Genomic DNA, 57,671 nt, shown 5'->3' on the forward strand with positions numbered 1-57,671 from the left:
ACGTTGTTCACTATCACGATGAATTTTTTGTATCCATTCCAAATTAACGGTGGGCGTTACGCCAATTAATAAATCCACATGTTGCGCCACATCAACTTCATCCGTCACTACGCCGCCATGCAAACCTTCATACAATAATAAATCACTGCCTTCCGGCATATTTGCCCATGGCGTAAATTCACCGGGTTTTTGCGGTACAAAACGCAGCGCTTCTTTATCATCATGCAGATAATGACGAATCGTACCTGCACCCGTTTCGCCATAGCTTTTAAACAAGCTTTCGAGTTTTTTAAATAAATTACCTTCGGGGCCAAAATGACTTAAATTTTTATTCGCCGCATGCGCTTTACGAATTGCCACACGCATTTCTTCACGATTGTAATAATGGAAACTATCGCCGGCTACAAATGCTGCTTGGATATTTTCGCGATGAAAAACATGCTCAAACGCCACACGCACTGAAGAAGTACCCGCACCCGAGGAACCAGTCACTGCCACTATAGGATGTTTTTTAGACATCTATTTACCGCCATTAATTTAGCTTAGTGCGTTGGGAATGAGCGCAGTATAACGCTTTGTTTTGCGCCGTCATCGGCTATTTCTTGCGATACACTAAATCCGTCACTTCATGACCTAAACGTAAACCGCGCCGTTCAAATTTAGTTTCCGGTCTGGCAATAGCATATTCAACAGTGCGCTTTTCAAACACATCAAACGCCATCATGACATTTTGGGTATGTACAGCATAATCCGTCCAATCCGTTGCTACATGAAACCAACCATTTGTGGCTAACAAAATATGCAACTGCTCAATAAAAGCAGACTGTACGATACGACGCTTATGATGCTTTTTTTTATGCCATGGATCAGGAAAAAATAATTGCACGCCGTGTAAACTGTGCGCGGCTATCGCGTGCTGCAACACTTCAACCGCGTCTGTGTTTAACACGCGCACATTCGTCAGTTGTAATTCTTCTAAGCGCATTAACAAATGACCGATGCCAGGTTTATGCACTTCTATGCCGATAAAATCTAGGTGTGGGTTTTGTAACGCTTGTTGCGCTAAGGATTCGCCGTTACCAAAACCAATTTCTAAAATGACCGGCGCGTGGCGATTAAAAATGATGTCGAAATTAAATTTTTGCTCAGTGGAAATACTTAAGCCGAATCGCGGCAGTAATTCTTTTAATGCGCGTTGCTGACCTAGCGTTAAACGGCCTTCGCGTAATACAAAACTGCGGATTTTGCGCAGCGTTCGTTGGGTTATATCATTCACAGTTATTTAAAATAAGCGCCGTTTTTACAAGCGCTATCAAACTTAAAAAAATGTGCCATCAATCGGCGATGACGCTGATGCATAACGTCGACGTGGCATGCGTCCCGCAAGAAATGCTTCACGGCCCGCTTCTATGCCTTTTTTCATTGCAGATGCCATTAGCACAGGATTTTTTGCAGCAGCGATCGCGGTGTTCATTAACACGCCATCACAACCTAATTCCATTGCAATGGTTGCATCTGATGCAGTGCCGACACCGGCATCAACAATAATGGGAACGTTTGCATTTTCGATAATCGTTAATAAGTTATATTTATTTTGTATGCCGAGGCCTGAGCCTATGGGGGCTGCGAGTGGCATGACAGCAACACAACCGATTTTTTCTAGTTCTTTAGCGATAATGGGATCGTCGCTGGTGTACACCATCACATCAAAACCTTCTTTGACTAAAATTTCTGCGGCTTTTAAGGTTTGAGTAATATCAGGATATAAGGTGGTTTGATCACCGAGCACTTCTAGTTTTACTAATGTATGGCCATCGAGCAATTCACGCGCTAAGCGGCAAGTGCGCACGGCATCTTCTGCGGTATAACAAAATGCGGTGTTAGGTAATAAAGTAAATTCTGTTGGCGGAATGATATCTAATAAATTAGGCTCGCCAGGATTTTGGCCAATGTTGGTACGGCGCAACGCGACGGTTACAATTTGCGCGCCGCTCATGCGAATAGCTTGTTCGGTTTCAACAAAATCTTTGTACTTGCCCGTGCCTACTAAGAGACGCGATTGAAAACTATATTTGCCAATAATAAGTTTATCGGTGTTTGACATATCATCCTCCGCCTATGGCGTGCACAATTTCTACGCGATCGTTTTCTTGGAAGCGATATTCGTCATAACGACTACGCGGTAATATTTCTAAATTAATTTCCACCGCTAAACGTCGATTCACTAAATCCATTAGCTGTAATAAATCTTTTACGGTGGTGTTCGCTGAAAGTTCTTTGGCTTCGCCATTAACCGTGATGCGCATAAAAAATGCCGCTCATATCTATATAGACTGGGAGCGGCATTGTACCGGAAAACAATAGACCCTCGCAGGTCTACTGTTGACGCGGCTAAGGTACGATTTCGGAAATAACTAATTCAACGGTAGCAGCATCACTCGGCTTAACGGCCATGCTTAAAGGACTTTGCAAGTCGCCGGAGGTTGCAGTGGGTTGGCTGCCTTTAGAAAGTCTCGCGCCGACCACGACTTCTGGGAAAGCGGAGATAAGCATTTGCGGCATCATCGCTTTGCTGTCATCCAAATAAATGGTTAAAGGTAAATCCGCAATCGTGCCACGAAACGCCGCTAATGGCATAGGCGGGCCGCTTTTCGCTTTAGCAAATACAAACAAACGATCGCTAGGGCTGGCTTTCGCTTTAAGTGCGGGCGATAAACTGACTTTTACAGTAACGCCAGGACCTTTGCCGCTCGCCGCTTGCGGTGCATTGGCTGCTGGTTCTGCTGGTTCTGCTGGTGCAGCCTGCACATCTTTCACTTTGCCACCGGCTGCGATAATGCGTTGTTGCACCATATTTAATTGTGTAGGCGGCACACCTTCTTCTAAAAGTTTTTGCCAAATAGCGATAGCGCCTTTTTTATCGCCTGCTTCTTCTTTCGCCAAACCTAATAACCAACGACCATATTGTGAAGTAGGGTCAATCGCTAACGCTTGTTCAATTAATTTGCGCGGCTCACCTGCAAAGCTACCATTTTGAGTCGTGGTAGAAACATCGGCTAATTGAAACAAGGCATCCGGATTATTGGGATTTAACGCAACGGCGCGTTGTAATGCTTCACGACCTTTAATGAGTTGACCGGTTTGCAAATATGTACGCGCGAGCAACATCCAACCGCTGACGTCATTTGGATTTTCTGCCAAACGTTGTTCTAAACCTGCAGTCATTTGATCAACCGAATCATTCTGACCGTGTTCTTGAGCTTGTGCCTGCGGATTAACAATCGCATTAGGCTCGCCCAATTTTAAATATAAGCCAATGCCTACTAGCGGTATGCCAATACCGAGTACCCAGGCAAGCGCGCCAACAGTTTGTTTATTCACAGTGTTTTCCTCCAGTACATCAGTCGGTAGATCTTCTAATAAAGCATGTTCTAAATCACTTTTGTTACGTGCGTACAAAGCCGCGTCTAATTCACCGGCCGCATAACGTTTTTCAAGGAACGCAAATTTTTCTCGGTAAATGTCGAGAATTTGTTGTTTGCGATCGGCACTCGCTATTAGTCGAGGGTTTTGATAAGCGCCGCGAATAACAAAATAAATTGCTGCGGCAACCATTACTATACAAATCAACCAAAAGACCGCTGTCATGCTAAGTTACCCTAGTGAATTTAGTGAATTTAATTACTAAATGTACGAATACACATTTATTGTTTAGGCGCATTGCCAGCATCAGTGTTGTTTAACAATGCTTGAATACGTTTTTGTTCTTCTTCATTTAATTTTGCCGGCACCGCTGCTGCTAACGCTCGGTTGCGTCGCCGCAAAAACACGATCATCCCCAGCACGCCCACAACGGCCAAAATAAAAGGGCCAAACCATAAGGCTGCGGTTTTTGCTTTTACGGGTGGCCGATATAAAACAAAATCGCCATAACGTTGCGTCATGAATTCAATAATTTCTTTTTCGCTCATGTCGCTTTCAACCATGCGATACAGTTCTGCACGCAAGTCATTAGCCAAACCCGCAGAAGAATCTGCAATGCTTTGATTTTGACAAACTAAACAGCGTAATTCCTGACTTAAGCGATGGAAACGTTCGCGATATTCGTCTTTGGAAAAAGTCAGTATTTCATCGGCAGCCTGCGCACCTGATGAAAGGATGAAAACTAAACTCATCATAATTAATAACAAACGTTTCATTATAGTTGCTCCTGCAACGTTTTAATGCGGGGCGCAAATTCCTTCGACCATGCATCTGGCGTGACCGGGCCAATATGTTTGTAACGAATGATGCCTTGTTTATCAATTAAAAAAGTTTCCGGCGCACCGTAGACACCCAGATCTAAACCAACGCGACCGGTGTAATCAAAAGCCACTGCGGTATAAGGATTGCCGTGTTGTTGTAACCAAGCCAAACCATCACTTCGCTCGTCTTTATAATTAAAGCCATAAATTGGTATGACTCCATATTGCGATAACTGTAAGAAAAAAGGATGCTCAACTAAACATTGCTGACACCAACTCGCCCAGACGTTGAGCAAATAAATTTGGCCTTTTAAATAATCTGGCGAAATAACTTCGTCAGCTTGTTCTAAATGCAAGGTTGGCAACGTAAATGCGGGCACCGGTTTATCAATCAACGGCGACGGCACTTCTCTGGGATCAAGAAATAAACCTTGCGCTAAAAATCCAACTACAACAAAAAAAATAAGGAGCGGGATTAAAAATATCCAGCGCCGCATGATTATGCATCTCCTGTAGCGATTTTATTATCATTCGCGGCAAGATCTTTTTTCTCAGTAGGACGCACACGATAACGACGATCCGATGCAGCCAAAATACCACCCAGCACCATTAATAATGGGCCGTACCAGGTCCATCGTTGGAACGGTTTAAAATGCAAGCGCATTGCCCATGCACCACCATTGCCCACAGGATCCGCTAAAGACACATATAGATCACGGAAAAATCCCGCGCCAATGCCAGCTTCTGTCATATGTTTATCTTGTACTGGGTAATGCCGTTTTTCAGGATGCAATACCATTACTTGTTTATTATTTTTAAAAATAGTCATGGTGGCGTAGTCGACCGAATAATTTGGCCCTTCGCGTTGATCCATACCATCAAAACGAAATAAATAACCGGCTAATAAATACGTATCACCAGGATACATTTTAACGTCTTCTTCGACTTTGTACGTGGTCGCTGCCATCGCACCAATAATAAATACGCCAACACCAAAATGCGCTAAACACATGCCAACAAAACCGCGCGGCAATTTGCGTAAACTGCCCCAAATATCTTGCCGAGAAATGCGCAGTGCAATATTTTGTAAAGTACTAAACATTACCCACAATGCAATTATCGTCGCCAACACAATCATAAAGCGTAATTCATGCGTCAAAATATAAACCATTGCTACGCCTAAAAGAATACTCAAGACGGCGGAGATACGTAAACGCGCCGCTAACACTAAGGGGTCATCTTTGCCCCAGCGCGCCATCGGTCCAAAACCTAATAAAAATGCTAGTGGTAACATTAACGGCACAAACACAGCATTAAAATACGGCACACCTACTGAAATTTTACCCATGCCTAAAGCATCAACAAACAAAGGATAAAGCGTGCCAAAAAATACCGTGCCGCATACCACTACTAACAACACATTATTTAATAACAATAATAATTCTTTAGAGAACAAAGAAAATTGTCCGCCACTTGAAACAGCGGTTGAACGCCACGCAAATAAAATTAACGCGCCGCCAATAACCACAGCAAGGAAGGCGAGAATAAATACACCGCGCTCAGGATCAGTAGCAAACGCATGCACTGATACCAATACACCGGAACGCACTAAAAACGTTCCTAACAAACTAAACGAAAATGCAAAAATAGATAACAAAATAGTCCACGCTTTAAACGCGCCGCGTTGTTCTGTTACCGCTAACGAGTGAATTAATGCAGTAGCAATTAACCACGGCATAAACGATGCGTTTTCAACAGGATCCCAGAACCACCAACCGCCCCAACCTAATTCGTAATACGCCCACCAACTACCTAAGGCAATACCGGCTGTTAGAAATACCCATGCAACCGTCGTCCAAGGTCGTGTCCAACGAATCCATGCGGCATCAATTTTCCCTTCAAGCAATGCAGCAATTGCAAATGCAAATGGCACTACCATGCCAACATAACCCATGTACAACATCGGCGGATGAATAATTAAACCAATGTCTTGTAATTGTGGATTTAAATCATTGCCATCGAGTGGCATTGGAATTAAACGTTCGAACGGATTCGACGTGAATAAAGTAAATGCAATGAAACCGGTGCTGGCAAAACCTAATGCGCCTAATACGCGCGCAGAAAAACTAAGTGGCAAGGTTCGGGTAAAATGCGATACCGCAAAAGTCCAACCACCCATGATGGCGGCCCATAGTAATAACGAGCCTTCATGCGCACCCCACACAGCAGAAATGCGGTAATACCATGGCAACAAACTATTTGAGTTGCTTGCCACATACATAATCGAAAAATCGAATTTTATAAATGAATAAGTTAACGCAAGAAGTGAAATAATTAAAAAAGCAAACTGCAAACGCGCGGCTGGAATAGCGACTTGCATCCAACGCACATTGCCACGCCATGCGCCTGTAATCGGCACGAGGAACTGCACCAACGCCATTGTGAATGCCATGATCAAGGCAAAATGGCCAATTTCTGGAATCATACAACCCCCAAAGAATATTCTTTAACTAACGTGTGTTATTACGGTTTTTTTACTTCGTGCGGATTAGCCATATTGATAGGCTTGCCTTCGGCTGCTGCTTTTTCTAAAGCATCAGCAACATCAGGTGGCATATATTTTTCATCATGCTTCGCTAATACTTCTTCGGCTTGCACCGTATTGCCATTGATTAATTTGCCAATCGCAATAATGCTCTGACCTTCACGAAACAAGTCGGGCAAAATGCCTTTGAATTGTACGGTGATAATTTTTGCAGTGTCCGTTAGACCAAATTCAACCGTTAAACCATCTTCTTGACGACGCACGCTGCCTTTTTCGACTAAACCACCAACACGAATGGTCCGATTCATCGGCGCTTCGCCGGCCAATATCTGCGAAGAACTATAAAAAAATGTTTTGTTTTCTTCAACCGCCATCAAGGCTAAAGCCGTCGCGGCTGCAACGCCCAACACAATCACAGCTACAAAAACCATACGAGTTTGTTTTGGGCTCATGCTTGGCGTCTCGCGAGTTTATCTTTACGGGTTTGCGCAGATTTCAATGTTTGGAGTAGCTTGCGCCGATAAAGTGCCGGCCAAACTAAATTAGCGACTAATAAAATTAGCGCGATGCCATAAGAAGTCCAAATATAAAAACCGTGGCCATTCATTGCAAAAAATTCTGTCATGTTTAATTCCTCTTTAATTCTTTAAACAATGATTAACGAGGTCCATTGCTTTGAGTACTTTGAGTGCCGTGAATAACATCTTGCGCCCATTGACTCGCTTGTTCTCGTTGCAGCAATACGGTACGAGCACGCATCAATAAACTGGTGAAAAAATAAAATTGAAAACCTATCGCGCTAATCAACAATGGAATCAGCATGCTGACATCCACTGACGGTTTACCGAATTTCATAATCGAGGCCGGTTGATGCAAGGTGTTCCACCACTCTACTGAATAGTGAATGATCGGCAAAATAACCACGCCCACTACACTTAACACACACGCCGCACTGGAAGAATTACGCGGATCTTCGATCGCATTACGCAACGCGATAACGCCTAGATATATAAAGAGTAAAATAAGTTCTGACGTTAGACGTGCATCCCACATCCAATACGTGCCCCATGTTGGCTTGCCCCACAAAGAGCCCGTTACTAATGCAATAACGGTAAAAACAGCGCCAATCGGCGCGCAGCTAGTGGCAATAACATCGGCTAATTTAATCCGCCAAATCAAACTAATGCCTGCCGCCAATGCCATCAAGGCATAGGCAAACATGGAAATCCACGCGGCCGGAACATGTATATAGATAATACGGACGCTTTCGCCTTGTTGATAATCGGGCGGCGCAATAAACAAACCTTGGCCTATGCCCCAAGTCAATAACACAATCGTGGCAAAACCTAACCAAGGAATTAATTTACCGGAGAAGTCATAAAAAAACTTCGGCGATGCTAGTAGATAAAACAGACGGGTAATCGCTTGCCACATAATGGGAATGCTCGGGCTGATGATAACGACGGGCTAGTTTACACTGATTTTTACAGCGGCGGCGGTGGCAATCGGCGCCAAACTGATAGCCAGTACCAAAATAGCGGCGAGGAAATAAAGAGGGGACGCATAAGGCAAACCTTGATCCGCCAAATTCACCGCACCGGCCGCAAAAATTAGCACGGGAATATACAGCGGCAGAATCACCAGCGATAACAAGGCGCCGCCATTACGTACGCTGAGCGTTAACGCAGCGCCAATTGCGCCGATCAAATTTAATACCGGCGTGCCTAAAGCCAAGGAGATCATTAACACCATAATAGTGTCGGCGGGCAAACCCATAAACATGCCCAACAAGGGCGCTAACAATATCAAGGGCAAACCTGTTATCAGCCAATGGGCAAATATTTTGCCGCCAATTAACAAGATTAACGGATGACGGCTGAGCACTAATTGCTCCAAGGTGCCGTCTTCATGATCGCTGCGAAAAAGCTGATCTAACGCCAACAAAGTTGCCAACAGGGCTGCAACCCAAATAACGCCGGGCGCAATCACGCGCAAAGTAGACGACTCAGGGCCAATGCCTAATGGGAATAACACCACTACAATGGCATTAAATAACAATGGATTAAGTAATTGACTACGATTTCGAAACGCAATCAAAAGATCGCGACGCACAATAGCCCAGACGGGTTTAGTCGCAATTAACGTCACGTTAACAACTCCACGCTGCGCAATGCACAGGATAATTGCACTTCTGTGTGGCTAGCAAAAATCACCATGCCGCCGCGCGCGGCTTGTTCAACAATTAAACGCTCCACCAAACGGCAACCTGCGGTATCTAATGCGGTAAAAGGTTCGTCTAAAAACCAAATGGGTAACGGCGAAACTAATAAACGAGCTAAGGCGATGCGGCGTTTTTGACCTGCCGATAAATTCCGTGCGGGCTCATGTTCAAAACCAAACAACTGCACGGCATCTAAAGCTTCATTAATGGCTGTTTCGTGAGCGCCATTCGCTAAGGCAGCGGCAATGAGCAAGTTTTCCCACGGCGTTAAATCTAACTTCACGCCGGGCAAATGACCTAAATAATGTAATTGATGAGAAAAAAGACTGTCGGCATTTGTAATAGCCATGTTATCAAAAAGAATATTGCCACTATCCGGCTGCAACAAACCACTGAGAATCCGCATCAAGGTAGATTTACCGCTGCCATTAGCGCCACGAACTTGCAGCACATCGCCGGCTCGCAACGCGAGTGTTAGATCTGCAAATAATGCGCGATCACCGCGAATACAGCTAAGATCAGTGGCGAGAAATTGATGCTGGGGGAAAGTCAAAATTCACAATACCTAAAAAAAGCGCTAAGTAATCGCAAAGTGATCTTAGCGCAGATAATTTCTGAAGGCATGATTTTCCTGCGAGCCACTACTGATGCGATCGTTAAATCTTTTGGGGTTTACAATTCAATGCACACTATATAACGATTATCTGCTGCATACGCTGTCACACCCGCCGCCATATTCGCGGTCGCCGTGTCTAATACTGCTCGTACAGAACCCGTGGCGCTGCCAGTCAATGCGCCCGTTTCATCATCTAAACGTGTATCAATAATCGTTGCCGCTTGAAAAGGCACATTGGACATACAAATCGCGACGCCATTAATACCCAAAGCATTTCGCTGAATACCAAAATCACCATCAAAAGGATTGCGCGGCGGCAAAAAAGCCTCGGCTGTATCCCTAGCACCTGGAATTAGGCCATCTGCTCGTAAATGCTGCCATAAAGCGCTTGTTTCCTGGGTTCCATCATCATTATTCCATGCACCTAAAAGTACTCGATCACCATCTGGGGCAGTAGAAGGATTGGTTAAACTATATCGCGCAGCCGCACCCGGATCATCCCCGGGAATTTGACGATATCGATCTATATAAAGGTAATACGCTGACGCAATATTTTTTTGTTCATTAATAGCGCTGCGTATTCTTGAATTTGTAACTAACTCTTGGCCACGCAAAATCGTGCCCAGCAATAAACCAATCACCACTAATACAATGGCAATTTCAATCAATGTAAAACCTGCTTGCTTACGCATCTCATTCCCCATTTACGGTTTCGCCCTTCGCCCATTGCGGAAATCTTCCGACCCCCTCCGCAATATAAATATTGCACCCCTACAATATAGCAAGTTCCAGCACCTAGCTAAATGCCTGAATACCGGCAAAATTCAACAGCTTAGCCTGAATGTTTGGCGAAATTTCATCGGCCGAGTGCCGAGTCTATAACGAATGAATTTAGAGCTATAGGCGCTCAATAACAAATGAATATTGTGCAAGCTTAGTCAATTTATATCTTCAGCTTGTATCATGCGATTATACTTTTATTGAACAATAAACAATCGAGGCCTTGCGGTGTTTGCACGATTTGAACAGCTGATCGAACAACACTCACAACGTGCGCTGGCGCTGGTGTTTGTGCCTTTGCATTTTTCTATTTGGCAGCCAAGCAACAGCAACTGGGCCAATATTTTATTTATTGTGCATCTCGGTTTGTTTTTATTATGGCAACCTTTTATTAATCGCCATACGCGCGTACACACGCGCCCCGCCATTATTGTTTTGCTCGCTGTTGTCGGTGTTGTTTATTTAGGTGCAGGCTGGGCACAAACTTTATGGTGTGTTTTATTAAGCGGAATTTTTGCAAGTTATCGCGGCGCACATTGGACAGATAAATCATTGCTCGCAGCCGTCATGGGATTTTTATTATGGGGTTTGTTTGCAGGCTTATTACCGACGCTTATTCCTAGCGCGCGCATAGAAGAGCCCTTGTTACGCAGTGCTTTGCAATGGGGACATTTAAGTTTGTTGTTATTGCCGATTTTATTACCCGCACGCTTAAGCACCTTACGAAATTATTCTGCTGATTTACTGTATTCCACGCTGGCGATCGCGGTAGTCGTGTTACTTACTTTGTTAACTTTATTAGGCGTATTAGTCGCGCAATGGCCTTATCTTAATTCTTTAATTTATGCCTTATTAAGTTTAGCTGGCGTTATTTTAGTATTTAATTTTATTTTCAAACCAGATACCGAACATGGTTTATTAGCGCAACTTAAACAACGTTATCTGCTCAACATAGGCACGCCTTTAGACCAATGGTTAAGCGAAACTTCATTGATCGCCGAGCAAGAAACCACGCCCGCCGGTTTTCTCGATGCTATTTCAGCACGCTTATTAAATATGCCGTGGTTAGGTGGCTTGTATTGGGAAATCAATCGGCAAAATGAATTACAAAAAACACTTAGCTATGGCAACACTAGCAATAGTGTTTTAAATTTTACTTTTGCCCATTTGCGCGCCCGCTTATATTTAAATGAAACCGCCAGTCCTGCAGTCCAAGCTCATGCGCATATGTTGATGGGCTTAGTTAATACGCTGTATGAAAGCAAATGGCGCGAACAAGCATTAGCGGAACGCGCGCATATGCAGGCCATTTATGAAACCGGTGCGCGCCTCACTCATGATGTAAAAAACTTGATTCATTCTTTGGGCTTAATTATTACTGTTACTCAACAAAAAACTACCGACATTGGTTTGTTGCGCAGTCTAGAAGTTTTACATCAACGCTTACAACAAACCTTGGTTAAATTACGCAATCCCGAAGAGACCTCTGCACAACGTGTATCTTTAGAAGAATGGTGGCAAGCTTTTTGTGGTGCGTATAAACAGGAAGATTTAATTTTTAGTGAAGACTTGCAACAAGACCGCGATGTGGTCGCGGAAGTATTTGATACTGTTGCGGAAAATTTGGTCAATAATGCATTAGCCAAACGCCGTGAAACGCCGGCCTTACAAATTCACGTTAATCTACGCTGTGATGCGGCTGGCATTCAATTAAGCGTTAAAGACAATGGCAATGCTGTACCTGTCGCCATTGCCGAACAATTATTAAAAAAACCCATCGACTCTAAACGTGGATATGGAATTGGGCTTTATCAAGCGGCTAAACAAGCACAAGCGCACGGTTATCATTTAGTGTTAGAAAAAAATCTTGCTGACAATGTAACGTTTTGTTTACGCGAATAATTTTTTAAAAACCTTCCGGCAACACACGTGCTTCTACCATCCGCGCCCGTAATTCAAACGGCGACAACCAAACAACAATATCATCGAAACGTGTTGCATTACTGCCATTCGGCGAATATTCGGCTTGTACATAAATTCGGTTAGCATCAATATTTTGATCTTCTATATCCGAAGCAGTCGCAAGTGTATCTGCTGTATTCGGTCCCAAACTATAAATAATCGCCGGCAAATCGGTTGCTAAAGGATTATCTGCCGCGTCTCGCACTTCAATAGTGGCTGATGGATCTTCTAAAGTGAAACTCATTTGTCCGGCATTATCATCTGCATACGCTGCCTGCACCATGTAACGATAAGGTTGCCCCCAAGGATCTAAACGACTCACACCCAACGTTACTGAAGGGAAAAATCCTTTTTCTCCAACACACGCGCCTGCGACGCGATCTTCTTGACCATCAGGAGGTCCTGCAACACCGCTGCCGGGAAAACCATTCGCATCGGGACAAGGCAACCGTTTTTCAATAATCGCAAACGCCATTATTATTTGTTTCATTTGTTGCGTGGTTTTACGCGCTTCATTGATGCTGCTTTGTATCCAATAAGTGCGGGCGCTTGCAATAAGTCCGGTCGCTAAAATGCTCAGAATAATCATGACCAGCGATAACTCAATCAAGGTAAAACCTTGGTGTTTTTTCATGGAGTGAAACTCATAAAGCGATCATTGTTGTGCGCATCAATTTTCATATTTTGATAAACAGCATCTGCATTGGTGTTTTCCACGCTATCAAAATAACCGCAAATATCTTGAGTAAGGCGCAAAGAAACTTGATTACCAGTTGCAGTATTACAGATGTTATTACCGTTACTTAAGGGCGCACCCCAAAATCCTAAAACCACTGCTTGCTGCGTTTTTGTATTTAACGTTAAGTAACTACCGCTGCCATCGCAGTTTTGACCATTAACGCAATCAGCTGCAACTGCGTAATAAATGTGTTTTGCCCACTCATCATCCAGCCACCATTGCTGTTTATTATTTTGTAATACCGCCGCTTGTAATACTGACGCACATAAGCGGCCAGTTAGTTGTGTATCGCTTATTCCACAATTTATCGCTGTTAATGCAGAAGCGGATGGAAAATAATTGCCTTCGGTTGTTATCGCTGGATTTGGGTCTGCATAAAATCGCAACAAAATATCACGCGTAGTCATAGCGACTTTCGGCCAAATAGCCGCAAAATATTCTTCTTTGCTAATTCCAATTAATACATCATTACCATCACCATTATAAAAACTTAATGTCGTAATCGGCAGACTAGCGTCGTACATTGCATTGCGCGTATCAAGATAATGGCTAACATTTGCATCGGCTTGACTGTCATTAACGGTACGTTGTTGTCCCGTTAATGGCGCGCCCGGTGCAATTAAAATGGCTACAACGGGTTTATTATCTAAGGTTAAAGTTGGTACAACATCGGGGTTAAGCCCGTTCGGTGCTTCTATTTGAAACGCAGGATCTACCACATACCATAAGCGTTCATTACTCGCGTCTCTAATATCATCTAAACGTACGCGTCGCCATGGAAACCAACCGCGATAGGTTTTGCAATTATTACCATTAGTATCGATAGGGGGGGCGTAATTACCATCATTATTAAAATCGGGACAAGGCAAACCTGGGCGAGTAGTTGCACTACTGTTTTTTTCGATCAACACACCTTTTAAAGCGGTCTTCGCAGTTTGCAATACGATCATGCTATTTTGTTGTCGCAACAAATTAACTTCATGTTCGTCATACAGACTTGTTAACCAAATACTCGCGGTCACGCTGATCATTAATAGCAATACTAATAAAGCTTGTCCCTGTTGTTTATTCTGCGGCGGCATTGCCATTATCAACCGAAGCATCATCAATCGAAGGCACTACGTAATTTTGACCCGGCTCTACTTTTATTTGGCGGCCGTCATCAAATTGAATTTTAATATGCGTTTGATCGGCATGCTGCGGCAATGTGCTTTCTTGCGTTTTCCGGCCGTTAATCCACACTTCGCGACGGCCATCGGGATGCACGATGATGCCGTTAACTTTTACATGACGTGTTTGCGCGTTGATTGGCACGACGCTCGTTTTATTAGGTGCTTCGACTACATTATTTAATTTTCTGGCGCGTGCGTTATCTAGCGCATTGCGCTGTTCTGCGCTGATAAATAAACGCGCTAAATCTTTTGAGGTTGCAGCCGTTTCTACTGCGCTCACAAAAGGCTGCCCCACAAAAAATAAAGCAATAATCGCAATCAAGTAATTAGGCATGGTTTATTTTCACCGTATACCATTTCAACTTGCAGTTCATTAGCACATTGGGCGCTGAGATCCCAGCTAGCGCCAACGTTGCTCCGAGAGGAAAATGATTGTCTAACTTGCAGCTTATTATTTCGTAATAACCTAAACGTGGATTTTTCAACTTATTTAGAATAGTTAGCAAATCGCCTTCATGTAACAAGCTCGCTTCAATTTGCATATTGGTAATATATAAACCAATATTGCCGCCGACATTAATACGCTGTGATTCCGCGATCTCTGCTATGCGACGCGGTTCAAAACTGTATTTTAAACTAGGTAATATTAAGTCCCGGCGTAATTCTTCTAACGCTTCTATCCAGCTCAAACGTGCTTCATCGCCGACTAATCCATTCGCAAGATAACGCTGATAAAGTTGTATATTATTTTCGTATAAGGATTTATTTTGCTGCGCTTCTTGCAAACGATTAACTACATCATCGCGTTGCTCTACTGCTTGCTGATAAATTTTATTTTGGACTTTGTGCAAATGTAAGCCAATGCCAATAATAATACTTGCCATTAATAAACATAGTAAAAAAACCACGGCAGGTCTCTGTAAAGCATGCCATTCAAATTGATGTTCATTAAATTTATTCATCGGCTGCGCCTTTGAAAATCAATACGCTAAATTGTGCGCTGGCACTGCGGTTGTTACCGTCGCTAGAAAAGCGCGTGTCTGGCGCAATATCAAACGGCATTTTAATTATTTGTACGCGCTTAACGTTTTTTATATCGCTCAACTGCTGGGTGAATTGTTGTACTTTAGCAATGGCAATACGCGGGTTGTTTTTAAAATCCGTAATTTCAGCTTCAACTGTTAGCTGCTCTTGAGAATTTTCTGCTGCATTATTTGCGCTGGTAGTGCTGCTCCACTCTATGCTTTTTAGTTGAATATCTGGCCACGCTGTCATAACCATGGAAAGATCAGTGAAGGTTTTTATAGGATCCAATGGTTTGTATTTAATTAAATCATTAACCGCCGATACTGCATTTTTGACGTCATTGACGTCTAACTTCAAATCAGAAACGTCATTCACCATCGATTGATATGCATGTTCTGCTGCTTGCGTTTCTGTCGCAATAGTAGGCAACTGGCTTTTTAACCAATATCCATGCGCAATTAAGGCTGCGCAAAGTAGCGTGGCTAAAATCATAAACGCTAAGCTCAGGCCCAATAATGTCCGTCGCGCTAAATATAAATAATATAAACGCCGCTGTTTGCTGATTCGGTAATGCGGTTTTGCATATCGATCTTGCATTAACCAATAGGCCAGGAGCGTTTCAAAATTTGGCGACAACGCAGGAATATTTAAACGTTGCGCTATTTCATTAACATGCAAGGCACTAACGTTAATGTCCGGTACTTGAGCAAGCGCGATCGCCCATTGCTCGGCAACCGCTGATTCCGCGATGACATACACCGCTAAGTTGGTGTCGCGATTAATATAACGTTGATTTTCTAAGAATCGCCGACTACGTTCCATTTCAAAACGTACATCTGTGCCTGAACTACTTTCAGTACCGAGCGCAGCAATTCTAGATAATTTTAAATGGCCGTTAAGATAAAATGATTGGCGTACCGCTTGTGTTCCAAACGGTGATAACAACAAAAATGTAGTGGAAAATATTTCCAAGGATTTCACTAAACGCGGAACCAATAATGGCAATGAATATAAACCTTGAATCGGTTTATTTTCTGCTTCTATTATCGTCAACCAATATTCTATTTTTTGCGTTTGCGTTAATGCGGATACCAATACTATATCGTCACGTCGTCCATCGAGCTGACGATCTTGAATGTGTAATTGCCGTAATTGGGTATCACGAAAATGTTTGTCTAATAAACGTCGCTGTACATCTTCTCGATCACGACCCGACACATGGGGCATGGTATCAACACGAATATCTTCATCGCTGATGTCTAATAAAATGCGTAATGGTTTGCGGACTTCTGCGCGCAACAAAGCACGAAACGCCGCTTCGCCCGTTTCATCTGAAGCATAAACACGCCGTTGCAATGTGTTGTCTTGCCAAGACAACACCTGCATTTCTTGTCCATTAAAATAAAATAGTTGGCGCATATCACATCGCTGAAATACTGATGACGGCATCCATAATCGGACTCAACATAGACAACAACACCCATAATATTATGCTGGCCAGCAAGACGGTAATCAGCGGCATTAATAATGGTTGCACGCGACCAATGGCATCTTGCACTTCACGATTATAATAATGACTCACGTTGTCCAAAGATTCATCCAAAGAACCTGCGCTTTCGCCTATGCGCAACATGCGCACCACCATATTGGGAAACACGCCGGTGTGCGCAAAGGCATCACTTAGTCGTTTGCCTTCGGCTATTTTTTCTTGTGCGCGTAACAACGCTTCTTCAAGCACTACGTTAGCAAGTACGGGGCGAATTAGCCGCATCGCATCAATTAAATTAATGCCGGATTTATACGTCAGCGCAAAATAATGACAAAATCTCGCTAATTTTATTTTATATAACACATTACCCAAAATAGGCGCACGTAATTTCCATTCATCAATTTTATAACGAAACGCCGGATATCGCTTTAAGCACCATGGATATAAGGCGATGGCCAAACCAACAATAGTAAATATTAACCACCAATATTTGACCGTCCATTTAGAGACACTAATCAATAACAAAGTATGCCACGGCATAACTTGCCCGGACATTTTCATAAACGGAATTAACTGCGGCACTAAGTAAGTCATGATTAATAATATGCCGCATAACACCGCTATTAATACAAACAAAGGATAAATTAACATGCGTTTGGATTGCGCAATCAATTCATCTTGCCATTCCAACATGCCGTGAATTTCTTTCATTACTTCGGCGAGCCGGCCACTGGCTTCACCCACGCGCACCATGTTTACCATCACAACATCAAAAACATCGGGATGTTGACTCAACGCTTCTGAGAAAGTTTTACCGGATCGAATCGCTTCAATTAAATCGGTGGTCACGTCTTTTAAATACGGATGCTCGATGCTTTCACGCAAATCTTGTAAGGCTTCCACAATCGGTACTTTTGCATTTATAAGCTGTTGTTGATGATAAATAAAATTAATAATGTCGCGCTGCCCAATCTTCCGTTTGCCAAACGTTAACAAAGAACGGCTGACAGGTTTAGCGCGGATTAAATCAAAGCCCATTTGCTTGACGCGTAACTCCACATCCGATTCATTAGCCGCTTCGATTTCGCCTTGAACGCGAAGGCCATCAGCATCCATTGCTTTATAAACGAATCGCGTCATGCTTGTAAGGCTGTTAAATCCACAACACGCGCAACTTCTTCTAGCGTAGTAATGCCATTGCGTACTTTTTCCAAACCTTGTTCTACCAAGGGTCGATAACCTTTGGTTAATGCCAGCTGCATTAATTCTCGACGGGTTGCGCGATGCGCAACCATTTCTTCTAAATCACCATCAAAACGCAAAACTTCGGCCATCGCTTCACGACCGCGATAACCTTGATGATCGCAATGTCGACAACCTTTAGCGCGATAAACAGTGAATGTTTCTGATAAAGGTAATTTCAATAAATGTTTTTCGGCATCGGTCGCGTTATCCGGTGTTTTGCATTCTTTGCATAAACGCCGCACTAATCGTTGCGCAACCACACCAATAATATTGCCCGCTAAAATATCCGGTAACACGCCTATGTCTAATAAACGCGGAATCGCGCCCGGCGCTGAATTAGTATGCAACGTAGAATAAACTTGATGGCCCGTCATCGCCGCACGAAACGCCATGTCAGCAGTATCACGATCACGAATTTCGCCGACTAAAATAATATCTGGATCTTGGCGCATAATGGAACGAATGCCATTAGCAAAATCTAAACGCGCGGCTTCATTAACGGAAGACTGACGAATCATCGGCATCGGATATTCCACCGGGTCTTCTAACGTCATGATGTTTACCCGTTCAGAATTTAAATTATTTAATATGGAATACAAGGTTGTTGTTTTACCCGAACCGGTCGGCCCGGTAATTAAAATAATGCCTTCGGGTCTCGCCATCATTAATTTCATCGTCGCCAATGCGTCTTCGCTATAACCTAAATCGGTCAACGGCACGATCGCTTTTTGTCTATCTAAAACACGCAACACAATATTTTCACCGTGCGTCGTTAATTGTGTTGATACTCGAAAGTCTACATGTCTGCCCGCAATCGTTAACGAAACATGGCCATCTTGTGGTGCGCGTGTTTCCGCAATATTTAATGCGGCAATGACTTTAATGCGCACCGCAATCGCAGAATAATAATGTTTATGCAAAGAACGAACTTGACGTAACACACCATCGATTCGATAACGAATTCGCAAGAAACCATCTTCTGGTTCAAAGTGAACGTCTGATGCACCGCGTTTTACGGCATCGGACAACATCGCATCTACCAAACGCACCATCGGATGACTGTATTGACCGCTGTGCGCTTGCAAACTGTCGTAATCAATTTCGCCGGTTTCAACTTCTTGCAAAATACCATCCATGGATAATTCATGGCCGTAAAATTGATCTATCGCATTTTCGATTTCAGCTTCGCCAGCCAGCACGGTACGAATTTGTATATGCGCGCCAATGTGTGCGCGCAATCTATCTAACTTTGGCAAATCATAAGTATCGACGGTTGCTAAACTTAACTCACGCGCTGCCAGATCATATGACAAGGGAATTAATTTCAAACTGCGCGCCATTTCTTTTGGGATCAGTCGCAAGGCATCAGGATCGGGAATCGTGCTCGCTAATTCAATACTTTCTTGTCCGAGCGCTTCACCTAAGACATCACGCATCACCGCTTCGGTAACAAAGCCTAATCCAACAATTAATTTACCTATAGGACTGGGTGTGCGTTTTTGTTCGGTTAATGCGATGCGTAATTGATCTTCCGTGATCACACGCTTTTCTAGCAGCACTTCACCTAAGCGTTTGCGTTTTGTGCTAATCATGGTGCGCGTTCACTCGTCAGTTCGCTAGCAAGTTGTTGGATACGATTTTCTACGGCGCTACTTGCAAAAGTCGCGGGGCGTTGTTTTGCGAGTTCTAAAGCGCTGCGATAAAACTGGAGCGCGTTAGTTTTTTGATTTAGTTGATCGTAACTAATCGCTAAATTATATGCGTAGTCAGGATTATTATTAGCTACTGAAAATGCGCGGTTATAAGCTTGTTGAGCTAACAACCATTGCCCGTCGCGGGCGTAATAATGGCCTACTGCAATTTGTAAATTGGCTTGTTGTGGATATTTAGCGAGCAACTCGCGTGCTTGATTATTATCCAAGGCTTGCGGCAAGCGATTTATGCTAATTAAACCGGCTAATGCTTCGATGTCATTTTTGTCTTTACGCCAAACGTGTAAATAATGCGTTTCAGCTAACTCTATTTGATTGCGCGTCGTGGCCAGCGCGGCCAAACCTAAATGCGCATCGCGATTTTGTGGCGCTTGTTTTAAAACAGCTGCATATGAATTTTCAGCATCTGCCCAATCGCCTCGTTGATATGCCGCATACGCATTAAGCAAATTATCGGCTACGCTGTTGCTAGCAGCTATTAACGTGGGTGCCGCAGGATTGGATGCTATATTTTGCCGAGGGTTTTTTAGGGCTGGCTTGGGCGCAGCGTCTTTAGTGAATCGCGGTTTTTCTACTACATCAGTTTTTTTATTTTGCGAAACTGTTTCTGCTTCGTATAAATATTCGTTGTAATTAATTTGTTCATAATTGCCAGTATCTGTATCGGTAGCGGACTCACGCGCTTCACTTAGGCTAGATAACTCAGATCGCGGTAAACGCTCAATAGCCAAATCATCCAGACTAGGTTGCCAGCCAAATAATAAATACACAGCTGCCGCCGCACCTACGCTCACCAACGCCCATGCTAAATAATTAGTGTTTTTATTTTTCGCGGTGTAACTGATGCGTTGCGCCCGCGCTCTTTCCGGATTTAGATCTTCATTATAAGTAGGCGCATTATTAACGCCGCGTTCTTGCGCAGCCCGTCGTAATGCATTTAGCAAGACGCTCACTGCTGCGCTGCTTTTGCAGGCATTACGTTGGCAGGCAACTGATGACGAAATTCTTTTAACTCGCCATTAATGCTGGCTTGTTGCACAACGATTGGTTTAAGAAAAATAACTAATTCTGTTTTAGTATTTTTTTCACTGCGGTGTTGAAAAAAACGTCCAATCACCGGCCAATTTGAAATCCACGGAATGCCTTGGGTAGTCGTGCTAACCGTGTCTTGCATTAAACCACCAATAACACCAATCTCACCATTGGTTAAACGCAGCACCGATTCCATTTCACGTACTTGTACTTCTGGCACCAAATTTTCAACATTTTGTTTAGCTAAATCTGGGTTAGGATCTTTTACAAAACCTAAAATTCGTGAAATCGTCGGACGTATATTTAAAACCACTTCATCTTTTTCACTAATAAAAGGTGTCATCGACATCACCAAACCCACCGGCACTACATGTGGGGTCGTCGTGAAAGTAGACACAGCGGGGCCATTGCTTTGTGTAACGGTTTCGGCTTCGATAGTAAAATAAACGCGGTTATCTGCTACTTTCAAAATCGCAGTTTGATTATTCAACGTCATAATTTTAGGGCTAGATAAAACGCGCGCATCACCAAATTCTTCTAACAAACTTACCGTCGCAGCCACATCGCCTACGCGCGAATTAGGATTGTCATAACCCGCTACAAATATCGGTGGAACGTTATTCGGTGCAATGGCATTTTTAGTAAATACTTGCTGATAGCTTAATCCATTCGCGCTTTGCGCAAGACGTTCCCAATTAACGCCGGCCTCGTATTCATTATTCAAATTTACTTCTACTACCGTCGCTTCGATCAGTACTTGCCGCTGTACGCTCGTTAAAATATTTTCAATAAGCACACGAATTTGTTCTTGTTGTTTCGCATTAGCGCGTACTGACAATAAACCTGCTTCGCGATTGACTAAAATATTGTCGCTGCTTAGCGGTCTTGCTGCATTTTGCGTAATATTTTTTTCATTAATAATTACTGCAATATTAGAAAACAACGTTTCCCAAAATTGATTGCTAGAACGATTCGTTAATCGCAGCATGGAATTATTGCCGCCTTGTGAATTGCTAACGCCGCCGACCCCTCCTTGACTCGCTGCTGCAATTTCGGTGGACACTTCTATACGACTTTCAGTTTCACGCGAGGTATTTAAATACGGGATTTTATACGTTTCAAAATAAGGAGCGTCTGCAGAAATAATAATCGTGTCATCATTAATACGGTAACGAATATTAGACTGCTGCGCTATGCGGCTTAAAATCTGTGGCAAGGTTTGTTCAATAGCATTTAAGGTAATACGCCCACGAATATCGTCATGCACATCTAAATTCATCTGGCTATTGCGCGCCAATGAAAACAATAAATCACGCACCGGTACATCCGTTACTGTCACGGTATAAACACCAGGCTTATTGCCCAACTGCGGCGCGGCTAATGTTGGCGTAATCACTAATGGCAGCGCGGTATTATTTTCTTTAGCAGAAGCCGCCGTTAATCCAACATGGCCTTCAGTAGGTGGATCAATGCGATTCGCACCGCACGCCGTTAATATCAGCAACAGTCCATAGATAATGACATTCAATGCATACCGCTGAACACGCCCAATAAAATAGCATCCGCTTTTCATTATATTTCTCCGCAAAATCTTATTGATCAATACTGACTAACAAAAATTAGATTATTTTAATAATAAGGAAACGGTTATTAAGGTAAGCGCAACGCCGGCACTAAGCCCTAACAATAACCAGCGCCATTGTAATATTTGTACGCGGCCTTGTTCGCTATCGCGTGCCGCTAGTTGTAAATGTTTAGGCGTTAATTGAGTGGTGCCGTCCGCGTACGCCGCTAATAACATTTTATCGGCCATGATATTAATGCGTCGAATTAAGCCGCGACTACCACGACCCAATTTTCGCGCTAGCTTAGCTTGAAATAAATCAGGCCCGCGATAACCTGCGCTGCGCAAACGAAAATTTAAATACGCTTGTACTGAAGACACATCCAGCGGATGCAAATAAAAGTGATGAGTAATGCGTTCGCGAAATTGTCGAATAGAGGGATTATTTAATTTATCGTCTAATTCTGGCTGACCAAATAAAACAATTTGTAATAACTTATGTTCATCGGTTTCTAAATTATTGAGTAACCGAATTTCTTCTAAGGTTTCTAGCGGCATGCTTTGCGCTTCTTCGATTAACAACACGACGGGCTTATTAAGTCGATACTGATCTAATAACCAAGCATGCAAACGTCGCATGACCGTTAATTTATCTTGCGGCACGTCGATTAATTCGGCTTCCAGCGCTATCGTATTTAAAATGTTTTCAGGGCTTACGCTAGGATTGTGTATATATATAGTGTGTACAGGTTCTGGCAAGGTAGTTTCTAACATACGGCACAACATGGTTTTGCCCGTGCCTACTTCACCGACGACTTTAATAATGCCTTCGCCATTCACGATGGCGTATTGCAATGCTTCTAATACGGCGCCACGTTCAGCGCCTGCGAAAAACGAGCGCGTGTCCGGCGTAATACGGAATGGCGGATAATTTAAGCCGAAGTGCTCTAAATACATTGATTACTTTAAACCCAGTTTTTGTAAACGGCTGTATAAAGTAGTGCGGTTAATTTTTAATAATTTAGACGCATGACTTAAATTACCGTCGGCTTTACGCAAGGCAACGCTGACGTATTGCTGCTCGAGTTTTTGCAAATGATGCTCTAATTGAAAGTCGTCGCGATCCATGACGCGCAAAATATCGTCTTCCGATAAATCCAGTTGCGGCAAATGATGAACGTCTTCGCCCATTTCTACTTCGCCCAACATTTGTTCAATCGTAATCGATTGACCAGGATATTTGGTACCTAAACGAATCACAACATTGCGTAGTTCGCGCACATTGCCCGGAAAATCATAGTCACGCCAAACATTCGCGGCCGCTTCGCTTAAACTAAATGGCGGTACGCTACCGGCATATACTTTACGAAAATAATCTAACAACTCGAAACGATCATCACCGCGCACCGATAAGGGCGGAACTTTAATCGTTAAGATACTTAAACGATGATAAAGATCGTGACGGAAACGCCCTGCGCGCACTTCGTCGATCATATGTTTATTGGTTGCAGCAATAATACGGGCACGAGATAAACGCGGGCGCGTTTCGCCTAAACGATAAAACTCACCGTTTTCTAAGACGCGTAATAATTTAGCTTGTAGTTCTAAAGGCAGCTCACCAATTTCATCGAGAAACAAACTACCATCACCGGCTTCTTCAAAAAAGCCCGCATGGTCGCGCGCAGCGCCAGTGAAAGAACCTTTTGCATAACCGAACAATTGTGCTTCTAATAAATCTTTAGTAAATGCGGCGCAATTAATAATTAAATACGGTTTACCGGCGCGCTGACCTGCATCATGTAAACGTTGCGCAACTAATTCTTTACCCGCGCCTGATTCGCCTTCGATTAATACTGGAAACGGCGCATCAGAAAATTGTTGGATTTGTTGAACGAGTAATTGCATCACTTTAGAAGAACCCACCCATTCATTGGTAGGCTGTATATGATTTTTATTTTCGGCTTCTAGCAACATCAACTGATGCTGTAAACGCGCTTTTAATAACGCGGCATCCGAAGGTTTAGGAATAAAATCAACCGCGCCTAAAGTAAGCGCATGACGAATGTTGGCGTGCTCGTCTTGTCCTGACAGCACTAAAATTTTCATATGAGAATTATGCGCCAGCAATTCTGGAATCAACGCAAAGCCTTCATCAGGACTGTGTTGCACCGGCGGTAAACCTAAATCAACCAAGGCCAATTGCGGAATGCGCGGCGATAGCTCTACTACTTCCCGCGCCGATTCACGATCACCCGCGGTGATGACGTCATAATCACCGCGTAATAAATAATCCATGGTTTCAGCGATCAGCGGATCGTCGTCTACCAATAAAAGTACGGGTTTATGTTTTGGTTTTATCTGTGCTGTCATTGTGTGATGCCGCCCCAACGGTGGCCTATGATAGACTCAAGCTTCTACGAATGCACCCCGGCCAGCTATGCTCCATATCGTTTTATACCAACCTGAAATACCACCGAACACCGGCAATATTATTCGCCTTGCGAGTAATACCGGCATGCAACTGCATTTGATCGAACCGCTGGGTTTTGAACTGGACGACACCCGCTTACGCCGCGCTGGATTAGACTATTTAGAATGGGCCTCGGTTAAAACCTATGCCGATTTAGCGCAGTTTCAGCAGCAAGTCCAACCCGCGCGATTATTTGGTTTCACTACCAAAGGCAGTCATTCATTGTATGACGTCGCTTTTCAAGCGGGAGATGCCCTGTTATTTGGCCCCGAAACCCGTGGCTTGCCGGAAGATGTGCGCGAATCTTTGCCCGCGTCGCAGCGTTTACGGATTCCGATGCAAGCTAACAATCGGAGCCTCAATTTGTCCAATTCGGTCGCGATTGCCGTATATGAAGCATGGCGCCAATTAGACTTTAAGGGTGCTGGCTAACGGTGCAGCTGAGCAAATCCGCTGCTAGAAAAAAATCGGCCAGCTATACTGTGCAGGCCACCCATTAAAAATGTGGTCACTGTAAAAGTTACTCGTTTCCACCATTAAAGAGGCGCCGCACGCATGCAACGACGTTTGTCCTTTTCTATCTTAACCGCGACACTCGCAACCAGCTTGTTATTAAGCGGTTGTAATAAAGATAATTCTCCCCCAGCACCATCGCCATCACCTCCCGCAACACGTAGTTTTTATATGGGATTTACGCCTTGGCCTTATGAAGCAACAATTACCGCTATTGATGATACTTATATACGTATTCAACAACGTGGCGATATAGTGAAACATCATTTAGACAGCGGCATTCCGTGGCAAGCCGCTTATGACAAAACGACTTATCCCAGCGAAGTAGAAAATGGTATTGCGGCACGTTTAGTCCGCACGCAATCTAATAAAATTATTTATCTGGCGATCGATCCTCTAAATGGCGCGCGCGATGATCTTGCTGGTGATTGGAATAGTAGCGGCACCAATCAACCACGCAGCGGTGCATGGGCAACGCGTAACTTAGATGATCCAGAAGTGATTGAAGCCTATACCAACTTTGCTTTAAATATGATTACGCGCTTTCAACCAAAATATTTTGATTACGGCACAGAAGTGAGTGTATTGATGCTTACGGAGCCGGCAAAATTTACTCAATTCGTCACTTTCGCCGCCGCCGTTTATAGCAATATAAAAGCAGTTCACCCACAACTACCATTGATTGCTTCTATTTCATTAAATGCACCTGGTTCAACCGAAATGCAGCAAGTAACTACAGATTTTGCACGCATTACCAATTATGTAGATATCGTCGGCATTAGCGCTTATCCCTATATCTTATATGACCCGGCTTATACTGCTAATCCGAACAGCTTACCCAGCAATTGGTTAACTCAAATTAAATCCATTGTCGGCAACAATAAGCGCCTCGCTATTTCGGAAACGGGTTGGATCGCACAGCCATTAACGATTACTAATTACAGTTACAGCGAATACAGTGACGCTAATTATCAAGCGGCTTATATAGAACGTGTGCTCACCGAAGCACAAAGTTTGGGTGCTGAATTCGTTATTTGGTTTGCGTTGACCGACTATGATGCATTATGGAATACCACCCTCGGTCAAAGCGATATTGGCGCTATCTGGCGAGATACGGGTTTATACGATGAAAATATTTTGCCGCGCACGGGTTTAAATAATTGGTCAGCCTGGTTAGCTAAAACCTATGCACGCTAAATATTTAATTTTGTTAAAATCCGCCGATAAAATTTATACGCTGCTTAAATAACATTCCTTTACCTCACCTCGGTTTTTACATTATGCAAATCAGCAAAAATACCGTCGTTAGCATTCACTACCGCTTAAGCGATGAACACGGCGAAATAGAAAACTCTCATAACGCTAGCCCTATGGCGTATTTGCACGGCCAAAATAATATTCTTCCTTCGCTCGAAAAAGCCTTAGAAGGCAAAACCAAAGGCGAACAACTCAGCATCACATTAGCCCCTGAAGATGCTTATGGTTTGCGTAACCCACAATCTCAACAACGAGTGCCTATTAAACATTTGGTTACTAAAGGTAAATTAACGCCGGGCAAAGCCGTCAAAGTGAATACACAACAAGGCGTTATTAATGCCACCGTTGTCAAAGTGGGAAAATTTAATGTCGACCTCGACACCAATCATCCATTAGCGGGCAAACAATTAACTTTTAATATCGAAATCGTTGACGTGCGCGGGGCTAGTGAAGAAGAACTTTCACATGGTCATGCACATGGCGTGGGCGGGCATGCGCATTAGTTAAACCTACGCTGTATTGCGTAACAGTATTTTTAAAATTCAAAAGCATTTCGCCCACTGCTACGCAGCTACGGCGAGTAACTTTTTGTCGTAACAAAAAGTCACCAAAAAGTACTCACCCGAATATTATGCACTTGAATGAAATACAATTTCATTCAAGCATTCCCTCGTCGTGTTTAAGGGCTAACGCGTCGCCTCAACGCAACATCCTGTTGCGCTCGGCTCACATGAACATCCCTGTTCATGTGTCGCTATCCCTTAAACACTGCTCGGCACACTATAACGGGCATTATCCCTTCGTTTAATGCCTTATAACTTACAATACTTCTGTACATTAATTTATTTCAAAAACCGAACAAAGCAAATACCCCTTATGGCTCGCCGAATGCTGCAAGACTTGTCGGGGAAAACAAACAGGGAGTTTGTTTTAGTTCCGCCGCGACAAGGACGTCGCGTCGGAACGACCCGTTACAAATCGTGCAATATGAGGGCACTGCGCGTGTGGTTTACGCGCAGCGAGACATTGGGGGAGAGTATTTTTTGGTAACTTTTTGTTACGACAAAAAGTTACTCGCTGTAGTCGCGTAGCGACGAGCGAAACGCTTTTAAAAGCTAAAGAATATCGCTGAACAAATTATCACAGCTTAATATCATCCGTTGTTCTTAACGCGGATTTGGCAGCCGCTAATAAAAGCTCTGGATCCAAGCGCGACTTGTAATTCGGATTAACATAAGCAAAACGAATTAAACCCGTTTGATCAATAATCCACACAGCCGGCACCGGTAATAAATGATGCGTATAACCCGACGTTGCTTCTAGATCAATGCCGTATTCTTTATATTTAGCATTCGTTTCATCGTCTAAACGAAACGCAATGCCCAACGCTTGTGCTGCTTCCATGCTGCTGTCTGATAACAATTGATATTGCAGGCTTTGTTTAGTCTTAGACTCGTTTTGCTTTTCAGGTTTATCAGGACTAACAGCAAGTACTTGATAACCCAATGCAACTAATTGTGATTCTATCGATTGCAATTGGCCTAATTGAAAATTGCAATAAGGGCACCAACCACCACGATAAAAAACCAGCACCGTGGGTTTTTCTGTCACTAAATTATTTAAACTAACGGCCGTGCCATCCATGTTGTTTAACTGGATCGCTGGCAATTTTTCTCCCACTAACAAAGGACGCACATCTTCTGCGTTATTAGGAATAGTTGACGTTGTTGTCGCAACATCAGCTGCGGGTTCTGCAGGTTTATTGCAGCTAATCGCGATCATGCTCAATACAATCAGTGATATAACAATATAAAGTTTCTTTAACATAGTATGTCTCCTGTAAATTTCATCTTATTTAACATCTTTAATATGACTGTTTTATTCGTTCACTCAATGCCCAATTTATCCCACAGCTCATCAACCCGTTTTTTCACATTCACATCCATGCTGATCGGTTTGCCCCATTCACGCTGGGTTTCACCTGGCCATTTATTGGTTGCGTCCATACCCATTTTTGAACCAAGGCCTGCAACGGGTGATGCAAAATCTAAATAATCAATTGGCGTGTTTTCGATGATAACAGTATCGCGTGCAGGATCCATGCGTGTGCTAATCGCCCAAATCACGTCTTGCCAATCGCGTGGATTCACATCCTCATCGACGACGATGACAAATTTGGTATACATAAATTGTCGCAAGAATGACCAGACACCCATCATGACGCGTTTAGCATGGCCGGGATATTCTTTACGCATGCTGACAACAGCAACGCGATACGAACAACCTTCTGGCGGTAAATAAAAATCAATAATTTCTGGAAATTGTTTTTGCAAAATCGGCACAAACACTTCATTTAATGCAACGCCAAGCACCGCAGGTTCATCGGGTGGTCGTCCGGTGTAGGTAGAATGATAAATAGGATTTTTACGCATCGTAATGCGCTCAATAGTGAATACGGGAAATTGTTCGACTTCGTTGTAATACCCCGTGTGATCGCCGAAAGGTCCTTCTGCAGCAAGATCATCTGGATAAATAAAACCTTCTAAAACAATTTCGGCACTGGCCGGTATTTCTAAATCATGCGTTATACATTTAACTAATTCTGTACGCGAACCACGCAATAAACCTGCGAACGCTTGTTCAGGTAAATTATCAGGTACCGGTGTAACCGCTGCTAATATAGTTGCAGGATCTGCACCGAGCACAACGGCAACGGGAAACGGTTGACCAGGATGATGGCGTTGCCAACTTTGAAAATCTAATGCGCCGCCACGATGTGATAACCAACGCATGATGACGCGATTGCGCGCGATCACTTGTTGACGATAGATGCCCATATTTTGGCGCGGTTTTTCCGGACCTTTAGTCACCGTTAAACCCCAAGTAATTAACGGCGCTGCGTCTTCAGGCCAACAGGTTTGAATCGGCAATTTATTTAAATCAACTTCATCACCTTGCCAAACTATTTCTTGGCAAGGTGCGCTACGAATTTTTTTCGGCGCCATGTCCATTACTTTTTTAAACATCGGCAATGCATTCCACGCGTCTTTCATTCCTTGCGGCGGATCCGGTTGACGTAACCACGCTAACAAACGGCCTACTTCGCGCAACGCTGTTAAATTTTCCGCGCCCATGCCCCACGCGACGCGCTCAGGTGTACCAAATAAATTTCCTAAAACTGGAATGGTTGAGCCTTTGACGTTTTCAAATAGCAAAGCAGGCCCGCCGGCGCGCAAGGTGCGATCACAGATTTCTGTCATTTCTAAATAAGGATCAATCTCGATGCTGATGCGTTTCAACGCACCGCGTTTTTCGAGTTGAGCAATAAAATCGCGTAGATCGTTATATTTCATATCTGTTTTTATAGAGCAAACTCTGCCCATACCGGTGTGTGATCTGAAGGTCGTTCCCAGGTGCGCGGTTCTTGGTCAATGCCGGCCGCAATACATTTCTGCGCTAACGCTGGGCTCGCTAATATTAAATCTATTCGTAGTCCTTGATTACGACGAAAACCACCCGCACGATAATCCCACCAGCTGTAAACACCGGCTTGCTCATGATGAATGCGAAAAGTATCAACTAAACCACAATTCATTATTTTTTGCAGTGCTTCGCGTTCGGGAACGCTGCATAGAATTTGATCTTTCCACGCCAGCGGATCATGTACGTCGCGATCTTCTGGTGCGATATTAAAATCACCGAGAATCACTACATTTTCATATTGTTTAATTTCGCTAGCAATATGCGCGGTTACGCGTTTTAACCAAAATAATTTGTGTTCATATTTTTCATCGCCAACCGCTTTGCCATTAACAACATAGAGATTGAGCACGCGCACACCATTGATGGTTGCGCTTAAAATACGTCGTTGTGGATCTTCTAAATCATCGACGTCGACGATCACATCCGTCATCGGGCTTTTACTTAAGATCGCCACGCCGTTGTAGGTTTTTTGTCCTGAGTAGACAACGTGATAACCGGCAGCTTCAATTTCGGCAACGGGAAATTTTTCATCGGTGAGTTTGGTTTCTTGCAACACCAAAACATCGGGTTGCGCATATTCTAAATAACTAAACATATGCGGCAGACGGACATTGAGCGAATTAACATTCCAGCTAACGATTTTCATATTAATAATCCATTACCAGACTTTGTAGCCGCCAAATCTATCTTGCATGCGTTTAGCCATTTTTTTATAGCCCAACAAAAAACCAAATCCTGCGCATGAAAATAAGGCAACTATTAACCACACTATTTGATAACGGTTTAATCCGCCGCCGCGATACGATAAGCGCTGTTGGTATTCCTTGTTTTCTTCTTGTGTTTCATTTAACGCTTGTTGTAAGTCATCACGTTCTTTTTCGATTACTTGTAATTCTTCCGTTACATCATTTTGACCATTGCCCAAAGCAGTTAAGCGTTCTTTCAGCTGAATGATTTCTCGATTCGCTTGCTGTAGGGCTTGCGCTGATTGTTCATCGGGTACGCCGCTGATCACGCTCTCTTCGGTGTTAGCGAGTTGTTCACGCAAAGTATCGCGTTCTATTTGCACTTCGCGTAATACCGCCGCAGTCGGTTTTTTATTCGTAATAAACGCGGCTCTGGTCCAACCTTCGGTGCCATCCGGCAGGCGAATTTTTGCGTGCATTTCATCGCGTTCTAATACTTCTACAATAGTGCCGCTTGCGATGGTTTTTACGGAATTTTGTTCTTGGTCTCTTTCTGCAAAAATATTAACTAATAAGCGATCACTGATGTAATTCGTTTGTTGCGCACTTGCGATATTGGCTAAACAAAAAACCATCAATGACATTAAATATTTCATGCGGCCAATCCTGTGTGACGCAGCAATGGTTCAATAGAAGGTTTGCGACCACGAAACATTTCAAATAATTCCATGGCTTTGCGTGAACCGCCGCGTTCGAGAATATTTTGCATAAACGCAGTGCCGGTAGCGCGATCAAAAATGCCATTTTCTTCAAATTTAGAAAACGCATCGGCCGATAACACTTCTGCCCATTTATAACTGTAATAACCTGCAGCGTAGCCGCCCGCAAAAATATGACCGAAACTATTTTGAAACCGCACAAAAACCGGCGGAATATTTACCGCTACTTGCTGACGTATTTCATCTAGCAATACTTGCACAGACTTAAGATTTTTCTCGGTGTACTCACCATGTATACGCAAATCGAATAAAGAAAATTCAATTTGTCGCATGGTTTGCATCGCCGCTTGAAAATTTCGTGCGTCGCGGAGTTTCTGAATAACATCGGCGCTTAAAGGTTCGCCAGTTTCATAATGACCACTAATGAACGCTAGCGCTTCTATTTCCCAACACCAGTTTTCCATGAATTGACTGGGTAATTCGACCGCATCCCATTCAACACCATGAATACCGGACACTGACGGATAATCAATTTGCGTTAACATATGATGCAAGCCATGACCAAACTCATGGAACAACGTTGTAACTTCATCATGGGTAAACATGGCGGGTTGTTTACCAATCGGCGCGGTTAAATTGCAGGTTAAATACGCAACTGGTAATTGCAAACCATTGTGTTGCAAATAGCGATTTTGGCATTCGTCCATCCACGCGCCGCCGCGTTTAAATTGGCGCGCATATAAATCCAAATAAAATTGTCCGCGCACAACACCGGCTGCATCACGAATTTCATAAAAACGCACATCGGCATGCCATGTGTCAGCAACGGCGGCTTGTATCGTTAAACCATATAAGCGTTGCACTACTTCAAACATGCCAGCAATTACACGTTCAGCAGGGAACCAAGGTTTTAAAGCTTCATCTGAAATACCAAATAATTCTTCACGCAATTTTTCGCTGTAATAAGAAACATCCCACGACTGCAATGCTTCGCCTTTTAACTCAGCCTCGGCATAGTCTTGTAAAGTTTTCCATTCTTGTTGTGCTTGTGGTTTAGCACGCTCCGCTAATTCCATTAAAAACTGAATGACTTCTGTGGGTGATTCCGCCATTTTAGTCACTACCGATTTTTCAGCATAATTGGCGTAGCCCAACAATTGCGCAAGCTCGTGGCGTAACGCTAAAATTTCATCAATGTTCGAACTATTATCATAGGGTTCTGTGCTGGCGCGCGTATTGTAGGCGGTATAAAACAGTTTTCTTAATTCGCGATTATCTGCATACGTCATCACCGCGATATAGCTCGGAAACTGCAAATCAAACAGATAACCGATTTTATTCGCTTGCTGCGCTTTTTGTGCCGCCATCGCTAACGCGGATTCCGGCAATCCTTTTAACAATTTAATATCGCGTTCATGATGTTGCCACGCGAGCGTTGCATCTAAAACATTTTGTTCAAATTTCGATTGCAGCTGCGACAATTTTTGTTGAATCGTTTTGAAACGTTGCTTTTTATCTGTCGGCAAATGCACGCCAGATAATTCAAATCCCAACAACGCATCTTGCAGAATTTTTTCTTGGGTTGAATCTAATTTTTCTATGCGCGCGTTTTGCGCTAATTGTTTAAACAATTGATACAGCAATTCGTTTTGGCCAATTTCAGTGTGATAGTCCGAGAGCTTATCCAAACACTGATCATGAACGTCGCGCAACGCTTCGGTGTTCATCACAGAATTTAAATGCCTCACTGGCGACCAAACTTTATCCAAGCGGTTTTCTAAGGCATCTAACGGATCCATTAAGTTTTGCCAGCTCGGCTGTTTGATATTCGCGATCAGCGCGGTTAATGCTTGGCGATTTTCCTGCAGCACGATTTCGATCGCGGGCAGTACCTGTTCTGGACGAATCTCCGAGAATATGGGCAAGCCATCAATTTTTAACAAAGGATTTGAGTTCATAAAAACACGCTACCGTTGGATCGTATATTAGTATATGGGCTGCGATGCTAACACGCTTCTGCGTTAAGCCAATATGCGCATTTGCACCAAATACGCCCCTGCGGTCGCTGCAAATATCGCCAGCAGCACCAGCGGCCAAGCACGGAGACGATAACGCTGAATTAAATAATCAGGGTCTCGATTAGATAATAAATACGGCAACTTTGCGCGCTCAGGTTTTTGTAAGACATGCACCGCCGCGATCGTTTGATGCTGATGCGCATCGATAATTTCTTGGTGCGCAGCTTTCCGAAGTTTTTGCCATTCTTGCAAATCGAGCTGCCCGTCGTGATTGCTATCAAATCGAGTCCATTCGCGAGGATCTTGTTTCCATTTGATGATGAGCTCACGAACCTCATCTTCAAGATTCAAAATGTCTTCACCCGTACCCAGCGTTTTAAATTCACCGATCGCATATAAAGGCTCATGTTCGAGCAATAAATATTCGGTATAACGAAATCCGCCGCCGCCGGCAAACAAAGCCGCGCGTTTGGCAGTATTCGGTTTTATGCCTTTTTGTGGATACAGGCTATCGCCATACCAGCAGTTTTTTTCTAGCACGATAACTTCCGCGCCTTCAGGATCAATAACGCAGCAACCGGTTTCGTCTTCTAGCAAAAATAGGTTGTCGCTGGTCCGCGCTTGATTCGTGTTCCAGCGACCTTCTTTAGCATTGTTTTGATATTCTTCAATCGTGTATCGATACCATACACAGGGCGTGTCGGTGAGCGGCGAAACAATTGGCAAGCCGTCCATTAATTTTGTGTGGCCAATCAACTCTACATAACCTTGCGCAGCCGAACGAACTTTCGCGGTAGCGGCATCTTGAATAATGTGCCCTTTCCGAATTCGCCAAAAACCTTTCATGGCAAAATAAAAACTGCCCGCAAATAATATGATCACGACCATGAAGAATTCAATGCGCGTACTGTTTACCGCAAAATCATGTAGCCCGGCTAGCACAAAAAATTAATTCTCTGAAAATATTTTTTTGATGTCGACATCGGACAATTCACTTTGCTCAAACTCCAGCAAAGGTTTTTCTCGAAAGCCCGTCAGGCGCGCAATGATGATATCGGGGAATTGTTCAATCCGAACATTATTAAGATTAACGCTGTCGTTATAGTATTCACGGCGATCAGCAATTTGATTTTCTAACGCAGAAATTCTTTGGCTTAAGTTGCGAAAAAGTTGGTCGGCTTTGAGCTCCGGATAATTTTCTGCAACCGCAAATAATTGACCAACACTTGTGCGCAAAGCTGCTTCTGCCGAACCAAACGCATTAATGTTTTTTTCTTCGCTGGCTTTAAATGATTGTGCGCGTGCTTGCATAACACTGTCTAAAGTTTGACGTTCGTGCTGCATATAACGTTTACACACTTCGACTAATTTGGGTAATTCGTCGTGGCGCTGCTTTAACAAAATATCAATGTTTGCCCACGCTTTAGCAACATTGTGTTTCAACATAACTAAATGGTTATAAAGCACGACGGCATATATAAACACCGCCAACATTAAACTCCAGAAAAAATATTTCGTTATTGCTATCTCCATTTCCATCTGGCTTTAGCTCATGTTTATTAAACGTCTAAATTAGAAACCATTAAGGCATTACGTTCAATAAACGCACGACGCGGTTCTACTTGATCGCCCATCAAGGTAGTAAACACAACATCAGCGCCAACCGCATCTTCAATTCGTACTTGTAACAAACGACGAGTTTCGGTGCTCATCGTTGTTTCCGCTAATTGTTCAGGATTCATTTCTCCTAAACCTTTGTAACGTTGAATTGCTAAGCCTCGACGCGCGTCTTCCATCAACCACGTCATCACTTCACTGAAATCATTCATGGGTTGTTTTTTATCGCTGCGCCGAATATGCGCGCCTTCGCCTAACAAGCCATACAAGCGACCCGCTAAACCGGATAACAATTTAAATTCTGCCGTTTTGAAAAAATTAGCTTCTAATATTTCAGGATGCGCAACGCCATGTACTGTCCGGGTTACTTTTACGGCAACCCCAATATCGCGTGGTTCGATTTCCACATCATAATGATTGGCCGGTGGTGCGGCCGCATTTAGACGGATTTTTAATTCATCAATCCACGGTTTAAACGCCGCGGCTTGTTCGATTTGATCTTCGGGAATACCGGGCAAATGCAGCAATTGTTTGATCAAGAGAGGATCGTTTTTGCGCGATAACCGCTCAATAAGTCGGGTGGCCGCCAAATATCGCTTGGCTAAATCTTCTAACGCTTCGGTGCCCACACTATCACCGGCTGCGTTAATAACCAGGCTTGTTTCTGTAAGCGCTTGATTTAAAAGATAATTATTTAAATCAGCGTCGTCTTTAACATAACGCTCACTTTTGCCTTTCTTAACTTTATAAAGTGGCGGTTGCGCAATATAAATATGCCCGCGTTCAATCAACTGTGGCATTTGACGGTAAAAGAAGGTCAACAACAGCGTGCGAATATGCGAACCGTCGACGTCCGCGTCAGTCATGATAATAATGCGGTGGTAACGTAATTTATCGATATTAAATTCTTCGCGGCCAATACCGCAGCCCAGCGCAGTAATCAGCGTCCCAACTTCTGCCGAGGCTAGCATTTTGTCAAAGCGCGCTTTTTCTACATTAAGAATTTTGCCTTTTAAGGGCAAAACCGCTTGGGTGCGACGATCTCTGCCTTGTTTAGCGGAGCCACCGGCCGAATCACCTTCGACGAGAAATAGTTCTGATTGTGCGGGATCTTTTTCTTGGCAATCTGCCAATTTCCCCGGCAAACCGGCTATATCTAGCACGCCTTTGCGGCGCGTCATATCGCGGGCTTTGCGGGCGGCTTCGCGGGCGCGCGCAGCATCAATGATTTTTGCGAGGATCGCTTTGGCGTCGCTAGGAGTTTCTAATAAAAACTCTTGGAGTTTTTCTGCCATTATCGATTCAACAGCACCTTTTACTTCCGAAGACACCAGCTTGTCTTTAGTTTGGCTGGAAAACTTCGGATCAGGCACTTTAACCGACAATACTGACGTTAGGCCTTCGCGGGCATCATCGCCAGTCACGCTGACTTTGGCTTTTTTAGCTTCGGCCTCGATGTAGGTGTTCATGGTGCGGGTTAATGCGCCACGGAAACCAGCCAAATGGGTGCCGCCATCTTTTTGTGGAATATTATTAGTAAAACAAAAGACGCTTTCTTGATAGGAGTCGTTCCATTGCATCGCTACTTCGACGACGATACCGTCTCGTTCGGCTTCAAAATAGAAAACTTTGGGATGTAACGGGGTTTTATTTTGATTTAAATGTTCAACAAAGGCGCGAATCCCGCCTTTATATTCAAAAACGTCTTCTTTGCCGCTACGTTCATCGCTGAGCTCAATTCGAACACCTGAATTCAAAAACGATAGCTCGCGTAAGCGTTTCACTAAAATTTCGTAGTGATATTCAATATTGGTGAAATGTTGAGCGCTGGCTTTAAAGGTTATTTCGGTGCCGCGGCGCTGGGTGTCGCCTTCTTCTTTTAATGGCTCGACAGGCACAGAGTCTTTATACAACTGGCGGTGAATTTTACCATCTCGATAAATCGTCAGTTTTAACCATTCAGATAAAGCATTTACTACGGAAACGCCGACGCCGTGCAAACCACCAGAGACTTTATAAGAGTTATCATCAAATTTACCGCCAGCATGCAATACCGTCATGATGACTTCTGCGGCGGAACGACCTTCTTCTGAATGAATATCGGTTGGAATGCCACGGCCATCATCGGTTACCGTGATTGACTCGTCACCATGGATAATCACCTGAACCTTAGAACAATGGCCGGCCAACGCTTCATCAATCGCATTATCCACAACCTCAAACACCATATGATGCAAACCCGTACCATCATCTGTATCGCCAATATACATTCCCGGACGTTTTCTTACGGCATCCAGACCTTTTAGCACTTGAATGCTGGAAGAATCGTATTTTGGGGTATCAGTCATTTCGGTGTTCCTTGGTTGTTTCCATTATTTCCGCAATATTTATATTAGCAACAGCGCTCCTCACCCTAAAGCAAGAAGGGCAGCATTATAGCACTGATTCAAGATTGCTCGACCGCAACCCCTTGTTCCACGTGAAACACTTTGACTCCCGTCCATCCCTCAACAGAAACACTCGCTTGTTCTACGCAGCTTATAAAAACTTGGCTGCCCAAGCTCTTTAGCGTAGCTAATAAATATTGCCGATGCCCTTCATCGAGCTCAGCAGCCAAATCATCTATTAACACTACAGGCGATTGTTGCGTTTTATTGAGGTGTAACTCTGTTTGAGCCAAAACCAGCGCAGCCACCAGCATTTTTTGTTGTCCTCGTGATGCCGTTTCTTCCGCGCGGCGCCCGTCGAGCTTTATTGAAAAATCGGCTCGGTGTGGGCCAGAAACGGTAAAACCTCTGGCGCGATCACGAACATAAGATGCATCAAAGACTTCTACTAACGTTTTCCCGCTATCCCAGCCTGGAAGATAGGTGATTTCCACCGTGCTAACGCCCGAAATATGGCTTGTGTATTTATTCAGGCTTTCTTGTAGTTCTTTTATGTAGGTTTTCCGTACGGAATTGATGCTTTGAGCGCCTTCTGATAAAACGCCATCCCATATTTTTAAGTCTTTAAGCGCCGCGCCTTGGCGCAAAGCCGCATTTCTTTGTTTCAATGCTCTTTCGTAATTTTGCCATGCGGGTAAAAAAGAAGGTTCCACGTGAAACAATCCCCAATCTAGATACTTCCGTCTTAGTTTTGGCCCGCCGGCGATCATTAAATAACTTTCCGGATGTATAAGTTGCGTGGGCAGCCAATGAGCCAGGTCAGATGCTTTTTGAATCTTTTGCCCTGCTACCTTTATTTGGATTTTCTCGCCTTCTCGCTCTATTCCCAAAGGAATCTCTCGACCTTCGTGAAATATTCTGCCGGTGACTCGAAAAAGCGTTTTGCCGTGTTGGATAAGCTCTTTGGGATTGCGCGTTCGAAAAGATCGTGTGGTTGAAAGAATATGAATAGCTTCAAGAAAAGAGGTTTTACCTGCGGCGTTATTACCAACAATAAGATTTAAACTCGGCGAAGGCGTAATCTTCGCCGCTGTTATATTTCTTAGTTGTGAAATTTCTAATTGGCAAAGACGCGCCATTACAAATAATAAAACTATAGACGCATAGGCATAATGACATAACGACCATGTTCGTTAGTCGGATCTTGAATTAAACAGCTGCTGTTGGCGTCTTTCAGTAAAATATTGACGTTGTCGGTCACTAAAACATTTAACACGTCTAATAAATAATTTACGTTAAAGCCTATTTCTAAAGACTCTCCGTCATAATCTACTTCAACTTGTTCTTCTGCTTCTTCTTTATCGGGGTTGTGAGTTTGAATTTTCAGTAACCCACTTTCCAAAACCAGACGTACGCCTTTGTATTTTTCATTCGATAAAATAGCCGTTAACGTTAACGATTGTTTTAATTTCAACCGGTTTGCAACTAATAATTTATCACTGCCTTGTGGCATGACGCGTTCATAATCAGGAAAACGACCGTCAATTAATTTTGAGGTGAAACGTAAATCACCAAATTCAACGCGGACATGATTGCTACTAAAACCCAACGTTACCGGTTCATCCTTGTCTTGCAACAAACGTTGTAATTCCATAATTCCTTTACGAGGCACAATAACTTGTTTATTGCTTGGTAAAGATTGTTCATTTACTGCTTCTGCCATAGCTAAGCGATGACCATCGGTTGCGACAGCGCGTAATAGGCCATCGGCATTTTCTAACATCAAGCCATTTAAATAATAACGCACGTCTTGTTGAGCCATTGCGAAGGCGGTTTTTTCAATCAGTTGTTTCAAACTCTTTTGCGCTACGCTTAATTGCGAATCTAAACGAATGTCTTCTAAGCTCGGGAACTCTCCCGCAGGCAAGGTTGCTAAAACAAAACGACTGCGCCCAGCTTTTACTGTTAAGCGATCTTCAGCAGCGTCTAAAATTAATTCCGTACCTTCCGGCAAGTTTTTACAAATATCCAGTAGCTTTCTTGCGGGTGCAGTGGTTTCACCGTCTTTTTCACCCATGATATTTATTTGTGCAACTAGTTCGATTTCTAAGTCGGTTCCCGTGATGGATAAAACACCTTTTTCCAAACGCATTAACACATTTGAAAGGATGGGCATTGTTTGACGTTTTTCAACAGCACCAATAACGTTTTGCAAAGGGCTGAGTAATTGTTCACGAGTTATATTGAGTTTCATGCGTTTCTCTATTATTTAATTAATTAAAGATATAAGAGCTTATTATTACTATTAGAGCAGACTCTTTTTGTGGATAACTTTTTAAATCCTTTATATTTCATAACCTTACGAGCTTTTTTGGCTGTTATCTAACGCTTAATTCAGCACCTGTTCGTCTGTGCGCGACCTGTGGATAAAAAAAGACGTTGATTTAGCAAAGGCTAAATACTTTATTTATCCACAGCTTATGTACTTAATATACGCAACAAATTCTCAAAATCTTCAGCAATTCTAAAGTCGGTTTCTTTCAATTCGATCACTTTTCGACAAGCGTGCAAGGCCGTTGTGTGGTCGCGTCCCCCAAAAGCATTACCAATTTCTGGCAAACTGTGGTTAGTTAATTCTTTCGCTAAGCTCATCGCTATTTGACGGGGTCGTGTAATTGAACGACTGCGACGTGGTGAAAGCAAATCTGCGACGCGGATTTTATAATATTCCGCAACGGTCTTTTGAATATTTTCAATGGTTATCAATTTATCGTGCAAGGCCAATAAATCGCGCAAAGCATCGCGCGCAAAATCCATGGTTATCGGTTGACCGGTAAATTGAGCATTCGCAATGACTCGACGTAATGCGCCTTCAAGTTCTCGAACATTGGACCGAATTCGTTTAGCAATAAAAAAAGCGACTTCGCTTTTTAGATCAACGCCGACTTGTTCCGCTTTATTTTGCAAAATGGCAACCCGTGTTTCTAATTCGGGCGGCTCAATTGCAACCGTTAAACCCCAACCAAAACGCGATTTTAAACGTTCTTCTAAACCATCTACTTCTTTAGGGAAGCGATCACAAGTCAAAATAACTTGCTGCTGACCTTCTAATAAAGCATTAAAAGTATGAAAAAACTCTTCTTGTGAGCGTTCTTTGCCGGCAAAAAACTGAATATCGTCAATAAGCAAAGCGTCAACCGAGCGATAAACTCGTTTAAATTCATTCATCGCATTATGTTGTAGCGCTTTCACCATGTCAGCGACAAAACGCTCGGAGTGCATATAAACAATGCGTGCTTTAGGGTTGCGCGCCAACATGGCATTACCCACAGCATGCATTAAATGAGTTTTACCTAAACCCACACCCCCGTATAAAAACAAAGGGTTATAAGCGCCACCGGGATTTTCGCTAATTTGCAAAGACGCGGCTTTAGCCAGTTGGTTTGATTTACCTTCGACAAAAGTGTCAAAGGTGTAATCATGCTTTAAATTATGCGGGATATCCGGTAAACGAGCTTCAACCAATCTTTCAGAACTGCGTTGAATAGCAGGTTCTACTATTGTCGCCGTACGTGAAGAGCCAATTTCAAAAATGGCTTGATTAGCTTCGGCGCTATTAAATTCACTTAATAAAGCATTAATTCGACTGGAAAAATGTTCTTTTACCCAGTCCAAAACAAAACGATTAGGTGCGAATAAGCGTAAAACCCCATGATTAAGCTCAGCTTGAAGTGGCCGAATCCAAGTATTGAGCTGTTGTTCACTCAATTCTGATTCAAGCTTTTCCAAACAACGGCTCCAAAGCGGTACGCTCAATGCCGGCTCCTTATTGAATGGGCACTATTTTCAAACATTTAAAATATTTGAAGTGTTAGGGGGTGGACAGGAAAGGCGCAAGTCTAACGTGCAGCAAAGGACTTATCCACAGTTATTCGGCCGTATTTTTAAGAACAAATCAGCATTAGAAATAGAACAAAATATTCAATTTGGTTGACAGCGTGCCAGGACCTCGGTATGTTTCGCGTCCTTTTCGTGCGCCTATATAGGTTGTGCGAACGATAGCCTGAATTCCGATGGATTTTTATCATGAAACGTACATTTCAACCCAGCAATGTCAGCCGTAAACGCACCCATGGATTTCGTGCTCGCATGAAAACTCGCGGTGGCCGTGCTGTGATACGCGCACGTCGCGCAAAAGGCCGCGCACGTTTAACGGTTTAGTCTTATTGGTGGCTTTGCCGCCAAGAGACTAATTGATGATTGATCCGATTGATTGGGGACTTGAGCCATGGCCGCTTTCCCCCGTCAAGCAAGATTGTTAACAGCAAAAGACTATCAGACTGTTTTTGCCAATGCGCAACGCTTTAGCACACAAACATTGATCGTATTATATAGTCCGACCGAAGCTTTACAGCCACGCGTTGGATTAGCTATTTCAAAGAAAGTGGCACGTCTTGCCGTTCAGCGAAATATAATAAAACGCTATGTTCGTGAATTTTTCCGACAAAACCAGTTCCATATAGGATCCTACGATTTAGTGTTTTTGGGTAAGCCCTCAGCAGGCCAAGCCAGCCGCACCGAAATTCGTCAATCACTGGATTATTTGTGGCGCAAACTAAAAATAACATGCGGCAACTCATTACCTTCCCAATAAAAGTTTATCGGCTTTTTATCAGCCCCTTTTTGCCACAAGCGTGTCGTTTTTATCCTAGCTGTTCTCAATATGTCCAAGAAGCGGTAGAGTGCCACGGCATTTGGCGCGGTGGTTTATTAGGCATAAAACGACTGTGTTCTTGTCACCCTTGGCATGTCGGCGGTTTTGATCCGGTGCCGGAGAAAGCAACCAACGCGCAAGATCAACAAGAAACAAATGAACACCACCCAACGAACTCGTAACTTACAAAGAACAACGACATCATGATGGACACTCGCTTATTTGGTTATTTAACTTTTGCTTTTATCATGATGCTGATTTATCAGGCGTGGATGCAAGATTATGTAGTGCCTGCTCAAACCGCAGCAAGTGTTACGCAAGTAAACACGGATAAAGCATCTGCATCACCAGCAGAAGATTTACCACAAGCAAGTATCGCATCTGCGGCAACTACAAATACAAATTCAGTGGCGCAAGTAAACGCAGCGACTGTTCCTGTTATCGCAAGTGAGCCAAGCAATAATGCAGATGTTGTTAGTAGCGCAAGCCAACAGATTCATGTGCGCACCGATACATTAGACGTATTAATTGATACGCGCGGTGGCACCATCGTACAAGCCGATTTATTAAATTATCCGCAAGAAGTAAATAAACCCGAATTACCTGTGCGTTTATTTAACACCGAAGAAAGTACTTATTATGTTGCACAATCTGGATTAATTGGCACACAACAAAATGGTAATAACCGCGCACCCACGCATCACGCAGTTTATCAAGCACCATTATTAGATTACCGCTTAGAAAATGAAAAATTAGAAGTACCATTAACTTGGCGCAGCGAAGACGGCATTGAAATTACCAAAACGTATATTTTTCATAAAAATAGTCATGTTATTGAAATTGCTTACTCAATAAAAAATAACAGTACACAAGCATGGCAAGGCCAAGCGTATACACAATTACAACGCCGTCATGTTGAGCAAGGCTATAGTCTGTTTGGTATTTATACCTATACCGGCGGCGTTATTTATAGCGCTGAAAAAAAATACGAAAAAAGAGCGTTTTCTAAATTACACGAAGAGCCGATTGATAGAGATGTAACGAATGGCTGGGTTGCGGTTATAGAACATTATTTCTTATCCGCATGGCTGCCCACTAAAGACCAACCGCAACACGCTTATAGCAAAGTTATTGGTGATACCAATCCTTTGTTTGTGGTTGGTATGAAAACCAACATACAAGAAATTGCAGCAGGCGCTAGTGCACAAATCGAATCGCGTTTATATGTAGGCCCCAAAGAACACGAACGCCTAGAAGTTATCGCGCCATTTTTAGATTTAACCGTAGATTATGGTTGGCTAACCTTTGTTTCTAAACCGTTGTTTTTAGCATTAAATTGGATAGAGAATTATGTAGGTAATTGGGGTTGGGCGATTGTGATATTAACTATCGTCATCAAACTCGCATTTTATAAGCTCTCTGAAGCGCAATATCGCTCGATGGCGAAAATGCGCAAAGTACAACCTAAGCTGATGGCGATACGTGATCGTTATAAAGACGATCGTCAGCGCCAAGGTGTAGAAATGATGGAGCTATATAAAAAAGAAAAAATAAATCCTTTAGGCGGTTGTTTGCCTATGATTATACAAATCCCGGTATTCATCGCTTTGTATTGGGTGTTGCTGGAAAGCGTAGAACTTCGTCAAGCGCCGTTTATGTTGTGGATTAAAGATATGTCTGCAAAAGATCCGTATTTCATCTTGCCTTTAATTATGGGCGTGACGATGTATATTCAGCAAAAACTAAATCCAGCACCGCTAGATCCAATCCAAGCAAAAGTATTTATGGTGTTGCCGTTTGTATTTACCGTGATGTTCGCGTTTTTCCCGGCTGGTTTGGTTTTATATTGGGTGACCAATAATACGATCACCATTATTCAGCAGTGGTATATCACTAATCGCGTTTTAAAAGATTAATTTTCCTTTAGCGCATTTAACAAAATACATAAAGAGAAAAGCTCGCGCGTATAAACAATGAGCACACAAGATACCATTGCAGCAATTGCGAGCGCACCCGGCAAAGGCGGCATTGGTATTGTGCGAATCTCTGGGCCCGCTGTGCCGATGATTATGCAGCGCTTATTTGCTGAACAACTCAAACCACGGTTTGCAGAATACAAACCCTTTCTTGATACCCATGGTCAAATAATTGATCGCGGTATCGTAATTTATTTTGTTGCGCCACATTCATACACGGGCGAAGACGTCTTAGAACTACAAGGTCATGGCGGCCCAGTCGTACTCAATTTATTACTTAAACAAATTTTAGCCTATGGTGTGCGCCAAGCGCGGCCTGGTGAATTTACCGAACGCGCATTCTTAAATGAAAAACTCGATTTGATTCAAGCCGAAGCAGTCATTGATTTAATTGAGAGCAGCTCAGAACAAGCAGCCAAAGCCGCGGCACAAAGTTTAGAAGGCGTTTTTTCTGAAGTGCTGCGCGCATTACTGCAAAAATTAATTGAACTGCGCATGTATATAGAAGCAGCTTTGGATTTTCCCGAGGAAGAAATAGATTTTTTAAGCGATAACGAAATTCAACTGCGCATGGATGGTTTAGTAAAAGCATTAGACGCTATTCGTCAACGCGTAAAACAAGGCCGTTTATTAAAAGACGGTATGAGCGTGGTTATTCTCGGCCAACCCAATGCAGGCAAAAGCAGTTTATTAAATCAGTTGGCGGGACGCGATACGGCGATTGTCACCGAAATTGCCGGCACCACGCGCGACGTGTTGCGTGAACATATTCATATCGATGGCATACCTTTGCATATAATTGACACCGCAGGTTTGCGTGACACTCAAGACGTGGTTGAAAAAGAAGGTGTACGTCGAGCGTGGTTAGCTGCGAATCAAGCGGACAGGATCTTATTATTAGTTGATGCGCGTACTGGCATTAGTGAATATGAAACTACAGTGTTACAACAAATTCCTCCGCATTTACCTGTTGATATTATTTATAACAAAATAGACTTATTGAGTTCGCCCGTAGACCTAGCAGTGATCAGCCATGCACGTGGTGCCGTTATTTTATTATCTGCAAAAACAGGTACTGGTTTAGAGAACTTAATTGAACATTTAAAACAAAGCATTGGCATTGAACAAACCAGCGAAAGTTTATTTTCCGCACGTCAACGTCACGTTGATGCATTAAATGTGGTTAATGAGCGTGTGGCCAATGCACAAGAATGTTTAAACTTAGGCCAGGGTGAATTAGCCGCTGAGGAGTTGCGCATGGCGCAACTGGTAATGAGCAGCATCACCGGTGAATTTTCTAGCGATGACTTATTAGGCGAAATTTTTTCACGGTTTTGTATTGGTAAATAAATAATCTTCTTAGCGCATACAAGAGGTTTGTCAGATGAAAAAAGCAGTTAATTGGGTAATCGGCATAAGCCTTATTTTGGCCGTAGTTATTGTTTGCGGTTATTTATTAGCCAAACAAGGCCCAGGCATCGGCCGTTACGGTGAAACGCATCAACAGGTCATTATGTACAGCACCACTAGTTGTGAGCCGTGCATGATTAAACGTCACGAATTAGCGCAAGAAGGCATTCCTTATATTGAATATGCAATGGATCGTGAGCCGGAGCGTCGTGATGAAATGCATGCAAAATTAACCGCAGCAGGTTTTCCGCAACAAACGTACGGCACTCCGATCATGGATGTGCATGGCGTTATGATGCCGAATAATCCTTCTATCGCCACAGTTAAGCGTTATATGCAGGAATAGTCTGCATAAAAGCGGTTTTTTAAAAGCTATTCGCTAGAGCTTTAAGGCCGAAGTTGGGTAGAATCCGCTCCCAATGAGCAAAGTTTGACCAGCTGTTTTTTTACAGCAGGTCGTTCCATCACAGAGTTATTAAGCAATGTCACAAAGTATGGGTCATTACGACGTTATTGTTATTGGCGGCGGACATGCCGGCACCGAAGCTGCGTTAGCCGCGGCGCGTGCGGGTGTGCGGACGTTATTGTTGACCCATAATGTCGAAACCTTAGGTCAAATGAGCTGTAATCCGGCGATTGGTGGCATTGGCAAAGGTCATTTAGTTAAAGAAATTGATGCTTTAGGTGGTGCGATGGCGTACGCGGCCGATTTGGCCGGTATTCAATTTCGGATTTTGAACGCAAGCAAAGGGCCAGCGGTACGCGCTACGCGCTGCCAAGCGGATCGTGCGTTATATAAACAAGCCATTCGTAATCTGCTCGAAAACCAAGTCAATCTGGAAATTTTTCAGCAAGCCGCTGATGATTTGATTGTTGAAGGTGACGCGATCAAAGGTGTGATCACCCAATCGGGATTACGTTTTAGCGCTACAACCGTGGTATTAACGACCGGCACATTTCTAGATGGCCGCATTCATATTGGTTTATCTAATCACAGTGGCGGTCGCGCCGGTGACCCGCCTTCTATTGCGTTAGCCAAACGGCTGCGCGAATTACCGTTTAATGTAGGACGTTTAAAAACCGGTACTCCGCCACGCATTGATAGACGCAGTATTAATTTTGCTGGCTTAGTTGAACAAGCGGGCGACATGCCCACGCCTGTGTTTTCATTTTTAGGTAATGCCGCGCAACATCCGCAACAAATCAGTTGTTACATTACTTATACGAATGCAAAAACGCATGAGATTATTAAAGCAGGTTTAGATGAATCGCCGATGTTCACCGGTGTCATCGAAGGCGTAGGTCCGCGTTATTGCCCGTCGATTGAAGATAAGGTTCATCGCTTTGCGGAAAAAGATCGACATCAAATATTTATTGAACCCGAAGGTTTAAATACCAACGAAATTTATCCGAATGGTATTTCCACTAGTTTGTCATTTGCCACACAAGTTGCGTTTGTGCGTTCTATGCAAGGTTTTGAAAATGCGCATATCACGCGACCAGGTTATGCGATTGAATATGATTATTTTGATCCGCGTGATCTAACGGCATCATTAGAAACTAAATTCATTCGTGGATTATTTTTTGCCGGTCAAATTAATGGCACCACTGGTTATGAAGAAGCCGCTGCGCAGGGTTTGTTAGCCGGCATTAATGCGGCCTTACAAGTTCAAGAAAAATCTGCTTTAACTTTGCGTCGTGATCAAGCGTATCTCGGCGTGTTAGTCGATGATTTAATTACACGCGGCACGACAGAACCTTATCGCATGTTTACTTCGCGTGCGGAACATCGTTTATTGTTGCGCGAAGATAATGCTGATTTACGTTTAACCGAATTAGGTCATCAAGTGGGCTTGGTTAATGAAACGCGTTGGCAAGCGTTTTGTGAAAAACGCGCAGCAATTGAGCGCGAACAAGCGCGTTTAAAAAGCACTTGGGTGCATCCTAATACCGCAGCAGCAGAACAGATTCAAACCATTACCGGCCAGGCATTTGCCCGCGATGTGAATGCACACGATTTATTACGTAGACCCACATTAAGTTATCAACAAATCACCCTGCTTGAAGGTGTGGGCGTTATTGAACCTACAACATCGGCGTATGATCAAGTGGTTGAGCAAGTAGAAATACAAGCAAAATATTCTGGTTATGTAGAACGCCAACATCAAGAAGTAGAAAAAAATCTGGCAAATGAAAACACGCGTTTGCCTTTAAATATAGATTATAAGCAGGTCAAAGGCTTGTCGATGGAAGTGCAACAAAAACTGGTGCAGCATCAGCCGCAAACATTAGGACAAGCATCGCGCATTCCTGGCATGACGCCAGCAGCGATTTCTATTTTGCGTGTACATTTAAAGAAAGGGCAGTTGCCCATTTTAAAAACCGCATAAATATATTTGTGATAAATCGCATCTATAAAAAAGGCCGCAGATAGCGGCCTTTTTTATAGATCAAAAATAAAGCTAAAGGACTAGGTCCACTCGCTTTGTTCCCAGCGCCATTTATTTTCTGCTAAGAATTGACGCATCTTAGTGGGCGGACGACCCAACAGTTGTTCGAGGTCGTTGCTCATTTGTTTGTTATTGCCAGAACGCGTCAGCATGTACACCATCGTCATGAAGAAAATAATGTCCCACTTAACACCGCGACGCAACATGCGCCACCAGAAATGTGGCATTGATGGATTGGTGTAACGAATGGGTTTTTGAAACACTTCGGTCATTTGTTCGGCGACTTGATAAAAATCTAAATTTTCAGGGCCCGTCAGCAAATAAGATTTGTTTTTATGCGGCGCTGGATTTTTCAGAATGTCGAGTACGACTTGTGCAACATCGCGTGAATCGATGAACGTGGTCGTACCGTTTTTAGCGGGTATAAATATTTGACCAAACTGCCACGTATCAACACCGTGAGTGGTAATGCCGCGACACAAGTTTTGCATAAAGAAAGTAGCGCGTAGGAAGGTGTAATCTAAACCGGATGCTTCAATGTGACGTTCTACTTTGTAATGCGGCACGATGGTTTTGGTATCAGAACCTGGAACCGAGACATAGATGATACGTTTTGCGCCGGCTTTAACCGCGGCGTCAATAAAAGGTTTCATCCATGTGTGTACGGTGCGCGGATGAGGTAAGGGAAATAATAAAAATAAAGTTTCAACGTTTTGTAATACGGCATCCCAGGTACTGCGATCGCCGTAATCAAATTTAACAACAGGCTGATGTTCACCGTATTTCTTTTTTAAGCGAGCTGGATTATGTGCCGCAACACGAAAAGGAATATTGTGACTCTCGGTCATCAATCGGTCAGCAACTTGAGCGCCGACATTACCCGTGGGTCCAGTAACAACTAACATGTTATTTCCTCTTTCTGTAGTAGTGCAGGCATTTAACCCGTTAAAGGTTAAAGACCATGACAGGGATCAGGGCGCAATTTTATATGGCTATGGGAATAAATACAGCGAAAAATGCCCTGAATGTATCCATCAAAGCCATTCTTCTCATTGCCAAGGTAATAGACAAAGGGAATAGAGCGGCACAAAATTGCGTTTAGTAACGAATCGCAATATAACAAGCAACGCTTGCTGTTAGCGAATTCAAATTTTACAGGGATATGATAATGATTTTTTTACGTCGTGCGGCGGTCGTGGTAATTGCATTGCTGCTCTTAGTAAGCGGCATTATTTTGTTTTTAGGCCGTACTTCACCGTTAGATACGCATTTTACGATAGAAGTCGTACCCATCATTATTCCTAACGATGCTGTAGCCGTTGAGCGCGGTCGTTATTTAGCCAATGGCGTGGCCGTCTGCGTGGTGTGTCATGGCGGGGATTTTGGCGGACGAGAAATGGTGGATCATCCTATTTACGGATTTATCCACACGCCGAATTTGACCACGGGCGTTGGCGGAGTTGGGCGTTATTACTCTGATGAAGACTGGGTGCGAGCGATTCGCCATGGCGTCAATCCGCAAGGTCGAGGCATCGCGTTTATGCCCACCGATCATTATTGGCACTTAAGTGACGCCGATTTGGGCGCCATCATCGCGTATTTAAAACAATTGCCACCGTTTGATAACGATAAAGCCGGCACGCGTTTGAATATTTTTACGCGTGCGCTGATTAATAGTGGTGCGAAAGGCAATCTGGTACGCGCTTCTTTTATTCCGCACCAAGGCCCTCGGCCTGCAACATCCAACAACCAAGCGGCTTATTTATTACAAATTGGTGGCTGTGATTTTTGTCATGGCGCAGATTTGCGCGGCGGCCAAGGCCCCGAACCTGGCGCGCCACCGGCGCCATCATTAGCAAATGATGGTCCCTTAGCCGATTGGGTGGTAGAAGATTTTGTGCGCGTGATGCGCACCGGCCAAACGCCCGATGGCCGCGTGATTGTGCCGGCGTATATGCCGTGGGTGGGTTATATGCACATGTCAGATGCAGATTTAGTTTTGATTTGGGATTATTTGCGCCAGCTTCCACCTACGTCGTGATGTTAAGTTGACCGAATATTAAATCTCGCCATAATGCGGGCCAGCCCAATGGCGAATTTCTTGTTTCATAACCTGTGCGTGAACTCATGCCTATCATTCAGATAAAAGCTTTACCTTTTGCTCAAAAACCCAACATGACGAATGTTTTGGAACAATTAACCACCGATTTTGAAACATCATTAGGCATTGGTCGCGAACAAATTAATATTGTGTGGCAATGGATAGAGCCTAATCACTATGCGGCAAAAGGCGTGGTAGCCGCGCAACAAGCTCACGATTCACATCCTTTACTGGTTGAAATCATTGCGCCCGATTTCAGTAAAAAAACTAAAATCGCACAAATGTTGATTTGTGTAGTGAATAGCTTGGCTGCGTCGACGGGTTTGCCGCGTGAAAATGTTTATGCAATGTTTCGTGAAATTCATACGGGTTGCAGTTATCACCGTGGTGAAATTGTTAAGTGGTAAATTCTGGCATGCCATCTGCACTCACTCCGTGGCAACAAACGCGATTTGCTTTAGCGCAAGCCGGCCAATTTTTTAAAAATTATTGGGGCGCATTATTGTGGCTAAGCGCGCCTATTATTTTATTAGATAAAATTTCTTTATATATTATTTCGCGGTATTACACGATTGAACAATCCACCGTTGCTATTATTGTAATAACCTCGTTGTGGATGGCGTGGTTAGCCGGCGCACAAATTTTATTTATTCGTGATATTGCTATGGGTACACCTAAACCCTATAGCCATTATTGGCGTGCGGCTGCGGCTATTTGGGCGCGTTTATTTTTCTTGCGGCTGCTTTGCGGTTTGTTAATTGGTTTAGGTTTTGTGTTATTGATCGTTCCCGGCATTATTGTTGGCGTGCGTTTGGTTTATGCGGAATTTATTTTGGTTTTAGAAGACCGCATGATTAATGATTCCATTCAACAAAGTTGGCATCGTAGTCAGTTGCAATTTGCGGCATTGTTGTTTGGTTTATTAGTTCTTTATGGTGTGTTGATTTCATTGGCAGTATCGGCAAGCTATTTTACAGCGGCTGCGGAAACCATGAATGTGTTGTCTTTAGCTGCCGATGCAGTGGTAGATTTTCTCACCGTCATACCGATGATTTTTTTATATCGTTTATTTTCACAAGCAGCTATCCCATCGTCACAAGATGCCAATGGTAATTCTAATGGCAGCGCGTCATGAATGTGTTTTCTTTTTTATTCGTTTTGTTCTAGTTAAACGTGCCTGTTACTGCGATTAATAATGGTTTGCGCGCCATGTCGCTTGAGGCATCGTTGTCGCAAGTGGAACAATTAGCGCAGTATTTAAAATTATTATTAAAGTGGAATCGGCATTACAACTTAATTGCGGATACGGACAGTGAATCTGCGGTTGTTGTACATATTCTCGATAGCGTAAGTATTTTGTCATTGCTACACGGCGAGCGCATCGTTGATGTTGGCACTGGCGCCGGTTTGCCGGGTATTCCCTTAGCCATTTTGTGTCCGCAATGGCGGTTTACGTTGGTGGATAGCAACGGTAAAAAAATCCGTTTTATCCAACAAGTCATCATTGAGCTCGGTTTAAAGAATGTTGAAGCGATCCAAAGCCGCATTGAAGAGTACCGTCCGCCTCAGCCCTTTGATACAGTGACGGCTCGCGCCTTGGCGAGCGTGAGTGAGATTTTGCGCCAAGCTGGCCATTTATCTGCGCCGCAGGGTCGATGCTTGTTGATGAAGGGCAAATTGCCCACGCCAGAATTAGCGGATTTACCCGCTTCTTGGCAGCTGATAGCGACGCATTCGTTGACCGTGCCGGGCTTACAAGCCGAGCGCCATGTCATTGATTTACGAAAGGCTTTGGATTAAATACGAATAACTTGGATAGCATTCTGGCAACACCATGAAAACAATCGCAGTCACTAATCAAAAAGGTGGTGTGGGTAAAACCACCACCAGCGTTAATTTAGCCGCGTCGCTTGCGACCACGCGCCGCAAAGTGTTGTTGATTGATATTGATCCGCAAGGCAATGCGACCATGGCGTGTGGCGTGGATAAAAATGCCGTGCCGGCGACCATCTGTGAAGTGTTATTGGGTGAGTCATCGTTAAGCGATGCGCGTTGTACCTTAAGCGAATACGGTTTTGATTTAATCGCGTCGAATAGTGATCTGACCGCTGCCGAAGTTGATTTGATGCAAGTGACGCAACGCGAACAGCGCTTGCGCCAAGCGTTAGATACCGTGCGTGATCAGTATGAATACGTGATTATCGACTGTCCGCCCTCATTAAATATGCTGACTTTGAACGCATTAGTCGCCGCGAACAGCGTTTTAATCCCCATGCAGTGCGAATATTTTGCGTTGGAAGGTCTAACCGCGTTGTTACAAACCGTAGAAAAAGTAAAAGCCACGGTGAATCCGGAATTACATATAGAAGGTTTGTTGCGCACTATGTTCGATCCGCGTAATAATTTAGCGCAAGACGTTTCCGAGCAACTTAAAATTCATTTTCAAGACCGTTTATATCGCACGATTATCCCGCGCAATGTGCGGCTGGCCGAAGCGCCTAGCCACGGAATCCCGGTCATTCAATATGACAAAACCTCACGCGGGGCTTTGGCCTACTTGGCTTTGGCCGGTGAAATTTTACGTCGTGATGCGAAGTTACGACATGATCAAGAATTAAGCGTTTAACGGAGAAGATGAGCCATGGCCATTAAAAGACGAGGATTGGGGCGCGGTTTAGATGCTTTGTTGGGCGATGCTAAAGCTGAAATTGCAGCCGAAATTGCGCCTATCAGCGCCGAAAAAGACGCGGAAAGGTTGCGTCGTTTACCTATAGAACAAATTCAACGCGGTGTTTATCAGCCCCGTGTGCATTTTGACCCCGATGCTTTAGCTGACTTAGCGAGCTCTATCAAAGCCCAAGGCATATTGCAGCCTATTGTGGTGCGGCCGGTAGGTGCGGGCTATGAATTAATTGCGGGTGAGCGCCGTTGGCGCGCCGCGCAATTGGCCGGGTTGCATGAAATTCCAGCAATCGTGCGCGATTTGCCCGAAGCGGCGGTTGCGGCAGTTGCGTTGATCGAAAATATTCAGCGCGAAGATTTAAATGCCTTGGAAGAAGCCAATGCTTTTCAGCGTTTAATCGCCGAATTTGAGTTAACCCATCAAGAAGTTGCCGATGCCGTTGGGCGTTCTCGCGCCGCTGTGTCTAATTTGCTGCGTTTATTAGAATTAGCACCCGAAATTAAAACTTTTATTGACGAAGGTAAATTGGACATGGGCCATGGCCGAGCTTTGTTGGCTTTATCGATGCCAGATCAATTACGAGTGGCTAAAGAAGCGGTGGCTAAACAGTTATCGGTACGAGAAGTAGAGCGCATGGTAAAACAAGGCACACTGATCAAGACTGCTAAAACCGCGCCTAAACAAGATCCCAATATTGCGCGTCTTGAACGCGATTTAGCCGATAAGTTAGGTGCGAGCGTGGAAATTCAGTATGCCGGTAAAGGCAAGGGCAAATTAGTCATCGCTTTTCGTAGCAATGATGAGCTTGATGGCATCTTGAAGCATATTCGTTAACTAGCGCTGCTTTAATAGCGTGCAAAAGCCAATTAATTGCAATGCTGCGTTGACCCATTTTCGCCCAGCTCTGTATAATGCGCCGCCTTCACTAGCGCCGGCTCGGCAGGTTTTTGCGGTACGGCTTGTGGTAATGACCACACCCAGCGAGGCGATTGCGAATGACAGCGGGTACTAAAACAGCGTTGATTATTATCGCCACGCAGTTAGTATTAACGCTTCTTATTAGTGCGTTATTGTTCGGTCTGTACGATCTGGCCACCGCGGTGGCGGGTTTGGCAGGTGGCGCAATTAGCATGATTACCACGGCATTTTTGAGCGCTAAATTATTTTTAAGGCGCGCTGATTTTGCGGCCGATCGGTTTTTGCGACGGTTGTTTGCGGCGGAAATTCAGAAAATCGCGCTGACCGTCATACTTTTATACATAGGCATTGTTTGGCTGCGTTTAGCGCCGATGCCGTTGATAGTGACATTCATGGTAAGTTTGATGGCCTATTGGCTGGCACTGCCATTTTTAAGAACCGAGCGTTATTTAACAGGTGATCGAAACCCATGAGTGCTGACGTTACCACCGCACCCACAGCCACAGATTATATCGTCCATCACTTGACGCATTGGACCGTGGGCGAAGGATTTTGGTCGTTTCACGTCGACACCATTATTTATTCTTTAGTATTGGCAGTTTTGTTCGCAGGTACTTTTTGGTTAGTTGCGCGTAAAGCCACTGCCGGCGTTCCTGGTAATTGGCAAAATTTTGTTGAATTGATGGTTGAGTTCGTTGATGGCCAAGTAAAAGATTCTTTTCATGGCAAAAGCGCCATGATCGCGCCTTTAGCCTTAACGATTTTTTGCTGGGTGTTTTTGTGGAATTTCATGGATTTATTCCCCGTCGATTTATTGCCTTTTATTTTTAGTGAAGTGTTTCATGTGCACTATATGCGCGTCGTGCCGTCAGCCGACGTGAACGCAACATTGGGTTTAAGTTTGACGGTCTTGTTGTTGATCGTTTTCTACAGCTTGAAAATTAAAGGCGTAGTGGGCTATAGCAAAGAACTTATGTTTCATCCGTTTGGCAGCAATCCCCTTATCGTCCCGTTTAATTTGGCGATGCAAGCAGTTGAGCTAATTGCCAAACCTATTTCGCTAGCTTTGCGTTTGTTTGGTAATTTGTATGCGGGCGAAATCATTTTTATTTTGATCGCGTTATTTACCTTAGGTTTGGGTAACAACATTCAAGATATGTTTACTACTGTAGCTGGTGTGGGCGGTTTGATAACGCAAACTATTTTAGGTTTGGCCTGGGCCATTTTTCATATTCTCGTCATCACCTTGCAAGCATTCGTCTTTATGGTGTTAACCATTGTGTATTTAAGCATGGCGCATGAAGATCACTAGTAGAGTGTGAAATAGAATTTATTTGTAAAACGTAGTTTATTTATTATTTAGATTTAACTTTTTTGGAGGCTCCATGGAATTAGCAAGCTTGATCGCAAACGTACAAGGTCTAACAGCAATTGCTGTTGGTATTATTTTAGCTTCAGCTGCAGCAGGTACCGCAATTGGTTTCGGCTTGTTAGGTGGTCGCTTTTTAGAAGGCGCAGCACGTCAGCCTGAAATGATTCCTACTTTGCAAGTTAAAATGTTCATCGTCGCAGGTTTATTAGACGCGGTTTCAATGATCAGCATTGGTTTCGCAGCATTGTTAATGTTTGCTAACCCATTCATTGCTGCTGTTAAAGCGGCGGCAGGCGTTTAATTTACGTCAGTTTATCGAATCGCTTAAAGACGCATAGAGAGCAAAGCCGTGAATATTAATGCAACGCTACTAGTGCAAATGATCGTGTTCTTGTTATTGGTCATTTTCATGATGAAGTTTGTTTGGCCCGTTATCATTCAAGCGCTGGACGAACGCCGCAAAAAAATTGTGGACGGTTTGGCCGCTGCTGAAAAAGGCGCGCATGAAAAAGAATTGGCTGAACAACGCGCTAAAGACTTGTTGAAAGAAGCGAAAACGCAGGCGGCAGAAATTATTGCGCGCGCGCAAAAGCAAGGTGGTGATTTGGTTGAAGAAGCCAAAGAAACTGCTCGTACCGAAGGTGATCGCATTAAGACCGCGGCGCAAGCGGATATTCAACAAGAAGTGAATCGTGCAAAAGAAACCTTGCGCCAACAAGTAACCGTGATCGCTATTGCCGGTGCGGAACGTATTTTGAAGCGTGAAGTCGATGCCGCGAAACATAAAGATGTGCTCGACGATTTGGTCGGACAAGTATAAGCGCCGACATTAACCAGCCCAGCAAATTAGCGTAGCGACGAGAGACATCATGGCAAGTTACACCACAATAGCGCGGCCTTATGCGAAAGCCATATTTGAGTTGGCGCAAGCGGGTAAAGCGTATGCTGCTTGGTCGGAAGCGCTAGCCTTACTCGCACAAGTAGTGAGTGATGAACGCGTTAAAGTGATGTTGAAAAACCCGAATGCTGCACGCGCACAACGTGCCGAAATATTGTTAGCGATTATTGAAGGTAATGTTAATAAAAGCATTGTTACGCAAGTTAACAACACCTTGAGTTTGTTGGCAGAAAATGGCCGTTTATTGGTTTTGCCTGCGATTGCCGAATCTTATGAAGCCTTACGTGCCGAAGCGGAAAGCAGCATTACGGCGATAGTGATTGCCGCGCAGCCGGTGGAAAGCCAGCAGTTAACTGCAATTGCCGATGCATTAGGTAAACGTTTAAGCAAGAAAGTAACGATTGAACAAGAAATAGACCCTTCCTTAATTGGAGGTGCCATTATCAAAGCCGGTGATTGGGTGATTGATGGCTCCGTGAAGGGACAATTAACCAAGCTCGCGCAAACGTTAATTCGTTAAGCGTAAGTTTAAAAATAGTTTAGTAACGAGGATATTCGCGCATGCAACTCAACCCTTCTGAAATCAGTGAGCTGATTAAAAAACGGATCGAGAACTTCGATGTAAAAGCTGAAGCTCGCACAGAGGGCACGATCGTAAGTTTAGCGGACGGCGTGATTCGAATTCATGGTTTGGCTGATGTAATGTACGGCGAAATGTTGGAACTGCCGGGCAACACATTTGCGTTGGCGTTGAACTTAGAGCGTGACTCAGTCGGCGCGGTAGTATTAGGTCAATATGGACATTTAACCGAAGGCGCAGCCGTTAAATGTACCGGCCGTATTTTAGAAGTACCAACGGGTCGTAGTTTGTTAGGTCGTGTAGTGAATGCATTGGGCGAACCTATTGACGGCAAAGGCCCGCTTAAAGATCCTATTTATACTGCGATTGAAAGAATTGCGCCGGGCGTTATCGAGCGTCAATCAGTATCACAACCCGTGCAAACTGGTTTGAAGTCTATTGATGCGATGGTGCCAATCGGTCGCGGTCAACGCGAATTAATTATTGGTGATCGCCAAACCGGCAAAACCGCGGTTGCGATTGATACCATCATTAATCAAAAATCTACCGGCGTTAAATGTATTTATGTTGCAACCGGTCAAAAGCAATCATCGATTGCTGCAACGGTGCGGAAATTAGAAGAACATGGCGCGATGGCGCATACCATTGTAGTTGCTGCATCCGCATCTGAATCTGCGGTTATGCAATACATCTCACCTTATTCCGGTTGTGCAATGGGCGAGTTTTTCCGTGATATCGGCGAAGACGCGTTAATTGTTTACGATGATTTATCAAAACAAGCCGTTGCTTATCGTCAAATTTCATTATTGCTACGTCGTCCACCGGGTCGTGAAGCGTATCCAGGCGATGTATTCTATTTGCATTCACGTTTGTTAGAACGCGCTTCGCGTATCAATGCCGCAGAAGTTGAACGTTTAACCGGTGGCAAAGTAAAAGGTCAAACCGGCTCATTAACCGCATTACCTATTATTGAAACGCAAGCAGGTGACGTGTCCGCATTCGTTCCCACTAACGTGATTTCAATTACTGACGGCCAGATCTTTTTAGAAACCAATTTATTTAACTCTGGTTT

60 protein-coding genes (2 of these 60 cut by a window edge) are annotated in these 57,671 nt (G+C 43.7%); 23 read left to right on the top strand and 37 right to left on the bottom strand.

What is annotated here, in order from left to right; genetic code table 11:
- The 14 genes from H0W44_03060 to H0W44_03125 form a co-directional block, all read right to left on the bottom strand.
- A protein-coding gene (locus tag H0W44_03060; protein ID MBA3581414.1) for a phosphoribulokinase crosses the window boundary here: on the bottom strand, positions 1-519 show its 5' portion. Its footprint begins 363 nt before the window's first position; the window shows 519 of its 882 coding nt (coding positions 1-519); the start codon lies at positions 517-519; its stop codon lies off the left edge, out of view.
- Positions 520-595: 76 nt separating this feature from the next.
- On the bottom strand, positions 596-1,276 hold the full coding sequence (trmB, locus tag H0W44_03065) for a tRNA (guanosine(46)-N7)-methyltransferase TrmB (GenBank protein MBA3581415.1): 681 nt from the start codon (positions 1,274-1,276) through the stop codon (positions 596-598).
- A 42-nt stretch (positions 1,277-1,318) separates the two neighbouring features.
- Positions 1,319-2,104 (bottom strand): thiazole synthase, encoded by a 786-nt coding sequence (locus H0W44_03070; GenBank protein MBA3581416.1) that lies wholly within the window; start codon positions 2,102-2,104, stop codon positions 1,319-1,321.
- Between the two features lies 1 nt (position 2,105).
- The gene (gene thiS, locus H0W44_03075) at positions 2,106-2,306 is read right to left on the bottom strand and encodes a sulfur carrier protein ThiS (GenBank protein ID MBA3581417.1); all 201 of its coding nucleotides are present in this window, start codon (positions 2,304-2,306) and stop codon (positions 2,106-2,108) included.
- A gap of 85 nt (positions 2,307-2,391) precedes the next feature.
- Positions 2,392-3,648 (bottom strand): c-type cytochrome biogenesis protein CcmI, encoded by a 1,257-nt coding sequence (gene ccmI / locus H0W44_03080; protein MBA3581418.1) that lies wholly within the window; start codon positions 3,646-3,648, stop codon positions 2,392-2,394.
- Between the two features lie 56 nt (positions 3,649-3,704).
- Positions 3,705-4,199 carry a cytochrome c-type biogenesis protein CcmH gene (locus tag H0W44_03085; protein MBA3581419.1) on the bottom strand — a complete coding sequence of 165 codons (495 nt, stop codon included), beginning with the start codon at positions 4,197-4,199 and terminating at the stop codon, positions 3,705-3,707.
- Complete coding sequence (locus H0W44_03090) at positions 4,199-4,741, bottom strand: DsbE family thiol:disulfide interchange protein (GenBank protein MBA3581420.1); 543 nt, start codon at positions 4,739-4,741, stop codon at positions 4,199-4,201. Before H0W44_03090 ends, H0W44_03085 begins: the two co-directional genes overlap by 1 nt.
- A 2-nt stretch (positions 4,742-4,743) precedes the next feature.
- Positions 4,744-6,729: a heme lyase CcmF/NrfE family subunit gene (locus tag H0W44_03095; GenBank protein MBA3581421.1), complete on the bottom strand. Its 1,986-nt coding sequence runs from the start codon at positions 6,727-6,729 to the stop codon at positions 4,744-4,746.
- A 38-nt stretch (positions 6,730-6,767) separates the two neighbouring features.
- Positions 6,768-7,241 carry a cytochrome c maturation protein CcmE gene (gene ccmE / locus H0W44_03100; protein ID MBA3581422.1) on the bottom strand — a complete coding sequence of 158 codons (474 nt, stop codon included), beginning with the start codon at positions 7,239-7,241 and terminating at the stop codon, positions 6,768-6,770.
- Positions 7,238-7,414: a heme exporter protein CcmD gene (gene ccmD, locus H0W44_03105; GenBank protein ID MBA3581423.1), complete on the bottom strand. Its 177-nt coding sequence runs from the start codon at positions 7,412-7,414 to the stop codon at positions 7,238-7,240. Before ccmD ends, ccmE begins: the two co-directional genes overlap by 4 nt.
- A 32-nt stretch (positions 7,415-7,446) precedes the next feature.
- Complete coding sequence (locus tag H0W44_03110; protein ID MBA3581424.1) at positions 7,447-8,223, bottom strand: heme ABC transporter permease; 777 nt, start codon at positions 8,221-8,223, stop codon at positions 7,447-7,449.
- 33 nt (positions 8,224-8,256) lie between these two features.
- A complete protein-coding gene (gene ccmB, locus H0W44_03115) occupies positions 8,257-8,937 on the bottom strand; it encodes a heme exporter protein CcmB (protein MBA3581425.1) in 681 nt (226 codons plus the stop codon).
- Positions 8,934-9,566: a cytochrome c biogenesis heme-transporting ATPase CcmA gene (gene ccmA / locus H0W44_03120; GenBank protein MBA3581426.1), complete on the bottom strand. Its 633-nt coding sequence runs from the start codon at positions 9,564-9,566 to the stop codon at positions 8,934-8,936. Before ccmA ends, ccmB begins: the two co-directional genes overlap by 4 nt.
- Positions 9,567-9,682: 116 nt before the next feature.
- Positions 9,683-10,318: a type II secretion system protein gene (locus H0W44_03125; protein MBA3581427.1), complete on the bottom strand. Its 636-nt coding sequence runs from the start codon at positions 10,316-10,318 to the stop codon at positions 9,683-9,685.
- 316 nt (positions 10,319-10,634) lie between these two features.
- On the opposite strand from H0W44_03125, the gene H0W44_03130 reads away from it, so the two are divergent.
- The gene (locus H0W44_03130) at positions 10,635-12,308 is read left to right on the top strand and encodes a hypothetical protein (GenBank protein MBA3581428.1); all 1,674 of its coding nucleotides are present in this window, start codon (positions 10,635-10,637) and stop codon (positions 12,306-12,308) included.
- Positions 12,309-12,312: 4 nt separating this feature from the next.
- On the opposite strand, the gene H0W44_03135 is transcribed toward H0W44_03130, so the two are convergent.
- The 11 genes from H0W44_03135 to H0W44_03185 are packed head-to-tail and all read right to left on the bottom strand — an operon-like array spanning position 12,313 to position 24,717.
- Positions 12,313-13,002, bottom strand: coding sequence for a type II secretion system protein (locus H0W44_03135; protein MBA3581429.1), 690 nt, complete (start codon positions 13,000-13,002; stop codon positions 12,313-12,315).
- Positions 12,999-14,189: a hypothetical protein gene (locus H0W44_03140; protein ID MBA3581430.1), complete on the bottom strand. Its 1,191-nt coding sequence runs from the start codon at positions 14,187-14,189 to the stop codon at positions 12,999-13,001. Before H0W44_03140 ends, H0W44_03135 begins: the two co-directional genes overlap by 4 nt.
- A complete protein-coding gene (locus H0W44_03145; GenBank protein MBA3581431.1) occupies positions 14,173-14,613 on the bottom strand; it encodes a hypothetical protein in 441 nt (146 codons plus the stop codon). The genes H0W44_03140 and H0W44_03145 overlap by 17 nt, the downstream gene beginning before the upstream one ends.
- A complete protein-coding gene (locus H0W44_03150; protein MBA3581432.1) occupies positions 14,606-15,241 on the bottom strand; it encodes a hypothetical protein in 636 nt (211 codons plus the stop codon). The genes H0W44_03145 and H0W44_03150 overlap by 8 nt, the downstream gene beginning before the upstream one ends.
- The gene (locus H0W44_03155; protein ID MBA3581433.1) at positions 15,234-16,724 is read right to left on the bottom strand and encodes a hypothetical protein; all 1,491 of its coding nucleotides are present in this window, start codon (positions 16,722-16,724) and stop codon (positions 15,234-15,236) included. The genes H0W44_03150 and H0W44_03155 overlap by 8 nt, the downstream gene beginning before the upstream one ends.
- Position 16,725: 1 nt before the next feature.
- The gene (locus H0W44_03160) at positions 16,726-17,934 is read right to left on the bottom strand and encodes a type II secretion system F family protein (GenBank protein ID MBA3581434.1); all 1,209 of its coding nucleotides are present in this window, start codon (positions 17,932-17,934) and stop codon (positions 16,726-16,728) included.
- Positions 17,931-19,631 carry a type II/IV secretion system protein gene (locus H0W44_03165; protein ID MBA3581435.1) on the bottom strand — a complete coding sequence of 567 codons (1,701 nt, stop codon included), beginning with the start codon at positions 19,629-19,631 and terminating at the stop codon, positions 17,931-17,933. Before H0W44_03165 ends, H0W44_03160 begins: the two co-directional genes overlap by 4 nt.
- On the bottom strand, positions 19,628-20,704 hold the full coding sequence (locus H0W44_03170; GenBank protein MBA3581436.1) for a tetratricopeptide repeat protein: 1,077 nt from the start codon (positions 20,702-20,704) through the stop codon (positions 19,628-19,630). The genes H0W44_03165 and H0W44_03170 overlap by 4 nt, the downstream gene beginning before the upstream one ends.
- Positions 20,701-22,356 (bottom strand): pilus (MSHA type) biogenesis protein MshL, encoded by a 1,656-nt coding sequence (mshL, locus tag H0W44_03175; GenBank protein ID MBA3581437.1) that lies wholly within the window; start codon positions 22,354-22,356, stop codon positions 20,701-20,703. The genes H0W44_03170 and mshL overlap by 4 nt, the downstream gene beginning before the upstream one ends.
- A gap of 51 nt (positions 22,357-22,407) precedes the next feature.
- Complete coding sequence (locus H0W44_03180; GenBank protein MBA3581438.1) at positions 22,408-23,304, bottom strand: AAA family ATPase; 897 nt, start codon at positions 23,302-23,304, stop codon at positions 22,408-22,410.
- A gap of 3 nt (positions 23,305-23,307) precedes the next feature.
- Positions 23,308-24,717: a sigma-54-dependent Fis family transcriptional regulator gene (locus tag H0W44_03185; GenBank protein MBA3581439.1), complete on the bottom strand. Its 1,410-nt coding sequence runs from the start codon at positions 24,715-24,717 to the stop codon at positions 23,308-23,310.
- Positions 24,718-24,784: 67 nt separating this feature from the next.
- Here H0W44_03185 and trmL point away from each other — a divergent pair, with 67 nt between their 5' ends.
- From trmL to H0W44_03200, 3 genes are all read left to right on the top strand, one after another.
- The gene (gene trmL / locus H0W44_03190) at positions 24,785-25,249 is read left to right on the top strand and encodes a tRNA (uridine(34)/cytosine(34)/5-carboxymethylaminomethyluridine(34)-2'-O)-methyltransferase TrmL (protein ID MBA3581440.1); all 465 of its coding nucleotides are present in this window, start codon (positions 24,785-24,787) and stop codon (positions 25,247-25,249) included.
- A 123-nt stretch (positions 25,250-25,372) separates the two neighbouring features.
- Positions 25,373-26,527, top strand: coding sequence for a hypothetical protein (locus H0W44_03195; GenBank protein MBA3581441.1), 1,155 nt, complete (start codon positions 25,373-25,375; stop codon positions 26,525-26,527).
- 83 nt (positions 26,528-26,610) lie between these two features.
- Positions 26,611-27,090, top strand: a complete 480-nt coding sequence (locus tag H0W44_03200; GenBank protein MBA3581442.1) for a peptidylprolyl isomerase — start codon at positions 26,611-26,613, stop codon at positions 27,088-27,090.
- 637 nt (positions 27,091-27,727) lie between these two features.
- On the opposite strand, the gene H0W44_03205 is transcribed toward H0W44_03200, so the two are convergent.
- From H0W44_03205 to dnaA, 11 genes are all read right to left on the bottom strand, one after another.
- Complete coding sequence (locus tag H0W44_03205; GenBank protein ID MBA3581443.1) at positions 27,728-28,369, bottom strand: AhpC/TSA family protein; 642 nt, start codon at positions 28,367-28,369, stop codon at positions 27,728-27,730.
- Between the two features lie 104 nt (positions 28,370-28,473).
- The gene (gene ubiD, locus H0W44_03210) at positions 28,474-29,940 is read right to left on the bottom strand and encodes a 4-hydroxy-3-polyprenylbenzoate decarboxylase (protein MBA3581444.1); all 1,467 of its coding nucleotides are present in this window, start codon (positions 29,938-29,940) and stop codon (positions 28,474-28,476) included.
- 8 nt (positions 29,941-29,948) lie between these two features.
- Complete coding sequence (gene xth, locus H0W44_03215; GenBank protein ID MBA3581445.1) at positions 29,949-30,716, bottom strand: exodeoxyribonuclease III; 768 nt, start codon at positions 30,714-30,716, stop codon at positions 29,949-29,951.
- A 12-nt stretch (positions 30,717-30,728) separates the two neighbouring features.
- On the bottom strand, positions 30,729-31,412 hold the full coding sequence (locus H0W44_03220) for a TIGR04211 family SH3 domain-containing protein (GenBank protein ID MBA3581446.1): 684 nt from the start codon (positions 31,410-31,412) through the stop codon (positions 30,729-30,731).
- Positions 31,409-33,433 (bottom strand): M3 family metallopeptidase, encoded by a 2,025-nt coding sequence (locus H0W44_03225; GenBank protein MBA3581447.1) that lies wholly within the window; start codon positions 33,431-33,433, stop codon positions 31,409-31,411. The genes H0W44_03220 and H0W44_03225 overlap by 4 nt, the downstream gene beginning before the upstream one ends.
- 63 nt (positions 33,434-33,496) lie before the next feature.
- Positions 33,497-34,381: a hypothetical protein gene (locus H0W44_03230; GenBank protein MBA3581448.1), complete on the bottom strand. Its 885-nt coding sequence runs from the start codon at positions 34,379-34,381 to the stop codon at positions 33,497-33,499.
- Positions 34,382-34,441: 60 nt separating this feature from the next.
- Positions 34,442-35,020, bottom strand: a complete 579-nt coding sequence (locus tag H0W44_03235; protein MBA3581449.1) for a LemA family protein — start codon at positions 35,018-35,020, stop codon at positions 34,442-34,444.
- Positions 35,021-35,052: 32 nt separating this feature from the next.
- Positions 35,053-37,458, bottom strand: coding sequence for a DNA topoisomerase (ATP-hydrolyzing) subunit B (gene gyrB / locus H0W44_03240; protein ID MBA3581450.1), 2,406 nt, complete (start codon positions 37,456-37,458; stop codon positions 35,053-35,055).
- Positions 37,459-37,556: 98 nt separating this feature from the next.
- Entirely contained in the window at positions 37,557-38,636 is a 1,080-nt protein-coding gene (recF, locus tag H0W44_03245) for a DNA replication/repair protein RecF (GenBank protein ID MBA3581451.1), read from the bottom strand.
- A 14-nt stretch (positions 38,637-38,650) separates the two neighbouring features.
- A complete protein-coding gene (gene dnaN, locus H0W44_03250; GenBank protein MBA3581452.1) occupies positions 38,651-39,751 on the bottom strand; it encodes a DNA polymerase III subunit beta in 1,101 nt (366 codons plus the stop codon).
- A 224-nt stretch (positions 39,752-39,975) separates the two neighbouring features.
- The gene (gene dnaA / locus H0W44_03255; protein MBA3581453.1) at positions 39,976-41,313 is read right to left on the bottom strand and encodes a chromosomal replication initiator protein DnaA; all 1,338 of its coding nucleotides are present in this window, start codon (positions 41,311-41,313) and stop codon (positions 39,976-39,978) included.
- A 270-nt stretch (positions 41,314-41,583) separates the two neighbouring features.
- On the opposite strand from dnaA, the gene rpmH reads away from it, so the two are divergent.
- The 7 genes from rpmH to mnmG all read left to right on the top strand — a co-directional run bounded on the left by rpmH (position 41,584) and on the right by mnmG (position 47,987).
- Complete coding sequence (gene rpmH, locus H0W44_03260; GenBank protein MBA3581454.1) at positions 41,584-41,718, top strand: 50S ribosomal protein L34; 135 nt, start codon at positions 41,584-41,586, stop codon at positions 41,716-41,718.
- A gap of 67 nt (positions 41,719-41,785) precedes the next feature.
- Positions 41,786-42,151: a ribonuclease P protein component gene (gene rnpA / locus H0W44_03265; GenBank protein MBA3581455.1), complete on the top strand. Its 366-nt coding sequence runs from the start codon at positions 41,786-41,788 to the stop codon at positions 42,149-42,151.
- The gene (gene yidD / locus H0W44_03270) at positions 42,124-42,393 is read left to right on the top strand and encodes a membrane protein insertion efficiency factor YidD (GenBank protein ID MBA3581456.1); all 270 of its coding nucleotides are present in this window, start codon (positions 42,124-42,126) and stop codon (positions 42,391-42,393) included. The genes rnpA and yidD overlap by 28 nt, the downstream gene beginning before the upstream one ends.
- A 21-nt stretch (positions 42,394-42,414) precedes the next feature.
- A complete protein-coding gene (gene yidC / locus H0W44_03275; protein ID MBA3581457.1) occupies positions 42,415-44,127 on the top strand; it encodes a membrane protein insertase YidC in 1,713 nt (570 codons plus the stop codon).
- Positions 44,128-44,184: 57 nt separating this feature from the next.
- Positions 44,185-45,537 (top strand): tRNA uridine-5-carboxymethylaminomethyl(34) synthesis GTPase MnmE, encoded by a 1,353-nt coding sequence (gene mnmE, locus H0W44_03280; GenBank protein MBA3581458.1) that lies wholly within the window; start codon positions 44,185-44,187, stop codon positions 45,535-45,537.
- A gap of 34 nt (positions 45,538-45,571) precedes the next feature.
- Positions 45,572-45,943 carry a hypothetical protein gene (locus H0W44_03285; GenBank protein MBA3581459.1) on the top strand — a complete coding sequence of 124 codons (372 nt, stop codon included), beginning with the start codon at positions 45,572-45,574 and terminating at the stop codon, positions 45,941-45,943.
- A gap of 136 nt (positions 45,944-46,079) precedes the next feature.
- The gene (gene mnmG / locus H0W44_03290; GenBank protein ID MBA3581460.1) at positions 46,080-47,987 is read left to right on the top strand and encodes a tRNA uridine-5-carboxymethylaminomethyl(34) synthesis enzyme MnmG; all 1,908 of its coding nucleotides are present in this window, start codon (positions 46,080-46,082) and stop codon (positions 47,985-47,987) included.
- A gap of 80 nt (positions 47,988-48,067) precedes the next feature.
- Here mnmG and H0W44_03295 read toward each other — a convergent pair whose 3' ends face one another.
- Complete coding sequence (locus tag H0W44_03295) at positions 48,068-48,952, bottom strand: SDR family oxidoreductase (protein ID MBA3581461.1); 885 nt, start codon at positions 48,950-48,952, stop codon at positions 48,068-48,070.
- A gap of 263 nt (positions 48,953-49,215) precedes the next feature.
- On the opposite strand from H0W44_03295, the gene H0W44_03300 reads away from it, so the two are divergent.
- From H0W44_03300 to H0W44_03355, 12 genes are all read left to right on the top strand, one after another.
- Positions 49,216-50,088 carry a cytochrome c gene (locus H0W44_03300; GenBank protein MBA3581462.1) on the top strand — a complete coding sequence of 291 codons (873 nt, stop codon included), beginning with the start codon at positions 49,216-49,218 and terminating at the stop codon, positions 50,086-50,088.
- Between the two features lie 86 nt (positions 50,089-50,174).
- The gene (locus H0W44_03305; GenBank protein MBA3581463.1) at positions 50,175-50,555 is read left to right on the top strand and encodes a hypothetical protein; all 381 of its coding nucleotides are present in this window, start codon (positions 50,175-50,177) and stop codon (positions 50,553-50,555) included.
- A gap of 8 nt (positions 50,556-50,563) precedes the next feature.
- Positions 50,564-51,283 (top strand): hypothetical protein, encoded by a 720-nt coding sequence (locus tag H0W44_03310; GenBank protein ID MBA3581464.1) that lies wholly within the window; start codon positions 50,564-50,566, stop codon positions 51,281-51,283.
- Positions 51,284-51,357: 74 nt separating this feature from the next.
- Complete coding sequence (gene rsmG, locus H0W44_03315; GenBank protein ID MBA3581465.1) at positions 51,358-51,948, top strand: 16S rRNA (guanine(527)-N(7))-methyltransferase RsmG; 591 nt, start codon at positions 51,358-51,360, stop codon at positions 51,946-51,948.
- Between the two features lie 34 nt (positions 51,949-51,982).
- The gene (locus tag H0W44_03320; protein MBA3581466.1) at positions 51,983-52,774 is read left to right on the top strand and encodes a ParA family protein; all 792 of its coding nucleotides are present in this window, start codon (positions 51,983-51,985) and stop codon (positions 52,772-52,774) included.
- 21 nt (positions 52,775-52,795) lie between these two features.
- A complete protein-coding gene (locus H0W44_03325; protein ID MBA3581467.1) occupies positions 52,796-53,665 on the top strand; it encodes a ParB/RepB/Spo0J family partition protein in 870 nt (289 codons plus the stop codon).
- A 161-nt stretch (positions 53,666-53,826) separates the two neighbouring features.
- Positions 53,827-54,222, top strand: coding sequence for an ATP synthase subunit I (locus H0W44_03330; GenBank protein MBA3581468.1), 396 nt, complete (start codon positions 53,827-53,829; stop codon positions 54,220-54,222).
- A complete protein-coding gene (gene atpB / locus H0W44_03335) occupies positions 54,219-55,061 on the top strand; it encodes a F0F1 ATP synthase subunit A (protein ID MBA3581469.1) in 843 nt (280 codons plus the stop codon). The genes H0W44_03330 and atpB overlap by 4 nt, the downstream gene beginning before the upstream one ends.
- Before the next feature lie 73 nt (positions 55,062-55,134).
- Positions 55,135-55,422 carry a F0F1 ATP synthase subunit C gene (atpE, locus tag H0W44_03340; GenBank protein MBA3581470.1) on the top strand — a complete coding sequence of 96 codons (288 nt, stop codon included), beginning with the start codon at positions 55,135-55,137 and terminating at the stop codon, positions 55,420-55,422.
- Between the two features lie 48 nt (positions 55,423-55,470).
- The gene (locus H0W44_03345; GenBank protein MBA3581471.1) at positions 55,471-55,941 is read left to right on the top strand and encodes a F0F1 ATP synthase subunit B; all 471 of its coding nucleotides are present in this window, start codon (positions 55,471-55,473) and stop codon (positions 55,939-55,941) included.
- Between the two features lie 49 nt (positions 55,942-55,990).
- On the top strand, positions 55,991-56,539 hold the full coding sequence (locus H0W44_03350) for a F0F1 ATP synthase subunit delta (protein MBA3581472.1): 549 nt from the start codon (positions 55,991-55,993) through the stop codon (positions 56,537-56,539).
- A 41-nt stretch (positions 56,540-56,580) separates the two neighbouring features.
- On the top strand, positions 56,581-57,671 hold the 5' portion of the coding sequence (locus H0W44_03355) for a F0F1 ATP synthase subunit alpha (protein MBA3581473.1). It continues 451 nt past the right edge of the window; only the first 1,091 of its 1,542 coding nucleotides appear in the window; the start codon lies at positions 56,581-56,583; the stop codon falls past the right edge of the window.

The sequence above is a fragment of the Gammaproteobacteria bacterium genome (genome assembly GCA_013817245.1).
Classification (GTDB): domain Bacteria; phylum Pseudomonadota; class Gammaproteobacteria; order HTCC5015; family HTCC5015; genus JACDDA01.

Excerpts from the sequence above, each read along its gene's own strand:
- H0W44_03155 (MBA3581433.1), bottom strand. The coding sequence starts at position 16,724 with ATGCGCCAACTATTTTATTTTAATGGACAAGAAATGCAGGTGTTGTCT.
- mshL (MBA3581437.1), bottom strand. The coding sequence starts at position 22,356 with ATGAAAAGCGGATGCTATTTTATTGGGCGTGTTCAGCGGTATGCATTG.
- ccmD (MBA3581423.1), bottom strand. The coding sequence starts at position 7,414 with ATGACAGAATTTTTTGCAATGAATGGCCACGGTTTTTATATTTGGACT.
- yidC (MBA3581457.1), top strand. The coding sequence starts at position 42,415 with ATGATGGACACTCGCTTATTTGGTTATTTAACTTTTGCTTTTATCATG.
- H0W44_03320 (MBA3581466.1), top strand. The coding sequence starts at position 51,983 with ATGAAAACAATCGCAGTCACTAATCAAAAAGGTGGTGTGGGTAAAACC.
- H0W44_03310 (MBA3581464.1), top strand. The coding sequence starts at position 50,564 with ATGCCATCTGCACTCACTCCGTGGCAACAAACGCGATTTGCTTTAGCG.
- rnpA (MBA3581455.1), top strand. The coding sequence starts at position 41,786 with ATGGCCGCTTTCCCCCGTCAAGCAAGATTGTTAACAGCAAAAGACTAT.
- H0W44_03300 (MBA3581462.1), top strand. The coding sequence starts at position 49,216 with ATGATTTTTTTACGTCGTGCGGCGGTCGTGGTAATTGCATTGCTGCTC.
- H0W44_03220 (MBA3581446.1), bottom strand. The coding sequence starts at position 31,412 with ATGAAATATTTAATGTCATTGATGGTTTTTTGTTTAGCCAATATCGCA.
- thiS (MBA3581417.1), bottom strand. The coding sequence starts at position 2,306 with ATGCGCATCACGGTTAATGGCGAAGCCAAAGAACTTTCAGCGAACACC.
- H0W44_03225 (MBA3581447.1), bottom strand. The coding sequence starts at position 33,433 with ATGAACTCAAATCCTTTGTTAAAAATTGATGGCTTGCCCATATTCTCG.
- H0W44_03185 (MBA3581439.1), bottom strand. The coding sequence starts at position 24,717 with ATGACAGCACAGATAAAACCAAAACATAAACCCGTACTTTTATTGGTA.
- H0W44_03350 (MBA3581472.1), top strand. The coding sequence starts at position 55,991 with ATGGCAAGTTACACCACAATAGCGCGGCCTTATGCGAAAGCCATATTT.
- ccmE (MBA3581422.1), bottom strand. The coding sequence starts at position 7,241 with ATGAGCCCAAAACAAACTCGTATGGTTTTTGTAGCTGTGATTGTGTTG.
- dnaN (MBA3581452.1), bottom strand. The coding sequence starts at position 39,751 with ATGAAACTCAATATAACTCGTGAACAATTACTCAGCCCTTTGCAAAAC.
- H0W44_03165 (MBA3581435.1), bottom strand. The coding sequence starts at position 19,631 with ATGATTAGCACAAAACGCAAACGCTTAGGTGAAGTGCTGCTAGAAAAG.
- H0W44_03200 (MBA3581442.1), top strand. The coding sequence starts at position 26,611 with ATGCAAATCAGCAAAAATACCGTCGTTAGCATTCACTACCGCTTAAGC.
- atpE (MBA3581470.1), top strand. The coding sequence starts at position 55,135 with ATGGAATTAGCAAGCTTGATCGCAAACGTACAAGGTCTAACAGCAATT.
- recF (MBA3581451.1), bottom strand. The coding sequence starts at position 38,636 with ATGGCGCGTCTTTGCCAATTAGAAATTTCACAACTAAGAAATATAACA.
- H0W44_03145 (MBA3581431.1), bottom strand. The coding sequence starts at position 14,613 with ATGCCTAATTACTTGATTGCGATTATTGCTTTATTTTTTGTGGGGCAG.
- trmL (MBA3581440.1), top strand. The coding sequence starts at position 24,785 with ATGCTCCATATCGTTTTATACCAACCTGAAATACCACCGAACACCGGC.
- H0W44_03230 (MBA3581448.1), bottom strand. The coding sequence starts at position 34,381 with ATGGTCGTGATCATATTATTTGCGGGCAGTTTTTATTTTGCCATGAAA.
- H0W44_03305 (MBA3581463.1), top strand. The coding sequence starts at position 50,175 with ATGCCTATCATTCAGATAAAAGCTTTACCTTTTGCTCAAAAACCCAAC.
- H0W44_03180 (MBA3581438.1), bottom strand. The coding sequence starts at position 23,304 with ATGTATTTAGAGCACTTCGGCTTAAATTATCCGCCATTCCGTATTACG.
- H0W44_03125 (MBA3581427.1), bottom strand. The coding sequence starts at position 10,318 with ATGCGTAAGCAAGCAGGTTTTACATTGATTGAAATTGCCATTGTATTA.
- rpmH (MBA3581454.1), top strand. The coding sequence starts at position 41,584 with ATGAAACGTACATTTCAACCCAGCAATGTCAGCCGTAAACGCACCCAT.
- ccmI (MBA3581418.1), bottom strand. The coding sequence starts at position 3,648 with ATGACAGCGGTCTTTTGGTTGATTTGTATAGTAATGGTTGCCGCAGCA.
- rsmG (MBA3581465.1), top strand. The coding sequence starts at position 51,358 with ATGTCGCTTGAGGCATCGTTGTCGCAAGTGGAACAATTAGCGCAGTAT.
- ubiD (MBA3581444.1), bottom strand. The coding sequence starts at position 29,940 with ATGAAATATAACGATCTACGCGATTTTATTGCTCAACTCGAAAAACGC.
- H0W44_03150 (MBA3581432.1), bottom strand. The coding sequence starts at position 15,241 with ATGAATAAATTTAATGAACATCAATTTGAATGGCATGCTTTACAGAGA.
- H0W44_03205 (MBA3581443.1), bottom strand. The coding sequence starts at position 28,369 with ATGATCGCGATTAGCTGCAATAAACCTGCAGAACCCGCAGCTGATGTT.
- H0W44_03095 (MBA3581421.1), bottom strand. The coding sequence starts at position 6,729 with ATGATTCCAGAAATTGGCCATTTTGCCTTGATCATGGCATTCACAATG.
- mnmE (MBA3581458.1), top strand. The coding sequence starts at position 44,185 with ATGAGCACACAAGATACCATTGCAGCAATTGCGAGCGCACCCGGCAAA.
- H0W44_03090 (MBA3581420.1), bottom strand. The coding sequence starts at position 4,741 with ATGCGGCGCTGGATATTTTTAATCCCGCTCCTTATTTTTTTTGTTGTA.
- H0W44_03110 (MBA3581424.1), bottom strand. The coding sequence starts at position 8,223 with ATGTGGCAAGCGATTACCCGTCTGTTTTATCTACTAGCATCGCCGAAG.
- H0W44_03135 (MBA3581429.1), bottom strand. The coding sequence starts at position 13,002 with ATGAAAAAACACCAAGGTTTTACCTTGATTGAGTTATCGCTGGTCATG.
- yidD (MBA3581456.1), top strand. The coding sequence starts at position 42,124 with ATGCGGCAACTCATTACCTTCCCAATAAAAGTTTATCGGCTTTTTATC.
- gyrB (MBA3581450.1), bottom strand. The coding sequence starts at position 37,458 with ATGACTGATACCCCAAAATACGATTCTTCCAGCATTCAAGTGCTAAAA.
- H0W44_03330 (MBA3581468.1), top strand. The coding sequence starts at position 53,827 with ATGACAGCGGGTACTAAAACAGCGTTGATTATTATCGCCACGCAGTTA.
- H0W44_03295 (MBA3581461.1), bottom strand. The coding sequence starts at position 48,952 with ATGTTAGTTGTTACTGGACCCACGGGTAATGTCGGCGCTCAAGTTGCT.
- H0W44_03070 (MBA3581416.1), bottom strand. The coding sequence starts at position 2,104 with ATGTCAAACACCGATAAACTTATTATTGGCAAATATAGTTTTCAATCG.
- atpB (MBA3581469.1), top strand. The coding sequence starts at position 54,219 with ATGAGTGCTGACGTTACCACCGCACCCACAGCCACAGATTATATCGTC.
- H0W44_03085 (MBA3581419.1), bottom strand. The coding sequence starts at position 4,199 with ATGAAACGTTTGTTATTAATTATGATGAGTTTAGTTTTCATCCTTTCA.
- mnmG (MBA3581460.1), top strand. The coding sequence starts at position 46,080 with ATGTCACAAAGTATGGGTCATTACGACGTTATTGTTATTGGCGGCGGA.
- H0W44_03285 (MBA3581459.1), top strand. The coding sequence starts at position 45,572 with ATGAAAAAAGCAGTTAATTGGGTAATCGGCATAAGCCTTATTTTGGCC.
- H0W44_03195 (MBA3581441.1), top strand. The coding sequence starts at position 25,373 with ATGCAACGACGTTTGTCCTTTTCTATCTTAACCGCGACACTCGCAACC.
- H0W44_03140 (MBA3581430.1), bottom strand. The coding sequence starts at position 14,189 with ATGCCGCCGCAGAATAAACAACAGGGACAAGCTTTATTAGTATTGCTA.
- H0W44_03160 (MBA3581434.1), bottom strand. The coding sequence starts at position 17,934 with ATGACGCGATTCGTTTATAAAGCAATGGATGCTGATGGCCTTCGCGTT.
- xth (MBA3581445.1), bottom strand. The coding sequence starts at position 30,716 with ATGAAAATCGTTAGCTGGAATGTTAATTCGCTCAATGTCCGTCTGCCG.